37 protein-coding genes and 1 pseudogene are annotated in these 44,081 nt (G+C 55.1%); 33 read left to right on the top strand and 5 right to left on the bottom strand.

What is annotated here, in order from left to right; all coding sequences use genetic code 11:
• The 3 genes from carB to ACTIKR_RS05040 form a co-directional block, all read left to right on the top strand.
• The coding region (gene carB / locus ACTIKR_RS05050) for a carbamoyl-phosphate synthase large subunit (protein WP_442327269.1) at positions 1 to 3,207 on the top strand (3,207 nt) is incomplete at its 5' end.
• Positions 3,208 to 3,362: 155 nt separating this feature from the next.
• Positions 3,363 to 3,827 carry a bacterioferritin gene (bfr, locus tag ACTIKR_RS05045; RefSeq protein WP_193088760.1) on the top strand — a complete coding sequence of 155 codons (465 nt, stop codon included), beginning with the start codon at positions 3,363 to 3,365 and terminating at the stop codon, positions 3,825 to 3,827.
• Positions 3,828 to 3,884: 57 nt separating this feature from the next.
• A complete protein-coding gene (locus ACTIKR_RS05040; RefSeq protein WP_442327268.1) occupies positions 3,885 to 4,637 on the top strand; it encodes an SDR family oxidoreductase in 753 nt (250 codons plus the stop codon).
• Positions 4,638 to 4,721: 84 nt separating this feature from the next.
• On the opposite strand, the gene ACTIKR_RS05035 is transcribed toward ACTIKR_RS05040, so the two are convergent.
• The gene (locus ACTIKR_RS05035) at positions 4,722 to 5,363 is read right to left on the bottom strand and encodes a histidine phosphatase family protein (protein ID WP_442327267.1); all 642 of its coding nucleotides are present in this window, start codon (positions 5,361 to 5,363) and stop codon (positions 4,722 to 4,724) included.
• 151 nt (positions 5,364 to 5,514) lie between these two features.
• Between ACTIKR_RS05035 and ACTIKR_RS05030 the strand changes: the two genes are divergently transcribed.
• Positions 5,515 to 6,876 carry a solute carrier family 23 protein gene (locus ACTIKR_RS05030; protein ID WP_442327266.1) on the top strand — a complete coding sequence of 454 codons (1,362 nt, stop codon included), beginning with the start codon at positions 5,515 to 5,517 and terminating at the stop codon, positions 6,874 to 6,876.
• 255 nt (positions 6,877 to 7,131) lie between these two features.
• Complete coding sequence (gene greA, locus ACTIKR_RS05025) at positions 7,132 to 7,608, top strand: transcription elongation factor GreA (protein ID WP_193088879.1); 477 nt, start codon at positions 7,132 to 7,134, stop codon at positions 7,606 to 7,608.
• Between the two features lie 144 nt (positions 7,609 to 7,752).
• Here the strand turns inward: greA and ACTIKR_RS05020 are convergent, their stop codons facing one another.
• Positions 7,753 to 8,343: a YhbY family RNA-binding protein gene (locus ACTIKR_RS05020; RefSeq protein ID WP_442327265.1), complete on the bottom strand. Its 591-nt coding sequence runs from the start codon at positions 8,341 to 8,343 to the stop codon at positions 7,753 to 7,755.
• A 15-nt stretch (positions 8,344 to 8,358) separates the two neighbouring features.
• Between ACTIKR_RS05020 and ACTIKR_RS05015 the strand changes: the two genes are divergently transcribed.
• From ACTIKR_RS05015 to ACTIKR_RS04995, 5 genes are all read left to right on the top strand, one after another.
• Positions 8,359 to 9,012 carry an RlmE family RNA methyltransferase gene (locus ACTIKR_RS05015; RefSeq protein ID WP_442327264.1) on the top strand — a complete coding sequence of 218 codons (654 nt, stop codon included), beginning with the start codon at positions 8,359 to 8,361 and terminating at the stop codon, positions 9,010 to 9,012.
• Between the two features lie 450 nt (positions 9,013 to 9,462).
• Complete coding sequence (ftsH, locus tag ACTIKR_RS05010) at positions 9,463 to 11,370, top strand: ATP-dependent zinc metalloprotease FtsH (protein WP_193088766.1); 1,908 nt, start codon at positions 9,463 to 9,465, stop codon at positions 11,368 to 11,370.
• 19 nt (positions 11,371 to 11,389) lie between these two features.
• On the top strand, positions 11,390 to 12,241 hold the full coding sequence (gene folP, locus ACTIKR_RS05005) for a dihydropteroate synthase (RefSeq protein WP_442327263.1): 852 nt from the start codon (positions 11,390 to 11,392) through the stop codon (positions 12,239 to 12,241).
• The gene (gene glmM / locus ACTIKR_RS05000; RefSeq protein WP_442327262.1) at positions 12,231 to 13,571 is read left to right on the top strand and encodes a phosphoglucosamine mutase; all 1,341 of its coding nucleotides are present in this window, start codon (positions 12,231 to 12,233) and stop codon (positions 13,569 to 13,571) included. Before folP ends, glmM begins: the two co-directional genes overlap by 11 nt.
• Before the next feature lie 153 nt (positions 13,572 to 13,724).
• Positions 13,725 to 14,489 (top strand): GNAT family N-acetyltransferase, encoded by a 765-nt coding sequence (locus tag ACTIKR_RS04995; RefSeq protein ID WP_193088769.1) that lies wholly within the window; start codon positions 13,725 to 13,727, stop codon positions 14,487 to 14,489.
• 123 nt (positions 14,490 to 14,612) lie between these two features.
• Here ACTIKR_RS04995 and ACTIKR_RS04990 read toward each other — a convergent pair whose 3' ends face one another.
• On the bottom strand, positions 14,613 to 16,100 hold the full coding sequence (locus tag ACTIKR_RS04990) for a Ppx/GppA phosphatase family protein (protein WP_193088770.1): 1,488 nt from the start codon (positions 16,098 to 16,100) through the stop codon (positions 14,613 to 14,615).
• Positions 16,101 to 16,268: 168 nt separating this feature from the next.
• Between ACTIKR_RS04990 and ppk1 the strand changes: the two genes are divergently transcribed.
• The 6 genes from ppk1 (at position 16,269) to ACTIKR_RS04960 (ending at position 23,671) form a co-directional block, all read left to right on the top strand.
• Positions 16,269 to 18,374: a polyphosphate kinase 1 gene (gene ppk1 / locus ACTIKR_RS04985; protein ID WP_193088771.1), complete on the top strand. Its 2,106-nt coding sequence runs from the start codon at positions 16,269 to 16,271 to the stop codon at positions 18,372 to 18,374.
• 683 nt (positions 18,375 to 19,057) lie between these two features.
• A complete protein-coding gene (pstS, locus tag ACTIKR_RS04980; RefSeq protein WP_193088772.1) occupies positions 19,058 to 20,101 on the top strand; it encodes a phosphate ABC transporter substrate-binding protein PstS in 1,044 nt (347 codons plus the stop codon).
• 148 nt (positions 20,102 to 20,249) lie between these two features.
• Positions 20,250 to 21,209: a phosphate ABC transporter permease subunit PstC gene (gene pstC / locus ACTIKR_RS04975; RefSeq protein WP_193088880.1), complete on the top strand. Its 960-nt coding sequence runs from the start codon at positions 20,250 to 20,252 to the stop codon at positions 21,207 to 21,209.
• Between the two features lie 23 nt (positions 21,210 to 21,232).
• Positions 21,233 to 22,117: a phosphate ABC transporter permease PstA gene (pstA, locus tag ACTIKR_RS04970; RefSeq protein WP_193088773.1), complete on the top strand. Its 885-nt coding sequence runs from the start codon at positions 21,233 to 21,235 to the stop codon at positions 22,115 to 22,117.
• Positions 22,118 to 22,158: 41 nt separating this feature from the next.
• Positions 22,159 to 22,935, top strand: coding sequence for a phosphate ABC transporter ATP-binding protein PstB (pstB, locus tag ACTIKR_RS04965; protein ID WP_193088774.1), 777 nt, complete (start codon positions 22,159 to 22,161; stop codon positions 22,933 to 22,935).
• Between the two features lie 448 nt (positions 22,936 to 23,383).
• Positions 23,384 to 23,671 carry a DUF1330 domain-containing protein gene (locus tag ACTIKR_RS04960; RefSeq protein WP_442327261.1) on the top strand — a complete coding sequence of 96 codons (288 nt, stop codon included), beginning with the start codon at positions 23,384 to 23,386 and terminating at the stop codon, positions 23,669 to 23,671.
• Between the two features lie 239 nt (positions 23,672 to 23,910).
• Here ACTIKR_RS04960 and cadR read toward each other — a convergent pair whose 3' ends face one another.
• Positions 23,911 to 24,342: a Cd(II)/Pb(II)-responsive transcriptional regulator gene (gene cadR / locus ACTIKR_RS04955; protein WP_193088776.1), complete on the bottom strand. Its 432-nt coding sequence runs from the start codon at positions 24,340 to 24,342 to the stop codon at positions 23,911 to 23,913.
• An 88-nt stretch (positions 24,343 to 24,430) separates the two neighbouring features.
• Here cadR and ACTIKR_RS04950 point away from each other — a divergent pair, with 88 nt between their 5' ends.
• The 7 genes and pseudogenes from ACTIKR_RS04950 to ACTIKR_RS04920 all read left to right on the top strand — a co-directional run bounded on the left by ACTIKR_RS04950 (position 24,431) and on the right by ACTIKR_RS04920 (position 35,455).
• Complete coding sequence (locus tag ACTIKR_RS04950; protein ID WP_226816904.1) at positions 24,431 to 26,794, top strand: heavy metal translocating P-type ATPase; 2,364 nt, start codon at positions 24,431 to 24,433, stop codon at positions 26,792 to 26,794.
• Between the two features lie 236 nt (positions 26,795 to 27,030).
• Entirely contained in the window at positions 27,031 to 29,217 is a 2,187-nt protein-coding gene (locus ACTIKR_RS04945; protein WP_442327260.1) for a TonB-dependent siderophore receptor, read from the top strand.
• A 19-nt stretch (positions 29,218 to 29,236) separates the two neighbouring features.
• Positions 29,237 to 30,565 carry a lysine N(6)-hydroxylase/L-ornithine N(5)-oxygenase family protein gene (locus ACTIKR_RS04940; protein WP_442327259.1) on the top strand — a complete coding sequence of 443 codons (1,329 nt, stop codon included), beginning with the start codon at positions 29,237 to 29,239 and terminating at the stop codon, positions 30,563 to 30,565.
• The gene (locus tag ACTIKR_RS04935) at positions 30,562 to 31,857 is read left to right on the top strand and encodes an MFS transporter (protein ID WP_193088780.1); all 1,296 of its coding nucleotides are present in this window, start codon (positions 30,562 to 30,564) and stop codon (positions 31,855 to 31,857) included. Before ACTIKR_RS04940 ends, ACTIKR_RS04935 begins: the two co-directional genes overlap by 4 nt.
• Positions 31,793 to 32,290 (top strand): annotated as a pseudogene (locus ACTIKR_RS04930) (GNAT family N-acetyltransferase); the annotation flags it as partial. The gene ACTIKR_RS04935 and the pseudogene ACTIKR_RS04930, both read left to right, overlap by 65 nt.
• 93 nt (positions 32,291 to 32,383) lie before the next feature.
• The gene (locus ACTIKR_RS04925; protein WP_442327271.1) at positions 32,384 to 34,276 is read left to right on the top strand and encodes an IucA/IucC family protein; all 1,893 of its coding nucleotides are present in this window, start codon (positions 32,384 to 32,386) and stop codon (positions 34,274 to 34,276) included.
• Between the two features lie 18 nt (positions 34,277 to 34,294).
• A complete protein-coding gene (locus ACTIKR_RS04920) occupies positions 34,295 to 35,455 on the top strand; it encodes an aromatic ring-hydroxylating oxygenase subunit alpha (protein WP_442327258.1) in 1,161 nt (386 codons plus the stop codon).
• A gap of 376 nt (positions 35,456 to 35,831) precedes the next feature.
• On the opposite strand, the gene ACTIKR_RS04915 is transcribed toward ACTIKR_RS04920, so the two are convergent.
• Positions 35,832 to 36,122 (bottom strand): hypothetical protein, encoded by a 291-nt coding sequence (locus tag ACTIKR_RS04915; RefSeq protein ID WP_193088783.1) that lies wholly within the window; start codon positions 36,120 to 36,122, stop codon positions 35,832 to 35,834.
• 170 nt (positions 36,123 to 36,292) lie between these two features.
• Between ACTIKR_RS04915 and ACTIKR_RS04910 the strand changes: the two genes are divergently transcribed.
• The 10 genes from ACTIKR_RS04910 to ACTIKR_RS04865 form a co-directional block, all read left to right on the top strand.
• Positions 36,293 to 37,255: a LysR substrate-binding domain-containing protein gene (locus tag ACTIKR_RS04910; RefSeq protein ID WP_442327270.1), complete on the top strand. Its 963-nt coding sequence runs from the start codon at positions 36,293 to 36,295 to the stop codon at positions 37,253 to 37,255.
• A gap of 189 nt (positions 37,256 to 37,444) precedes the next feature.
• Positions 37,445 to 38,674: a S8 family serine peptidase gene (locus tag ACTIKR_RS04905; RefSeq protein ID WP_442327257.1), complete on the top strand. Its 1,230-nt coding sequence runs from the start codon at positions 37,445 to 37,447 to the stop codon at positions 38,672 to 38,674.
• A 32-nt stretch (positions 38,675 to 38,706) separates the two neighbouring features.
• Positions 38,707 to 38,928, top strand: coding sequence for a hypothetical protein (locus tag ACTIKR_RS04900; RefSeq protein WP_193088785.1), 222 nt, complete (start codon positions 38,707 to 38,709; stop codon positions 38,926 to 38,928).
• A 198-nt stretch (positions 38,929 to 39,126) separates the two neighbouring features.
• Positions 39,127 to 39,462 carry a hypothetical protein gene (locus ACTIKR_RS04895; protein WP_226816908.1) on the top strand — a complete coding sequence of 112 codons (336 nt, stop codon included), beginning with the start codon at positions 39,127 to 39,129 and terminating at the stop codon, positions 39,460 to 39,462.
• Positions 39,459 to 40,052 carry a DUF6162 family protein gene (locus ACTIKR_RS04890; RefSeq protein WP_193088786.1) on the top strand — a complete coding sequence of 198 codons (594 nt, stop codon included), beginning with the start codon at positions 39,459 to 39,461 and terminating at the stop codon, positions 40,050 to 40,052. Before ACTIKR_RS04895 ends, ACTIKR_RS04890 begins: the two co-directional genes overlap by 4 nt.
• Before the next feature lie 35 nt (positions 40,053 to 40,087).
• Positions 40,088 to 41,038 carry a metal ABC transporter solute-binding protein, Zn/Mn family gene (locus ACTIKR_RS04885; protein ID WP_442327256.1) on the top strand — a complete coding sequence of 317 codons (951 nt, stop codon included), beginning with the start codon at positions 40,088 to 40,090 and terminating at the stop codon, positions 41,036 to 41,038.
• Positions 41,035 to 41,793 carry a metal ABC transporter ATP-binding protein gene (locus ACTIKR_RS04880; RefSeq protein ID WP_442327255.1) on the top strand — a complete coding sequence of 253 codons (759 nt, stop codon included), beginning with the start codon at positions 41,035 to 41,037 and terminating at the stop codon, positions 41,791 to 41,793. Before ACTIKR_RS04885 ends, ACTIKR_RS04880 begins: the two co-directional genes overlap by 4 nt.
• Entirely contained in the window at positions 41,790 to 42,689 is a 900-nt protein-coding gene (locus ACTIKR_RS04875; protein WP_193088788.1) for a metal ABC transporter permease, read from the top strand. Before ACTIKR_RS04880 ends, ACTIKR_RS04875 begins: the two co-directional genes overlap by 4 nt.
• A complete protein-coding gene (locus tag ACTIKR_RS04870) occupies positions 42,686 to 43,711 on the top strand; it encodes a metal ABC transporter solute-binding protein, Zn/Mn family (RefSeq protein WP_442327254.1) in 1,026 nt (341 codons plus the stop codon). Before ACTIKR_RS04875 ends, ACTIKR_RS04870 begins: the two co-directional genes overlap by 4 nt.
• 64 nt (positions 43,712 to 43,775) lie before the next feature.
• A partial coding sequence (locus tag ACTIKR_RS04865) for a PepSY domain-containing protein (protein WP_442327253.1) occupies positions 43,776 to 44,081 on the top strand: 306 nt, incomplete at its 3' end.

Here is a 44,081-nt window from a genome sequence, read left to right as displayed (position 1 = left end):
GGTCCGATCATGATTGGTCAGGCCGGCGAATTTGATTATTCGGGTGCACAGGCGTGCAAAGCCCTGAAAGCCGAAGGCTATCGCACCATCCTGGTCAACAGCAACCCGGCTACCATCATGACCGATCCGGAAACCGCCGATGTGACCTATATCGAGCCGATTACCTGGAAAGCCGTCGAAAAAATCATTGAAGTGGAGCGTCCCGATGCACTGCTGCCCACCATGGGCGGTCAGACCGCGTTAAATTGCGCGCTTGATCTTGCCCATAACGGCGTACTGGAAAAATATAACGTCCAGATGATTGGCGCCAACGAGCAGGCCATTGAGAAAGCAGAAGACCGTTTGAAGTTCAAGGACGCCATGACCAGTATTGGTCTGGAATCGGCCAAGTCGGGCGTAGCCCATACGTTGGACGAAGCCTGGGACGTGCAAAAGCGCATTGCTGCAGAAGCGGGGACCAGCGGTTTCCCGGCAGTCATTCGCCCCAGCTTTACGCTGGGCGGCACAGGTGGCGGTATTGCCTATAACGCCGAAGAATTTGAAACGATTTGCCGTCGGGGTCTTGAAGCGTCGCCAACCAGCGAACTGCTGATCGAGGAATCGCTGCTGGGCTGGAAAGAATACGAGATGGAAGTGGTGCGCGACAAGGCGGACAACTGCATCATTATCTGCTCAATTGAAAACCTTGATCCCATGGGCGTGCACACCGGCGATTCGATCACCGTGGCGCCTGCACAGACCTTGACCGACAAGGAATACCAGATCATGCGGAACGCGTCTATCGCGGTGCTGCGTGAGATCGGGGTAGAGACCGGCGGCTCCAACGTTCAGTTTGCCGTCAATCCCGAAAATGGCCGCATGATCGTGATTGAAATGAACCCGCGCGTATCGCGTTCCTCGGCGCTGGCTTCCAAGGCAACGGGCTTTCCGATTGCCAAAGTGGCGGCACGCCTGGCCGTGGGCTATACGCTGGACGAATTGCAAAATGAAATTACCGGCGGCGAAACGCCCGCATCGTTTGAGCCGACCATCGATTACGTGGTCACCAAAATTCCTCGCTTTGCCTTCGAAAAATTCCCGCAGGCCGATTCCCGTCTGACGACGCAGATGAAATCGGTGGGCGAAGTCATGGCCATGGGACGCACCTTTCAGGAGTCATTCCAGAAAGCGCTGCGCGGGCTTGAAGTCGGCGTCGATGGCCTGAACCAGAAAACGCTTGATCGTGAAAAACTGCAGGTGGAGCTGGCCGAGCCGGGTCCGGAACGGATCTGGTATGTGGGCGATGCGTTTGCCCAGGGTTTCACCCTGGATGAAGTGCATTCCCTGACCAAGATTGATCCCTGGTTTCTGGAGCAGATCAAGGAAATCGTCGACATTGAACTGGAGCTTGAGCAGAAAACGCTGTCCGACCTGAACGAGACCGTCATGCGCCGCCTGAAGCGTCGCGGCTTTTCTGATCGTCGGCTGGCGTTCTTGCTGGATGTATCCGAGTCCGAGGTACGCAAGGTGCGTCATCAGCTGGGCGTGCGTCCGGTCTACAAGCGGGTAGATACCTGCGCGGCCGAGTTCGCCACGAAAACAGCGTATATGTATTCCACTTACGAAGAAGAGTGCGAATCACACCCTACGGACAAAAAGAAGATCATTGTGCTGGGCGGCGGTCCGAACCGCATCGGTCAGGGGATCGAGTTTGACTATTGCTGCGTGCATGCCGCCCTGGCGCTGCGCGAAGACGGCTATGAAACCATCATGGTCAACTGCAATCCGGAAACAGTCTCGACCGATTACGATACTTCCGATCGCCTGTATTTCGAACCGCTCACGCTTGAAGACGTACTGGAAATCGTGCATCTGGAGCGCCCGGTCGGCATGATCGTGCAGTATGGCGGGCAAACCCCGCTGAAACTGGCGCGTGCACTTGAAGCCAATGGCGTTCCGATCATTGGCACCAGTCCCGAATCCATTGATGTGGCCGAAGATCGCGAGCGCTTCCAGAAGCTGCTGCAAAAACTCGGTCTGCGCCAACCGCCAAACCGGACAGCGCGCACCGAAGCGGAAGCCATTGCCCATGCGACCGAAATTGGTTACCCGTTGGTGGTGCGCCCAAGCTACGTGCTGGGCGGCCGCGCCATGGAGATTGTCCATGAACAGACCGATCTGGAACGCTATATGCGTGAAGCCGTCAAGGTCAGCAATGATTCTCCGGTGCTGCTTGATCGTTTCCTGAACGATGCAACAGAAGTGGACGTCGATTGTCTGGCCGACGACGAAGTGGTGTTCATTGGCGGTGTAATGGAACATATCGAACAGGCGGGCGTACACTCGGGCGATTCGGCCTGCAGCCTTCCTCCGTATTCGCTCTCGGCAGAGGTGATCGAGGAAATCGAGCGGCAGACTAGTCTGATGGCACGCGCGCTGAACGTGCGTGGCCTGATGAATGTACAGTTCGCCATCCAGGACGGGCAGGTCTATGTGCTGGAGGTCAATCCGCGCGCGTCTCGCACCGTGCCGTTTGTCTCGAAAGTAACCGGCTATCAGCTGGCCAAGATCGCGGCGCGTGCCATGGCCGGCAAGTCGCTGGCCGAGCAGGGTGTGACCGAGCAAGTGGTGCCGTCTTATTTCAGCGTCAAGGAAGCCGTCTTCCCGTTCGTCAAGTTCCCTGGCGTAGACACCATACTGGGTCCGGAAATGAAGTCTACCGGTGAAGTCATGGGCGTCGGACGCACTTTCGGTGAAGCCTTCGTCAAGTCCCAACTTGCTGCCGGCGTGCTTCTGCCGGAAACCGGCACTGCCTTTATCAGCGTCAAGGATCAGGATAAATCCAAGGCGGTGGAGCTGGCCCGTGGCCTGGTCAATCTGGGTTTCAAAGTAGTGGCCACACGTGGTACGGCCGCCAAACTCATTGAGGCTGGCGTACAGGCGCAGGTGGTCAATAAAGTGACTGAAGGGCGCCCGCACGTGGTCGATATGCTCAAGAACGGTGAAATTCAGCTTGTCATCAATACCGTGGAAGAGCGCCGCAATGCGATCTCCGACTCGCGCGTGATCCGCACGCAGTCGCTGGCCGATCGTGTTACCTTCTTTACCACGCTGGCCGGCGCCCGTGCGGCAATCGAAGGCATGCAATATCTGCGCGACTCCGATGGCATCCAGGTGTATTCACTACAGGATCTGCACGCCGGACTGGCTTCGGCAAAGAAGACATAAGTCGGTTGGCGGGCCGACTGGCTATTGCGTGTAGCTAATGAGAACGATTGCCATTTTTCTTCGTGAAATTTGGCAATTTTTCTTTATAGGGCATGCGCCGCGCAAACCTCTCTTAAAATAGGGTTTTACGTTTGATTCTTTCAAGGAGCAGCATAATGAAAGGCCATCCTAAAGTCATAGACTATCTGAACTTTCTGCTTTCAGGTGAACTCGCAGCACGGGACCAGTACTTCATTCACTCACGTATGTACCATGAATGGGGCTATACCAAGCTGTTCGAGCGTATCGGTCACGAAATGCAGGATGAGACGGATCACGCCGATGCGCTGATTCGTCGCATTCTTTTGCTGGAAGGCACACCCAAGATGGTATCTGCAGATATCCGGGTGGGCAAGGACGTGCCCGAAATGCTGCAACTTGACCTGGATACCGAGTTTGAAGTTCGGGACAATCTGAAAAAAGGCATCGCGCTTTGCGAAGAGTCCGGTGATTACGTAACACGTGAAATGTTGCGTGTGCAACTGGAAGATACCGAGGAAGACCACGCGCACTGGCTGGAACAGCAACTGGGCCTGATTGAACGACTCGGTCTGCAGAACTATCTTCAATCACAGCTGTAATAATTTCGATTGTAATATCACGAAATTCTAATATCACGATAGCGATTGCATACCGACATGCGTGTTTTTATTAGTGGCGCCAGTAGCGGTTTGGGCGAGGCTTTTGCCCGGTATTACGACGCCCGCGGCGCGCAACTGGGTCTTTTCGCCCGCTCGGGCGAAAAGCTGGAAGCGCTATCGTCATCGTTGTCAAAACCAGCGGCATGCTATGTTGGCGATGTACGGCATGCGGCCGATCTGCATGCTGCGGCTGCCGATTTTTTGCATAATGGTCCGGTGGATATTGTCATTGCCAATGCCGGCATCAGTGTCGGCATTCTCAATGGCATTGTCGAAGATGCCGAGGTGTTCCGGGAGATTATTGAAACCAATGTGCTGGGCATGGGGGCGACCTTCGAGCCCTTTATTCCCGGAATGCACAGCAAGGGGAGCGGCACATTAGTGGGGATCAGCAGCGTTGCCGGTATTCGGGGCCTGCCTGGCTCCAGCGCCTACAGTGCGTCCAAGGCCGCCACCACGGTCTTTCTGGAAAGTTTGCGCCTTGATCTGTACGGTACCGGCGTCAAAGTCGTAACGATCGCACCTGGGTTCATCGATACACCCATGACGCAGCACAATCCATATCCCATGCCGTTTTTGATGAAGCCCGATGCTTTTGCGCAGCGCGCAGGCCAGGCGATCGCTCTTGGCCGCCGCTATACCGTCATTCCATGGCAGATGGGTCTGGTTGCCAGGCTGATGCGCTTCATTCCCGATGCGCTCTATGACCGTATGATGAGCCGAGCCGGCCGCAAGCCTCGCCGACAATAGGCGCCATCCCGTCAGGCTCGGCCAGCCCGGCACCCATCACTGCGTGGGTGCGCCGGTAGCCGGACCAATTTTATGCTTTGAACTTTATGCCTCGGTCACCGCTTGTGGCAAATGACTCGTGTCGGCCCAGGACACAATCTGCCAGCTGTCGTCATTGGCAATGCGCAGGCGGTTGATGCTGGTATTGCGTTGGGTGAATTGACGTGGCGCATCGGGCGTCAGCTTGCCGGCAGCCCGCCACATCATGTCAATCGCGCCACCATGGCTTACGATCATGATTGTTTCGTTTCTGTGCTTTTGTGCCAGTGCGTTCAGTGTCTGCCTGATCCGTGCGTAAAAGGTCGCCAGGTCCTCAGCCTTGTGTTCGTCCTGGTCCAGTTCTATCGTCAGATTGTGATTGCGTGCCGAATCAAAGCCGGTCAGCTCTGACCAGAGCCGGCCTTCGAGAATACCGTAATTGCGTTCGCGCAGCCCTGGCAGGCGATGAATGGGCTTGTTGCATGACTGGGCATAGGGCAGGGCGGTGTGGTATGCCCGCTGCAGATCACTCGTATAAATGTGTTCGGGCGTCGCGTTGCTAAAACAGCCTTGCAGATGCGCATTGAGCGCCTGGGCCTGGGCGATGCCGTTGGGGTTTAGCGGAATGTCGCGCCAACCCTGCAGGCGACGCTCGGCATTCCAGTCGGTTTCGCCATGGCGGATAATCCAGAAATCGGTATGTGACATAGTTGGGCTTTCGAAGGGTAGTCGGGTGAAGGACAGAAAATGAGGGATAAAGGTCTTGCTGCCGGCCGCAGTTTTGCTTGCTCTGTGCACCGGTCAGGTCGTACACTGCATATCCAGCAAAATATGACATCACATCTGAATGGGGAAAGTAATGAGTGGACCTTTTTTTCCAATCTGGCGGCGGGTTGACCGGGCCCGGGATCATCAGATTGTAGCACCCGATGAGCGCCTGTCCTGGCCGCAGACGGCGGTAATGGGTGCGCAACACGTCGTCGCCATGTTTGGCGCGACCGTGCTGGCCCCTCTGCTGATGGGTTTCGATGCCAACCTGGCCGTGCTGATGTCCGGCATCGGCACGTTGATCTTCTTCTTTTTCGTCGCTGGCCGGGTGCCCAGCTACCTGGGTTCCAGTTTTGCTTTCATCGGCGGCGTCATTTCCGTAACGGGGTATGCCGGCAGCGGCCCGAATGCCAACATCGGCGTCGCGCTGGGCGCCATTATCGTGTGCGGTTTGGTATATGCGCTGGTTGGGGTGGTGGTTTGGTACGCCAACAGCCGGGGCAATGGCTCGGCCTGGATCGAACGGCTGATGCCTCCTGTGGTTACCGGCGCCATCGTTGCCGTGATCGGCCTGAATCTGGCGCCTATTGCCGCCAAGGGTGCGATGGGTTCGGGTTCTACCTTCGAGGCGCTCATGGCCCTGATGACCATACTGTGCGTGGCCGGCGTCGCCGTTTTTACGCGCGGCATGATACAGCGCCTGCTGATTCTGCTTGGGTTGATCGCCGCTTGCGTCATTTACTGGCTGCTAACCAATGTGGCCGGTTTGGGCGCGCCGATTGACTTTTCCGGCGTGCAGGCCGCGGCCTGGTTCGGTTTGCCGACGCTGGTTGCTCCCGAGTTTACGGTATCGGCCATTTCAGTGATGGTGCCGGTCGCTGTAATTTTGATTGCTGAAAACCTGGGTCATATCCGTGCGGTCAGCGCCATGACCGGGCAAAACCTGGACCAGTATCTGGGGCGCGCTTTCGTAGGCGACGGGGTTGCCACTATGATTTCAGGCGCTGTCGGCGGCACCGGCGTGACAACCTACGCAGAAAATATCGGTGTCATGGCCGTCACCCGTATTTATTCGACACTGGTGTTTGTGGCGGCCGCATGCATCGCCATCGTCCTGGGGTTTTCACCCAAATTCGGCGCACTGATCCATGCGATTCCCGGTCCGGTGCTGGGTGGTGTTTCCATGGTGGTTTTCGGTCTGATTGCCATTGCCGGCGCCCGTATCTGGGTGGTCAATCAGGTTGATTTTGGCGATAATCGGAACCTGATCGTGGCGGCCGTCACATTGCTGATGGGCGCCGGCAACTTTACGCTGCAATTGGGCGCTTTCAAGCTCGAAGGCATCGGAACCGCCACCTTCGGCGCCATCATTTTGTATGCGTTGCTCAATTTGCGGCAACGTTCCGCAGCCGAACCGGACCAGAGTCCGTTTGACCAGGAACAGAACCTGTAAAACTGCAATTTTTTCAATTGTTTTCAAGACTTTAGCAACATTTTTCCGAATGCTTGCATTTTGTTCAGGAATTGGAGACAATGTCATAACGATGTCCCTGGCACTAATTTAACCAGTGCCGGGGTTTATTTTTGTTTTTTCCATTCTTTTGTGCTTGCGCCAGGCATCGTTGGTCAAGTCTATAACATAACAGCACGCTCATCATCATGGCACATCATCGTGCAATGGGGGCGTTTTTACTTTTTTGAGACAGATATGGCAGGTATTCCATTAACAGCGCAAGGTGCGAAGCGCTTAGAAGAAGAATTGCACCGCTTGATCAGCGTAGAGCGCCCCGGCGTCATCCAGGCAATTGCTGAGGCACGCGCGCAGGGCGATCTGTCGGAAAATGCAGAATATGATGCAGCCCGGGAACGTCAGGGTTTTATCGAAGGCCGCATCAATGAGCTGGAGGGTCTTCTATCCAACGCGCAAATCATCGATCCGTCCAATCTGGATGTCGAAGGACGCATCGTGTTTGGTGCAACGGTCAGCATTGAAGACCTGAACTCCGGCAGTCACGTGACTTACCAGATCGTCGGTGATGCTGAATCCGATATCCGCCTGAACAGAATTTCCATTTCCAGCCCCGTTGGCAAGGCATTGATTGGCAAGGTCGAAGGCGATGTGGTCGTTGTTACTGTGCCGTCCGGCGAGAAAGAGTTTGAAATTGTCTCTGTTGAGTACAAATAAACTGCATATCGTTATGCAGCGTTCCCGGGTGTCATAGGGCACGAACCGGAATCGGTCACTCAGCGAGGCTGATATACCGATAGCAGCAAAAAAAGCCGCAGAAAATAGTCCTGCGGCTTCTTTTTTTGTCTGGCGGTAAAGCGGTTACCTGCCGCCGCGCCTGCCGGTGCGAGGCGCAGCCGTACTGCGGCGGCCGGCACGCAGCGACAGGGCGCTGCCCGCGCGTCTGGGAATGCCATGCGCGTCGCCGCCACCCGGACGCGCCACAGGGGCCCGCGCCGGCTTGCGTGCCGGTGTGCCGATCAGCTCGTCGTTTCCTCGGGCCGCCTTGCGTGGTGTTTTGCGGTCTTTCAGGGTCTTGCCTGCGGCCAGCAGCTTTTTCGGCGTATGGGGTTCATTGGGGAGTCGGCGGCTGCGTTCGACGGGTTCTTCGACTTTTTGTTCCCAACGACGGTTTTGTGAGCCGTGCCGATATAAAATAAGCGTTTTGCCGAGGTGACCAACAGCGGCACACGATAATGAATCACAGATAGTGTCGAGCATGGCAATACGCGCGGCGCGGTCATCTCCGGCAACGCGCACTTTGAGCAGACCATGCGCGGTGAGATTCATGTCAATTTCTTTCAACACCGCGGGCGTCAGGCCCTGATCACCGATCAGGACTACCGGTTTTAGCGGATGGGCGGCAGCGCGTAGTTCGCTGCGCTCTTTTGATGTCAATTCTAGGGTAGGCATAAGGTAATCAGGGCAATGGCCAAAAAGAAATTCTCGAAAGAATGGATACATCAGCATATCAATGACCCATACGTGAAAATGGCCAAGCAGAAGGGCTATCGGGCACGGGCAGCGTTTAAGCTGATTGAGATCCTGGATTCGGAAAAACTGATGCGGAAAGGGGATATTATAGTCGACTTGGGCTCTACCCCCGGCAGTTGGTCGCAGGTTGCACGCGAAAGACTCGATGCTGAGGGCGGAGTGTTGCAGGGCCGCGTCATTGCGCTGGACCTGCTGCCGATGGAGCCCATTGCGGGAGTTGAGTTCATTCAGGGCGATTTTCGTGACGACGCGGTGCTCGAGGCCTTAAGCGACAAGGTGGGCGAACAGCAGGTCAATCTGGTCATGTCGGATATGGCGCCGAACCTGTCTGGCGTCAGTTCTGCCGATTCTGCCCGGATCCAGCACGTATGCGAGCTGGCCATGGCGTTTTCCCTGCAGCATCTGACCCCCGACGGCGTCCTGATTGTCAAGGCATTTCACGGCAGCGGATTTTCCCAAATCGTGCAGATGTTCAAGCAGCACTTCAAACGGGTCGTCGAGCGCAAGCCCAAGGCTTCACGCGACAAGTCTTCGGAAACCTTTTTGCTGGGGCGCGGTCTAAAGCATCCGGATAATCGCCAGTTATAGCTATTTGTCGGTCTTGCCGGCAAAGCTAACCTGGCTGGGGACTTGCGGGCATTTCCCCTCGGTTGTAAGTTACCATGCTGCTGTGCAGCCGGTGTGGCAATAAGCCCCTTTGATGGTGTAAGACGGGGTGCCAATTGGCTTTGCCCCGCAATATCAGGAAAAAAATGACAGAAAAGCGCTTGGAAACCGGGGTTTTGCCCCAACTTAGCTGTTGTGAGCCCCCGGTTGTTATGCCGGGACAACGACTTGCTGCAGTTGCCGTAACACGCCCAGATGCAGGCAAAACCGGCGCCTTTACCCGTGCAAAATCCGGAAACGGCGGGTAATGGTTTAATTTGTTTTTAAGCCGGTTGTAAAGCCTCTTTTTTTTATCAATAGGTTAGAATCATATGAACGGGGTAAAGACGCTGCTTCCAGGGTCATTTGCCATTCATCGCAGGAGTCAGATTGTTGAATAATTCTTTTTCAAAATTCGCTATCTGGGTGGTTGTAGCGCTGGTACTTTTTACAGTATTTAAGCAATACGACGGCGCAGGTCAGGTCACAGAGGGCGTGAGCTACAGTCAGTTCATGTCTGATGCCAAGCAGGGCAAGGTGTCCAGTGTTGAAATTCAGGGCAATACCTTGACGGTCACACCCAGCTCAGGCACACGGCCTTATACGCTGACTGCTCCCAACGATCTGTGGATGGTTGGCGATCTCGTGCGCGAAGGTGTGAAAGTCACCGCCAAACAGCCCGAGCAGCCTTCATTCCTGCTTAGCGCGCTCATTTCATGGTTCCCCATGCTGCTGCTTATCGGCGTGTGGTTCTTCTTCATGCGCCAGATGCAGGGCGGCGGCAAAGGCGGCGCATTCAGCTTCGGTAAATCCCGTGCCCGCATGCTCGACGAAAGCACCAACCAGATTACCTTTTCAGATGTGGCCGGTTGCGATGAGGCCAAGGAAGATGTCAGAGAACTGGTCGATTTCCTGCGCGAGCCTGTCCGCTTCCAGCGCCTGGGGGGACGTATTCCCCGTGGTGTTCTGATGGTCGGCCCTCCGGGTACCGGTAAAACGCTGCTGGCCAAGGCCATTGCAGGCGAAGCCAAAGTGCCGTTCTTCAGTATTTCCGGTTCCGATTTTGTGGAAATGTTCGTGGGCGTGGGCGCGTCGCGTGTGCGCGATATGTTCGAAAATGCCAAGAAACAGGCGCCTTGCATCATCTTCATCGACGAGATCGACGCCGTCGGGCGTCAGCGTGGCGCCGGTGTCGGCGGTGGCAATGATGAACGCGAGCAGACACTGAACCAGATGCTGGTTGAGATGGATGGATTCGAATCCGGCCAGAGCGTGATCGTGATCGCTGCGACCAACCGTCCCGACGTACTGGATCCGGCATTGCTGCGTCCTGGTCGTTTTGACCGCCAGGTCGTGGTCAGCCTGCCCGACGTACGTGGCCGCGAGCAGATCCTGAACGTGCATATGCGCAAGGTTCCCTTGGCTCCCAACGTCGAAGCTTCGGTCATCGCGCGTGGTACGCCCGGGTTTTCCGGTGCAGATCTGGCCAATATTGTGAACGAAGCGGCCTTGTTTGCCGCGCGTCGCAGTGGTCGTACCGTCAATATGATGGATTTCGAAAACGCCAAGGACAAGATCATCATGGGGGCAGAGCGCCGTTCCATTGTCATGCCCGAGGAAGAGCGCAAAAATACGGCTTACCACGAATCGGGTCATGCGATTGTGGCCCGGATGCTGCCTAAAACCGATCCTGTGCACAAAGTGACTATCATTCCGCGTGGTCGTGCGCTGGGCGTCACCATGCAATTGCCTGAAGGTGACCGTTACAGCATGGATAAAGAGCGTTTGCTCAATACCATTGCCGTATTGTTCGGCGGGCGTATTGCAGAAGAAATCTTCATGAACCAGATGACCACCGGTGCGTCCAATGACTTTGAACGCGCGACGGCCATCGCCCGCGATATCGTGACGCGCTACGGCATGACCGAATCACTGGGTCCCATGGTCTATGCCGAAAACGAAAATGAAGTGTTTTTGGGGCGCAGTGTCACCAAGACCACCCATGTGTCAGAGGCGACCATGCAAAAGGTTGATGCAGAAATCCGCAGCATTATCGATGAGCAGTATTTGGTGGCGCGCAAAATCATCGAGGCCAACAGCGACAAGATGCACGTCATGGCCAAGACGTTACTGGAGTGGGAAACCATCAATGCCGAGCAAATTGGCGATATCATGGCCGGGCGCCCACCGCGTCCGCCGGAAGAGTCTGAGCCAACAAGTGATTCCTCGGATACGCCACCGCCTTCATCAGGCCCTGCTCGGAAAGATCCTGGTAGCGATAAAGCAACTGTGACTGCCTGATTTTACTGCTGTATTTTTCATGAATCATTCCACATTCATTTGCGGGCGCTTTGAGCTTACACTCAAGCGCCCGCTTGTCATGGGCATCGTCAATGTGACGCCCGACTCCTTTTCCGATGGCGCTGCCCATTTCTCGGCCGATGCGGCTACTGCGCACGCGCTGGACCTGATCGGGCAGGGCGCCGATATCCTGGACATAGGTGGTGAATCCACACGCCCTGGCGCCGATGCCGTTTCCGAAGAAGAGGAGCTCAGGCGCATCATTCCAGTGATACACAATCTGCGTGATTGCGGCAAACCCATATCCGTTGACACATTCAAGCCGGCAGTGATGCGCGCGGCCCTGGAGGCCGGCGCCGATCTGATCAATGATATTTATGCCTTGCGTATGCCCGGCGCCCTTGAGGTCGTGGCAGCCCATCCCAATTGCGGGGTATGCCTGATGCATATGCAGGGTGAACCCAAAACCATGCAGGCTGCGCCACAGTACGAAAACGTGACTGACGAGGTGTACCGGTTTCTGGATGAACGCAAGGCGGTGGCGGTGGCAGCTGGTATCGCGCCCTCGCGCATCTGTCTGGATCCGGGATATGGTTTCGGTAAGACAGTGCAGCAGAATTATCAGCTTTTACGTGAACAGGACCGGCTGTCCGGTTTACACTCACCGTTATTGATCGGTCTGTCCCGTAAAACCATGATTGCATCGGTTACGGGCCGGGCCCCGCAGGATCGCGTTGCAGGCAGCATTGCCGGCGCGCTGGCTGCTGCAAATCGGGGCGCGGCTATCATACGGGTGCACGATGTTGCACAAACTGCTGATGCCCTCAAAGTGTGGGCAGCCATAGAACAAGGAGACATGCATGGAGCGTAAATATTTCGGAACAGACGGGGTCCGTGGTGAAGTAGGCGGTCCGGTCATCAATGCGGAGTTCGCACTGCGGCTGGGATATGCTGCAGGCCGGGTGTTATCCAAGAATTATAAGGACAGCGCCCGTCCTAAAGTACTGATCGGCAAGGACACACGCATTTCAGGCTATATGCTGGAGTCGGCGCTGGAAGCCGGGTTGTCAGCTGCCGGAATTGATGTTTATCTGGCAGGACCCATTCCGACTCCTGCAGTGGCCTATCTGACCCGCGCACTGCGGCTGACTGCCGGTGTGGTCATCAGTGCTTCTCACAATCCCTATCCGGATAACGGGATCAAGTTTTTTTCTGGTAACGGGATGAAGCTGCCCGACGATGTTGAAATGGAAATCGAAGCAGCGCTTGGCGAGCCGGTAGGTTGCGTGGACTCGGAGCATATCGGTCGTGCCCGACGCATGCCCGACGCAGCCGGACGTTATATTGAGTTTTGCAAAAGTACGTTTCCCAATGACCTGGACCTCAAAGGTATGAAAATCGTGGTAGATGGCGCGCATGGCGCGGCCTATCACATTGCACCACATGTATTTCGCGAGTTGGGCGCTGACGTAGTGGCAATCGGTTGCAGCCCGGATGGCTTCAATATCAACCGGGACGTAGGTGCATTGCACCCCGAATCGCTTGCCGCAAAGGTAAAGGAAGTGGGCGCCCATTATGGCATCGCGCTGGATGGCGATGCTGACCGGATTCAGATGGTGGACGCCAAGGGGCGTATCTACAATGGCGACGAATTGCTTTATGCCATGGTCCGCGAGCGCATGATGCACGGCCGCGTGGCCGGCGTCGTGGGCACGCTCATGACCAACTACGGCTTTGAAAAAGTCATGCAGATCATGGGTGTGCCCTTTGAGCGGGCTAACGTGGGTGATCGATACGTGCTGGAAGCCATGCAGAGAAATGGCTGGCTCTATGGCGGCGAGAGCTCCGGCCATCTGCTGTGCCTGGACCACCATAGCACTGGTGACGGTATTATTGCTGGTTTGCAGGTGCTGACGGCACTGGTGCGTAGTGGCAAAACGCTCGCACAATTCATTTCAGATCTGAAGATGTATCCGCAGATCATGGTCAATGTTCCCTGGAAAAAAGGTGCTGACTGGAAGGCCCATGCCGGCTTGCAGGCGGCCAAAGAAGAGGTGGAACGTGAACTGGACGGCCGTGGCCGCGTGCTGATCCGCGCTTCGGGCACTGAACCCAAGCTGCGGCTGATGGTCGAAGCCGAATCCGAAGCGCTGGCCCGTCAGGGCGTGGAACGTCTGCAGGCGGTAGATCTGGCTGCGTGATTTCTCGTTGCCAGTTGTATGCAGTTTGTGCAACTGGCAATGCATTCTGTTGTAAGATTTCAAAAAATCGAAATATTACCTGTATGTGAAAAGTTTTTGTCAAATGAACCGGGTATCATGCAGCTTTACAGTAAATCTTAGGAATTGACCCGAATGCAAGAAATCATGCGGATCCAGGCAGACGAGAACGATACGTCAAGCCACAGCCTGGTCTTGGGGATTGCCACAACCGCCGAGGAAGTCGAACAGTTGCAGCGATTGCGTTACGAGGTCTATACCAACGAGATGAACGTGGTATTCCCCGGCGCAATCAACGGCGTAGACATTGAACCGTTTGACAAATGGTGTGTCCATTTGATGGTTCGGGACCTGAAAACAGATGCTGTCGTAGGCACCTACCGGATCCTGAGTCCGGAAAAGGCAGCAGAGGCCGGCGGCTATTATTCCGAGCTGGAATTCAATATTGATCAGCTGGCGGGCATCCGCCATGTGTTATGTGAGTGCGGCCGCTCATGTACGCATCCAGACTACCGCAATGGACAAGCGATCATGCTGCTCTGGAACGGTCTGGCGCGCTATCTGCTCAGCAACAATTATCGCTATATGCTCGGTTGCGCCAGCGTCAGTCTGGCCGATGGCGGCGTGCAGGCCTCCAAGGTCTGGCGTGCGGCCAAACGCGACATCGACGCGCATCCCGAGCGTCCGATTATGGTGCCCATCAACCCGTATCCGCTGGACAAGCTCACGCTCACAGATGATGCGAAAACACCGGCGCTGATCAAAGGATATCTGAAGATCGGCGCGCATATCTGCGGTGAGCCGGCCTTTGACCGGGACTTCAATTCCGCCGATTTTCCGGTCATTATCGATGTGGCCAATATCGATCCTCGATACAAAAAACACTTCGGCCTGGCCTGATACGTATACGGCACCCGTTGCCAGAGAGAGGCCTGGCAGGGTGGTGGCCCTTTGCGCCGGGCAGCCGGGGGGCAATCTGGTTTTAGTGTTTGGGTGTGGTAATGCTACGCCAGGCGCGAGGCATCAGGAAGGAATAATGTCCAGGGTAAAGCCTGCTTTTTTCCATTCGGCGGCTTCCAGCGTCAGCGTATACCGGGTCAGCGGGTGATCTTCCAGCCATTTCTTGCCTACGCGCAACATCAGTTTCTGCTTGTCGGTTTCCAGTGAAACCGGTAGTGACGTAACCGGCTGGCGGCGGCGCATGAAGACGACGGCCAGCCTCAGGCACAGGGTCAGCAGCCATTTGACGCGGCTTGGCTTCTCGGGCAGCAGTTTGTCCAGCTTGCCCTGATGGCCCAGCGTAAGGAAAGAGAGCAGCTCCTGCTCAGCTTCGGAAAAACCGGGCATGTCGGCGTTGGCCATGACGTATGCGGTGTGCTTGTGATAATTATTCTGTGAGATGCTCAGGCCGGTTTCATGCAAGTCGCAGGCCCAGCTCAGGTAGCGCCGCAGATCATCCGCCGCTGTTTCATCGGCCAGTATTGAATCAAAAAAGGCCAGCGCCTGCTTTTTCACGCGCGCGGCCTGCCGGCTGTCAATATGGTAGCGCTTCATGAATACGTCCGCGGTTTCATCACGCTTGTCATGAGAGCTGTCGCGACCCAACATATCGTACAAGACGCCGACGCGTAGCGCGCCGTCCCCCTGGAACATCTGCTTGACCTGCAGTTCACTGAAAATGGCCATCATGATGGACAGGCCTGCTGGCAGCACTTCCATGCGATCCAGTTTGAGGCCGCGCAATTCCGGCGCGTGGGCACTACCGTGGCGGATCAGCACTTTTTTCAGCTTTTGCATGCCATCCAGCGTAATGCCTTTTTCGGAAAAGCCGGATTCTTCCAGGGTCGCAACCAGCGCCTTGGCTGTGCCCGAAGAGCCAAAGGCCTCATCCCATCCCAGATGTCGATACTGTCTGGAAATGATTTCAATTTCCTTTCTTGCCGCGATTTCAGCCAGGACAAACCCTTCTTCGGTGACTTTGCCTGCGGGGAAAAAGGATTTGGTGTAGCTGACGCAGCCCATTGCCAGTGATTTCATGATCAGCGGTTCAAGCTCCCGACCAATGATAAATTCAGTGGAGCCGCCCCCGATATCGACGACAAAGCGCTGCTTGCCCGAAGGCGGCAATTCGTGAACAACGCCGGAATAAACCAGGCGGGCTTCTTCCTGCCCGGAAATGACCTCTATCGGGTAGCCCAGCGCGGCTTCCGCACGGGGCAGAAAATCAGCCACGTTGCGCGCGACGCGAAAGGTATTGGTCGCCACGGCACGTACACGGCCGGCAGGAAAGTTTTCCAACCGCTCGCCAAAGCGGGACAGTACGGCGATGGCGCGCTGGATTGCTTCTTCGTCCAGCACACGCTCGGCGTTCAGGCCTGCGGCAAGCCTGACGGTTTCCTTGAGGCGATCTGTTGCATAAATCTGTACAGAATCATCATTCTGGACAATTCTTGCAATGGACAGGCGAAAACTGTTGGAGCCCAAGTCTACGGCGGCAAGTAATTGGTCCATGGTGCATCTGATAGGTAAGGGAAACGCCATTTTAGTGAAAAAAGGCGCAACAGTGAGCGAAATAAGGGAGATCGGCAACATGATTTTTATTTGTCATTAATTTGTTATATTGTGAGAGTATAAGAACAGTTCTTTTCCAAAAGCCTAAAACACATAACAACTGCATTCATGTCCGATACCAATTCCGTCCCCGTTTCTGCTCCTCTTGCTGACTCCGTCACGCTGCTCAATCGCGAACTGTCTTTGCTAAAATTCAATGAACGGGTACTGGGCATGGCGATGAACCAGGCCAATCCTCTGCTGGAGCGCCTGCGCTACCTGTGTATTGTCAGCTCCAATCTGGACGAGTTTTTCGAAATTCGCATCTCCAGTCTGAAAGAACAGGAGCGGCAGTTTCCCAATGTGCCGGGCGACGATGGCCTGACGCCTTCGGCGGCCTTCGAACTGGTGCAGCAACGCGTGCATGAACTGGTTGAGCGCCAGTATGCGCTCCTGAACAAGGATATTTTTCCCGCATTGCGCAAGCAGGGCGTATCTGTACTGGCTCCCAGGGAATACACAGAGGCCGTTTCCGCCTGGGCTCGCGATGTATTTCTCAATGAGGTGCTGCCGCTGCTTACGCCTATCGGCCTTGATCCGGCGCACCCGTTTCCGCGTGTTTATAACAAAAGCCTGAACTTTATCGTATCGCTCAGCGGCGAAGATGCCTTTGGCCGCCGTGCGTCCATTGCCATTGTGCAGGCGCCGCGCGCCTTGCCTCGTTTGCTTGAAATTCCCGAGTCGGTATGCGGGCACCGCCATTGCTATACGCTGTTGTCCTCGCTGATGCAGCAGTTTTCCGAAGAACTGTTCCCGGGCATGCAAGTCAAGGGGCTGTATCAATGGCGTGTTACGCGCAACAGCGACCTGTTTGTCGATGAAGACGAGGTGACCAATCTGCGGCAGGCATTGCAGGGGGAGCTGTCGCAGCGCAACTTCGGGGCGGCAGTTCGTTTGGAGATTTCCGAAGACACACCGGTAGAACTCGAACATTTTCTGCAGCGTGAATTTGCGCTGGGTCCCAAGGATACCTACCGCACTCACGGCAGTGTGAATATGACGCGGCTGATGCCGCTATGCGATATTGATGCCGACCCGCAGTTGGTGTTCCCCAGCTATCGTGCCCGTCTGCCGGCCCCGTTCGATTCCATGAACGACAATCCCGCCGAAATGTTCGAGGCGATTGCGCGGGAAGATTTGTTATTGCATCATCCGTACCAGTCATTTAAACCAGTGATCGACTTTCTGACTTCGGCTGCGCTGGATCCACAGGTGGTGGCGATCAAGCAGACTATATATCGTACGGGTGAGGATTCCGAACTGATGGGACTGCTGCTGGCGGCAGCCAAGGCCGGTAAGGAAGTTACCGTCGTAGTGGAGCTGATGGCCCGCTTTGATGAACAGACCAATATCAACTGGGCGGCCAAGCTGGAAGAGGTCGGCGCACACGTCGTATATGGTGTCGTCGGCCATAAAACGCATGGCAAAATGCTGCTGGTACTGCGCAAGGAAGGCAAGAAAATTGTTCGCTACGGACATCTGGGCACCGGAAATTATCATCCGCGCACGGCAAGGCTCTATACCGATTTTGGTCTTTTGACTGCCAATCCTGATCTGACCAACGATATGGATCGGGTGTTCTCGCTGCTTACAGGCCTGGGCGCCCGTCGTCCGCTCAAACTGCTGCTGCAATCGCCGTTTACGCTGCACGATCGGGTACTCAAGATGATTCAGGCTGAGACCGAACAGGCGAAGGCTGGAAAAAAAGCAGTGATCATGGCAAAGATGAACTCTTTGCTGGAAGTCGAAGTGATCAACGCCCTGTACAAAGCCAGCCAGGCCGGCGTTCGCATTGAGCTGATTGTGCGAGGTGTGTGTGCGCTGCGCTCTGGCGTGCCCGGCCTGTCGGAAAATATTCGTGTGCGTTCTATTATCGGCCGCTTTCTGGAGCACTCGCGGGTGTTTTATTTTCACGCCGGCGGCCAGGAGCAGGTTTACCTGTCTTCCGCTGACTGGATGGCGCGCAATTTTTTCCGGCGCGTGGAAGTGGCCTTTCCTATCCTGAATCCGGTTCTGAAAAAACGGGTGATCAATGAGTCTTTTATTTTTCCGTTGAAGGACAACGTGCTGTCGTGGGAACAGAAGCCCAGTAGCGAGTACGAACGTATCAAGAATCGCCGCGAGCCCTTCAATATTCATCAGTACTTGATGAATCTGCTTGGCAAGGCCAGTTGATTACAGGTAACGCATGCGCAGGCCCCGGGCGTCGTCTCACACTCAGACCAGGCGTTCGCTACCGAATGATAGTACGGTAACGCGGGAATACGTCTGGGTTGTTGCGATCTTTGAGAATGCCACAGCTGCGTTGTGCAGGGTCGCGGCAGGGCCTAAATTGCACAGTCCCATAAGTATAGATTGGTGGGGAGATAGCGTCGGCCCTGTCCGGAAGCGGGCAAGTGACCGGTCGGAAGCGATAAGGGGGCCGGCTGTCGGCCAGCTCAATCGCGTCAACGGCGAACCCGACCCGGCGATGGCTGGATCAGGTGTCGTCAGGCAGGCCTTCCGGTATTTTTTGCGCGGCGGCCCACACAAAAAAACCACATACGAAAAGCAGACAGGTGAGGGTGAGTCAACGGCAGTTTGTAACATGACATAATATGACAGGCCCTTGCGACGTGTTGTTTGCAGTCTGCTTTTTTTAGATGATTTTGCGGTCTTTTGACACAATTTTGTCACATGAATTATTCTTTAAGCTATTGATAATAAATAATAAATATTATAAATATAGTGTTTTCCCTGATGACGGAAAAAAACTGCCTTATATTTGTCACTATCTTGTCATATAACCGTTTTACTATACTCGGCATGGACACCAAGGTTCGTATTTTGTTACCTCTTTAACGTATTAAGGAATATACATGTTCAAACATGCACTTAAAAGCGTCTCTGTCGCCATCGCGCTGTCGACTGCGACTTTCGCCGCACATGCCGCCAACGTGACCGGTGCAGGCGCTTCTTTTCCATACCCTGTTTATGCCAAATGGGCATCCATGTACGCAGCTGAGACCGGTAATAAAATCAATTACCAATCTATCGGTTCTGGTGGCGGCCAACAACAAATTATCGCCAAGACGGTAGATTTTGGCGCGTCTGACGACCCATTGGACGAAAAGAAACTGGCTGAAAATGGTCTGTTGCAGTTTCCCGCGGTCATTGGCGGTACCGTTGCTGTCGTTAATATCGATGGCATCAAACCAGGCCAACTGAAACTGACAGGTCCTGTTCTGGCCGATATCTACCTGGGTAAAATCACCAAGTGGAACGATCAGGCGATTGCTTCCCTGAACCCTGGCGTCACTTTGCCTGACGCGGCCATTATCGTTGTCCATCGTTCAGATGGTTCAGGTACAACCTTTGGCTGGACCAACTACCTGTCCAAAGTTTCTCCCGAGTGGAAAGAAAAAGTGGGTGAAGGCAAGGCCGTCAAATGGCCGGCAGGACAGGGCGGCAAGGGTAACGAAGGCGTAGCTGCTTATGTAGGTCAGCTGAAAAACGCTATCGGTTACGTTGAGTACGCATATGCCAAGCAGAACAATCTGTCCTGGACTCAGCTGAAAAACAAAGATGGCCAATTCGTTCAGCCTGAACAGACAGCGTTTGCTGCCGCTGCAGCCAACGCCGACTGGAAAAGCGCGCCAGGCATGGGTGTCGTACTGACCGAAGAGCCAGGTGCTGATTCCTGGCCCGTAACAGCAGCAACCTTTATTTTGGTGCACAAGAAAGCAGACAAGCCAGAACAGACTAAAGCTGTCCTGTCTTTCTTTGACTGGGCATTCAAAAACGGTGCCAAAGCCGCTGCTGAAATTGACTATGTACCACTGCCAGATGCTGTAACCAAAGAAGTTCGCGCAGCATGGGCTGCCGAGATCAAAACGGCAGACGGTCAGGCGGTTTGGAAATAATCAGGTCACACGACTTGACCCTCTGAACAAAACATGGCGACTTAATCATTTAAGCCGCCATGTTTTTTACGAACACCAAGACGGGTTTACAATGAGCGTTTCGATAACGACAACAGGGGCCGAGCCTACCCGGTCCGCCATCCAGACTATGCAAAAACAACTTCCTCCGACACCGGCCAAGAGCAACGCGTTTGCCGACATGTTGTTCAAGAATGTGGCACGTTTTTTTGCCTTTTTTGTATTCATGCTACTTGCGGCCATCATGGTTTCACTGTTGTATGGAAGTCAGGAAACGCTGCTCAAGTATGGTGCGGCCTTCTTGTGGACAAATGACTGGGATCCTGTGAATGACGTTTACGGCGCGGTTGTTCCCATTATTGGTACGCTGATTACCGCGTTTGTGGCTCTTATTATCGCTGTGCCGGTATCTTTTGGCATCGCAATGTTCCTCACCGAACTGGCCCCAACCTGGCTGCGTCGCCCCCTGGGTACTGCCATCGAGCTGCTGGCGGCCATTCCGTCCATTATTTATGGCATGTGGGGTTTGTTCGTCTTTGTCCCCATCTTTCAACAATACGTCCAGCCCACGTTGATCAATGTGCTGGGCGGCGTGCCCTTTATTGGGCAGTTTTTCCAGGGCGCGCCCTTTGGTATCGGCCTGTTTACGGCCGGCCTGGTGCTGTCCATTATGGTCATTCCATATATTGCTTCGGTCATGCGTGACGTATTTGAAGTGGTTCCGCCTATGCTCAAGGAATCGGCCTATGGCCTGGGATCCACGACCTGGGAAGTCATGTGGCGCGTCGTGCTGCCTTACACAAAAACCGGCGTGATCGGCGGTATCATGCTCGGTCTTGGCAGGGCATTGGGTGAAACCATGGCCGTCACGTTTGTGATCGGTAATTCGTTTCGCCTGCCGGGCAGTGTTTTCGATCCGTCCAACTCGATCGCATCGGCCATTGCCAACGAATTCAATGAAGCCGGCGGTTTGCAGAAATCTTCCCTGATTGAATTGGGCCTGATCCTGTTCCTGATCACAACCTTGGTATTGATGGCCTCGCGCCTCATGCTGGCAAGATTGTCAGCGGCCGAAGGTAAGAAATCCTGATTGTGGGGCTCAAGAGATAAATCATGAATACAACGACTGCAACAACACCACAGGCCAATTCGGCCATCAACCCTGGCAACTGGATCTACCGTCGCCGCCATATGCGCAACAAGCTCATGCTTGCCTTATCGTCGGCAGCCCTGCTGTTCGGCCTGTTCTGGCTGGTCTGGATCCTGTTTACCTTGGCTGTGAAGGGCGGCGGTTCACTCTCATTTTCGCTATTTACCGAAAAGACACCGGGGCCCGGCGAATCCGGCGGGCTGGCCAATGCGCTGATCGGTTCCGTACTGATGTCCGGGGTTGGTACGGCTATCGGTACGCCAATTGGCATTCTGGCCGGGACCTATCTGGCTGAATATGGGCAGCGGGGCTGGCTGGCGCCGGCGACCCGCTTTTTGAATGACGTGCTGCTATCTGCGCCATCCATCGTTATCGGCCTGTTCATTTATGCCATCGTGGTTGCCACCTCGGGGCACTATTCGGGTTGGGCCGGTTCCTTTGCCCTGGCCATTCTGGTTATTCCTGTGGTGGTGCGCACCACAGACAATATGCTGGCGCTGGTGCCCAACAGCCTGCGCGAGGCCGCGTCTGCACTGGGCTGCCCGAAATGGCGCGTTATTACGCTGGTATGCTACAAAGCGGCCATGTCTGGAATCCTGACGGGCGTCTTGCTGGCCGTGGCCCGTATTGCCGGCGAGACCGCGCCGCTGTTGTTTACCGCGCTATCCAATCAGTTCACCAGCTGGAACATGAATGCGCCAATGGCCAATCTGCCGGTCGTGATCTATCAATATGCTGCCAGTCCATTCAAGGACTGGAATGAGTTGGCGTGGGCTGGCGCCACCCTCATCACATTGCTGGTGCTGGCGCTCAATATTCTCGCCCGTAACTTGTTTCGCAAACAATAGTCAGCGATCCCTAAATTAAAGTATTCGTCAGGAAGACACACATGGAAAACTTGGTTACGATTGACCAGACAAAGATTGAAGTCAAGAATCTGAACTTCTATTATGGAAAATTTCACGCCATCAAAGACGTGAACATACGGATCGCGAAAAACAAGGTAACGGCATTCATCGGCCCGTCCGGATGCGGCAAATCCACGCTGCTGCGCACCTTCAATCGCATGTATGAGCTTTATCCCGGCCAGCGTGCCGAAGGTGAGATCAACATGGATGGCGAGAACCTGCTCACTTCTTCGCAGGATATTTCCCTGTTGCGTGCCAAGGTCGGCATGGTGTTTCAGAAACCCACGCCTTTTCCAATGAGCATTTATGATAACGTGGCCTTTGGCGTCAAGCTGTTCGAGCGCCTGTCCAAGGCGGCCATGGATGAACGGGTCGAATGGGCCTTGACCAAAGCTGCCCTGTGGAACGAGGTAAAGGATAAACTTGGCCAAAGCGGCAACGGCCTGTCCGGTGGCCAGCAGCAGCGTCTGTGTATCGCCCGTGGTGTTGCCATCAAACCAGAAGTGTTGTTGCTTGACGAGCCATGTTCTGCGCTGGACCCGATTTCTACGGTGAAGATTGAAGAGCTGATTACCGAATTGAAAAAAGACTATACGGTCGCCATCGTGACGCACAATATGCAGCAGGCGGCACGTTGCTCCGATTACACTGCGTACATGTATTTGGGTGAAATGATGGAGTTCGGTGAAACGGAACAAATGTTCGTCAAGCCCAAGCGCAAGGAAACCGAAGACTATATTACCGGCCGCTTCGGCTAACACCGACATTGCGAGGCAGGCTGCAGCCTGCCGAGTTTATCTAAGCGTGGAAAGCTGCGCCTTGCGGTATTCGATTTGTCGGATACGGCAGGGCGCAGTTTGTTTTGAACGTGACCGTTTTAGCTATTTTTGCCACAACTAAGGGTTATCCCTGACAACGCATTTTCCCATGTATTGGTAATATTTGCGGGCGCAATGTTTAAAACAATGTTTGATAATATGGATAGGTGAATCCATTGCGCCGCCCCGCCTCGTGTGGGGCGCTTTGTTTTGGCATGTGGTTCTGGTGGCACAGGCCCAAGAACCAGCAACCTTCGCCTGCTATTTATTGTTGGCGACACCTGCGCGGCCACGTTCCTTTGCGCCTGCGCGTGCCGCTAAGCAGATATAGTATTATCGGAACAGGCAGCCAGTCTTGCTCCCGATTATTCTGAGGAACATTCACACAATGGCGTACTATCTTATCGTCCGGGTAAAAGTCAACGACCCCGCAGGCTATGCAGCCTATACCGCTTTGACACCTGATATCGTCGCTGCCCATGGCGGGCGGTTTCTGGTGCGTTGTCCAGCGCCGGTCACCCTTGAGGGACCGCAAGAGCAGCAGCGCATCGTAGTGGTGGAGTTTCCTGACGAACAGCATGCCCGAGCGTTTTATGACCCTGCGCAGTACCAGGCTGCCAAAGCGATCCGCGAGCCCGTTTCAGAAGCACAGTTTCTGATGGTTCCCGGCGTCTGACATCCCGCTTTGGGTTATATCGTTCCGCTGTTTATCGGGACCAGTAACACCTGGCGAAAACAGCGGCCCGCTATGAAATACCCATGCTTGTGCGGTGTTGACAAAAGCCCTGGCATGTCATTTCTAAGTAAAAGCACCAGGGCAGGTATGCGATGCGCCTGCTCATACCCTCGTGGGCCGATTGCTGGGGCAAGCCGACAATGCCAGCCTATGCCAATCCGGGTTGGCGGCCGGCAGGCTCACAGGTGCGTGTGCCCATGCACGTGCGGATCCACCATGTCTGCGGTCTGCAGCTCCAGAAATATGCCGCAGTTTTTGACATCATGAGGGACGGTGCAGCGTTGTCGCAGCGAGGCCAGTTGTGCTTTTAACTGGCTCAGTTCCCGGATGCGCGTTTCTACGTGTTCAATATGGGCGTCAATTGACTGGTTGACTGGCTGGCAATCGTCCGGTGTCTCGTCGTGCGCCTGCAACAGGGTGCGGATTTCGTCGTGGGACATATCCAGAATCCGACAGTTTCGGATAAAACGCAGGCGCTGCACATGTTCATTATCATAATGCCGGTAATTGCCCTCTGTTCTGACGGGCGCGGGCAGCAGGCCGGCTTTTTCATAAAAGCGGATGGTCTCTGGGGTACACCCCTGCAAGCGGGCCAATTCTCCGATTTTCATCTTTTTTCCTGTCCTGTTCAATAATGCCTTGACTCTAAAGTTACTTCAAGGTTTTAAATGCCATTATACGATGAATTGGAGTAGAAGCATGTCAGAGCAGCAAACCCGTGTTACCGCCATCCGAATCGAGCAAATGGACTGCCCGACAGAAGAGCGGCTATTGCGCAAGGCGCTGGAGAAAAAGCCAGGGGTAACCGGCCTTCGTTTTAATCTCATGTCCCGTGTCCTGTCTGTGACGCATGATCCGGCCATACTGGATGAGGTTATGCAGGCGATCCGCAAGATCGGCTTTACGCCGGAGCTGCACGACGGCAAGCCCGCGTCTGCCAGGGTGGCGGGCAAAACTGGCTGCTGCGGGCATTCACATGATACGGCAGGCGGCCAGATAGCCCAGGGTACACCGCACAGTCATGGAGAAGGCGGCGCACACGATGTGCATGGTCATCATCAGCACAAACATGATCACGGCGCCGACGGGCACGATCAGGCGCAGCACGCTCATGGACGGGCGCGCAGCGCCCAGCTGGCGCAACCGGAAGGCGAAGAGGTCTCTCCCAATATTGCCGGCGGCATCCTGCCTGCCTGGTGGCATCTTGCGTTGGGCGGGGTGCTGGCGCTAGCGTCTGAGCTGGTCCACTGGTTCGATGGGCCAATCTGGCTGACCATTGTCTGTGCTATTGCTGCAGTTGCCCTGTCTGGCACGGCAACCTACCGCAAGGGCCTGGTTGCGCTGCGTTATGGCGATTTGAACATCAATGCGCTCATGAGTATTGCCGTTACCTGCGCCTTGCTGATCGGGCAGTGGCCTGAAGCGGCAATGGTCATGGTGTTGTTTACGCTGTCTGAATGGATCGAGGCAAAATCCCTGGATAGAACGCGTGCGGCTGTAGCCGGACTGATGAACCTGGCGCCTGAAACGGTGATGGTACAAATCAACGGACAATGGCTGAAGCGGGAAGTCGCGCAAGTGGCGGTCGGTAGCCTTGTGCGTATCGCGCCGGGCGAGCGTATCGGACTGGATGGTCGTATCGTTCGCGGCATGACAACGGTGAATCAGGCGCCTATTACCGGAGAAAGCGTGCCGGTAGACAAACAGCTGGGCGACACAGTATTTGCGGGTACAGTCAACGAAGCTGGCGAAATTGAAATCGATGTGACTGCGGCAGCCGATAGCACAACGCTGGCCCGCATCATCAACCAGATTGAAGAAGCCCAGGCGGTAAAAGCGCCGACGCAGCGTTTTGTTGATACGTTCTCGCGCTATTACACGCCCGCCGTAGTGGTATTGGCCGTTCTGCTTGCGGTTATTCCGCCGCTCTTTTTTGGCGGGGCCTGGCTGGCCTGGATTTATCAGGCATTAGTCGTGCTGATTATTGCCTGCCCGTGCGCCCTGGTCATCTCGACACCGGTAACCGTGGTCAGTGGATTGACCGCAGCAGCCCGCATGGGGATCCTGATCAAAGGTGGCGTGTATCTGGAGCAGGGACATCGCATGCGTTGGCTGGCGCTGGACAAAACCGGTACGATCACGCAAGGTCAGCCGGTGCAGACAGGCATGACGCCGCTTGACCCGGACCAATCCATAGGCGAGCTGCAGCGCATTGCGGTGAGTCTTGCCGCGCGCTCCGATCATCCTGTTTCCAGGGCCATCGCGCAGGCGCCCGAGGCCGCTGCCGTGTCGGCCATGACAGTAGGTGATTTCGTCGCCGTGGCCGGGCGGGGCGTGCAAGGCGTTATTGATGATGAACGCTGGTACTTGGGCAGTGCCGTGTGGGCGCAGGAACTGGGCCTCATGACCGCTGCGGTACAGGACAGCGTGACGGCAGCACAAAACAGTGGTCAAAGCGTTGTGCTGCTGATGAACACGCGTGCTGCTTGCGTGTTGTTTACCGCCGCCGACAAAATCAAGGACAGCAGTGTCAACGCGATCGAGCAATTGCACCAGTTGGGAGTCAAGACCGTGATGCTGTCGGGCGATCATCAATCTGTTGTCGAGGCCATCGCCAAAACCAGCGGGGTGACGCAAGCGCAGGCGCAGTTGCTGCCGCAGGAAAAACAGCAAGTGGTACAGAAACTGCAAAAAGGAGGCCACGCTGTTGTCGGCATGGTCGGAGACGGCATGAATGACGCTCCGGCGCTAGCGCAAGCTGATATCGGATTCGCGATGGGCGCAATGGGTTCCGATACGGCAATCGAGACGGCGGACGTGGCGCTGATGGACGACAATCTGCTCAAAATCCCCGCATTCCTCAGGCTATCGCGCACCACGCGGCGTGTGCTGGTGCAGAACATCAGCCTGGCCCTTGGCATCAAGGCGGTATTTTTGGTGCTTGTACTGCTGGGACTGGGCTCTATGTGGCTTGCCGTCTTTGCCGATGTCGGAGCCAGCCTGCTGGTGGTGGCCAATGGACTGCGTCTATTGCGGGTGGGACCAAAGCTTGCAGGGCAGTAGTTAGCGCCGGACCGCTCACATCGAATAATCGAAAAAAAATGTGTCAATAGCAACAAAACATGCCCGGGACAGGAGAGCGCGTTCGCTACGGTCGCCAGCCCCGGCGCATGGTCATTCACAATATTTCAATTGTCATAAATTATGGGATCCAGCAAGCGACCATTAACATTTAATTGCAAATATAAATAGAAATCGTTATCATTTGGCTTTAACATCAAAAGATAACGAGGACTTTTATGGCGGTTTCATCGATGTATTTTGGTCAGAGTGGCGGCAAGTTTACCCCCAATATTCTGTTGGTTTCTATCCTGGGAGCGCTTGCCGTGCCGGCAGGGGCAGTTGCACAGACGGCAGCCACATCGGCCAGTGGGGCCTCCTCCGTGGCAACTTTACAGGCGATCAAAGCAGTAACTGCAGACGATGCAACCAGCGAGGGCACAGGGCTGTATAGCGTTCCGGTGGCAACAAGTGCCACACGCCTGCCGTTGTCGCCGCGCGAGACGCCGCAAACAATCAATGTGGTAACACGCACGCAAATGGACGATTTCCGGCTGAATAACGCGACGTCTTTGCTCTCTGCTGTCCCTGGCGTGTTTGTGCAGCAGGTGGAAACGGATCGCAACTACTACATCATCCGAGGTTATGACGTTACCAATTTTCAGATAGACGGCGTGGGAATGCCGTTTTCCACTGAAGAGCAGATCGGCGACCTGGACATGGCCTTTTATGATCGGGTCGAAGTGCTCAAGGGGGCCAATGGCCTGTTGTCCAACACCGGTAACCCGTCAGGGACCGTCAATTTCATACGCAAACGTCCCAAGCGCGAATTTTCCGCCAACGCGGGTTTATCGTACAGTTCCTTTGCCACGCGTCGGCTCGATGTTGACATATCCTCGCCACTGAACAGTAGCGGATCGGTACGCGGCCGGCTCGTTGGTGCCTATCAGAAAGGCAATTCTCATCTTGATCGCTACGGCCTGGAAAAACGCATGTTGGGTGTGATTGTGGACGCAGACCTGAGTGACCGCACGACGTTGACGCTGGGGCACACCTATCAGAGGAACAAATCGAAATCACCCATGTGGGGCGCTTTGTCGCTCTACTATACCGACGGTAGTGCGATTGATTACGATGTATCGGATAGCTACGCACCGGACTGGGCATACTGGAATACCACGGACCAAACCAGCTTTGCTGAATTGAATCATGATTGGGGCGGCGGCTGGAAAACCAAAGGCTCATTGACCTATCGGAAGATCACGCAGGATGCCGAGCAGTTTCTGGCCTATGGTGTGCCGGACCGTACGACCGGCTTGGGACTCTCTACCTATCCAACAAAATATGACCGCTACGAGAAGCAATGGATCGGAGACATCAGCACGACCGGAAAATATACATTAGGTGGTCGCCAACACGATGTCATGTTTGGGATTAATGCCAATCGCAGTAAAAACTATATGACATCGTTGGAAGCGGATGTGGGCGTTCCGTTACCTTCATTGTCCGTCTGGGACAGGCAATTTCCACGTCCTGATTTTGCTAATGGTACGGAAACCTTTTCCGATTTTACGGTTCGTAAAACCACGGCGTTTGCGGCAACACGCTTGAATCTGCATGATGATTTCAAGGTGATTGCCGGTCTTAACTACACCCGGGCAACCAGCACAGGTGAACACTACGGTGAGCCTCGTGAATACAAACGCAATAAACTGTCTCCCTACCTTGGCCTGATCTATGATCTGAATGACAATTACTCTGTTTATGCCAGTTATACCGGTATCTTCAATCCGCAGTCTCAGGTGGATATAAACGGTCAGATTCTGCCGGCCATTGAGGGCAAAAACTATGAGATCGGCCTCAAGGGTGAATCTACGGACGGAAAAATCAATGGTAGCATCGCCCTGTTCCGCGCAGAGCAGGACAATACTGCAGAATACGATACCTTTCTGGACGGCCTGAGCCGTTACAAAGCAGTGAACTCGCGCTCTGCCGGCTTTGAGCTGGCGTTGCAGGGTGAAGTGATGCCTGGCCTGCAGGTCAGCGCCGGTTATACCCATTTTTTCTCGATCAAGGATGAAGATGGTAAGGCCGTGCGCGAATTCGTCCCCAAGAATTCCTTTACCGTAGCCGCTTCATATGCCGTGCCTGCAGTACAGGGGCTGAAAGTAGGGGGCGCTGTGCGCTGGCAATCGGAGACGCGTCGTTTGCAGGGTCAGACAGCGGCCGGAGACGACATCTATCTGAAACAAAAATCGTATGCCGTGACTGACCTGATGGCCAGTTACGAAGTCAACAAGAATGTCACGGTAGGGGTTAACGTCAAGAACGTGTTTGACAAGAAATACCTGACCTCCACGCAATGGGAGCAGGGCTTTTATGCCCCTTCGCGCTCGGTCGGCATGAATGTTCAATTAAAGTACTAAAGAATCAAGGTAGCAGATAATGAAGGGCAGCCAAGCGGCAGACACAATTTACGATGTACTTGGGGTAGGCCTGGGGCCCTTCAATCTGGGGCTGGCATGTCTGATGGCGCCAGTGGAAAATCTTACCGCGGTGTTTCTGGAGCGCAAAAGCGCGTTCAGCTGGCACGATGGCATGATGATTCCGGGCACGACGTTGCAGAATAACTTCATGGCGGACCTGGTTACGCTGGCAGATCCGACAAGCGCCTTCACTTATCTGAATTACTGCAAGCAACAGGGAAAAATCTACCGCTATTATTTTCGGGAGAATTTTTATCTGACCCGGCAGGAGTACAACCGCTATTGCCAGTGGGCCGCGTCACAACTGGATAGTGTCCATTACGAACGGCACGTTACCGCGCTGGCGTATGACGATGCCGATCAATGTTATGTGGCCACGGTAACCGATTTGTGCAATCAATGCCAGTTGCAATATCGTGCACGCCGGCTGGTGGTCGGTATCGGTAGCATGCCCAGTCTGCCCGCCTGCGTTGGCGAAGATTATTTGTCGGCGCACTCCGGCCAGTATCTGCGGCAAAAAGCCAGATTGCAGAAAGCGCGCAGAATTACCGTGATCGGCAGCGGCCAGAGCGGCGCCGAAATTTATTATGATTTGCTCCACGATATGGAACAGCACGATTACGAGCTGTACTGGATCACGCGATCTTCCCGTTTCTTTCAGATGGAAACCGGCAAGCTCACGCTTGAACTGATTACGCCGGACTATGCCGAGCATTTTTACAAGCTGGACGAGCAACAAAAGCATAGGACACTGCAGGATCAGGTCAGCATTTTCAATGGCATCAATACCAGCCTGATCGAGCAGATTTATGACGAGCTGGATGAAAAGTCGCCAGACAGTGCCCGTCGGACACACTTGTACACCAATATGGCACTCACCCAATGCCGCCGCCGGGGCAGCGACACGGAACTGGTATTCGATCATTGCCAGACCGGCGAGCGGTACCGCTTCATGACAGACGAAATCGTGTTTGCTACCGGCTATTGTTACCGTATTCCCGATTTTATGCAGGGGATTGCTGATCGACTTAGTCTGACCAGACAGGGGCGCTATCGCCTGGCCCAAGACTATGCCGCAGACGTCAATGGTGATGAAGTCTATATCCAGAATGCGGGCTTTGATAGTCACGGCCTGACCAATCCGGATCTGGGATTAAATTGCTTTCGCAATGCCTGCATTATCAATGCGATTATGAAGCGGGAAGTGTATGCGATCGATACCGGCACGACATTCCAGGCGTTCACGCCGCAAGAGAACAGCCAGTTTGCACAGTTGAGCGATCAATGACCATACGCCTTGCCATCATCATTATGTCCGCACTGGGCATGATGAGCGACACCGTGCTTATCGGATTTTATCCGCAGTTTTTTGACATGCGCTATGGCAATACCGATCAGGTGCACACCGGGATGTATGTGGCAGCTATTTCGATTGCTGTCATGTGTACGCTGCCGATCTGGGTGCGGGTAGCCAAACGGTTCGAGCCCATGTCGCTTATTGGTTTTACCCAGTGCGTAGCGGGCCTGCTGTGCCTGTCGGCCATCTGGGCTGAAACGCTGACGCAATACTGGGTTTTGACCATGCTCATGTTCATGTTCAAAAGCAGTTATCTGCTGATGTTTCCGTACCTGATGCGCATCGTCAATAGCGACGAACACAGCCGGACCATCGCGCTGCTCTCTGTTGTTGTGCACATATCGGGCATCCTGGCCGCTGCCTCGGGCGGCTACATATTGCAGCACCTGGGAGCGAGCGCGGCGCTGGTCCTGATGGCTGCCGGCGATTTCGGACAAATGGCCATCACGCTGTGGCTGAACCGCTCGGGGAAAATCATCAAGGTTAACAGCCGGCAGCAAATCAGTGCACAGGACATCAAGGATACGGCAGCCATCGTCGCTGATGATGCGACGGCACCCGCGCCGGTAGCAACACGTCGCGGATTCTCGCATTTGACCAAAGGGATCCTGACACTGAGCCTGATTATGTTTGTGTTTGATTTTAGTGCCTATCTGATACGGCCGTTCTTCTCTGAATACTGGATCTATGCAACGGCACACAAGGACCAGACGCTGGCAGGATTGATTTTTGCCATTCCAGGACTGGCGGCGGTGGTTGCCCTGATTGTCAAACATCGGCTGAGCGCGACGGCGACGCAGCGCAATGAAAATCTGTCCTGGAATTTGCTGTTGTCACTGGTCGGCCTGTACCTGCAGTCGATCCCGTCCGACATTGCAATTGTGATCGGGCGTTGTATGTATGGCTGGGGGCTGTTTCAGATTGCGGTCAAACTGGAAGTCAGCCTGTTTAGCATCAGCCGCAAGGAAGACTATGCGCATCACTTCAGTATCACCAATTTTTTCCAGAACCTGGGCGTGCTTATTTCCTCCTGGTGCGCAGGTTATATCGTCAGTCTGATCAGCCATCAGGCCGTGTTCCTGATTGCCGCTGCCGGCATTGCGCTGACATGGCTGGCCAATAAGCTGACGCTGAATCTGGACCATATCAAGACAGCTGGTGTCCCGCAGGGCGCCGATACAGACAGGAGCAGCGAAATTGAACTGGAATCCCGGCGCGTTTGAGATTCGGGAACTTGTTCCCGAGCAGGATGTACCCGTATTTCATCCGTGGTTTGACCTGGAATACGCCAGCTACTGGGACATGGCAGACATGACCCGGCAGCAAGTATTGGCGTTCTACAAGGCGCAGCAGGCCAGCCCGCATGAGTGGGCCTGGGTTGGTACGCAGCGCGGACAGATTTGTTTTCTGCTCGAATGCTATGACCCGCAGCATCACGATATTGCCCGGCATTACCAGGTGGAGCCTGGCGACATCGGCATGCATTTTTTTGTGGCGCCGGCAACCGAGAAGCGTCATGGCTATACGCTCGATGTCATGCGGCATGTCATGCATTACCTGTTTCATCAGGTTGGTGCGCGACGGGTCGTGGTTGAACCCGACAGCCGCAATGACAAGGTAAGGGCGCTTAATCGCAAGGCCGGATTCGCAGAGGTCGGTCTCATTGCCCTTAAAACCAAGCAGGCCATGCTGTCTATTGCCACCAGGCCAGCCTTCGACGCAACCCTATCACTTTCAGGAACTACTAAGATGAGCCATTATCCCGTACCGCCAGCGCAACAGCATTTGCGCCATCTCGAGCCCGAGATCTGGAAACATGTCAATCGTCATCTGGTTGCCAAAGCCATTGCCGAATTTTCTCATGAACAGATTTTGACGCCTGCGCGCAGTGACGCGCCTCATGACGCTCGTCATGCGGCCCATGACGATAGCCTGCAGGACTATGTACTGGTGTCCGACGATGGGCAAACGCAATACAAGTACCTGGCTCGTCCCATGATGTTACGGCACTGGCATGTTTCAGAGCCGTCGGTCACCCGTATCTGCAATGGCCAGACACTCGAACCTGACGCCTTGTCGTTTATTATCGACTTTAAGGAAACGCTGGCCATACCTGCTGACAAACTGCCGGTGTATCTCGATGAAATAAGCAGTACGTTGTATGGCGCAGCGTACAAGCGATGCCACCAGTCACTGGACAGCAAGGATCTGTTGCATGCAGACTACCAGCAGATAGAAGCGGCCATGACCGAGGGGCATCCGGGTTTTGTTGCCAATAACGGTCGCATTGGTTTTAATGTGTTCGATTATGAAAGCTATACGCCGGAAACCGGCAATCGCTTCACGCTGGTATGGCTGGCGGTACATCGCAACCATGCTCATTTCGCCTCACTCTCCACGCTGGAATATGACAGTTTTGTTCGCCAGGAACTGGGGTCGCAACGGGTGGCTGACTATCGCGGGCAGGTGCAGGCACTGGGGCTGGACCCCGATCATTATCTGTTCATGCCTACGCATCCATGGCAGTGGTTCAATCGTTTGAGTATTGCGTTTGTCGCAGACATTGCACAACGCAACATTGTGTACCTGGGTATTGGCCAGGATACGTATCAGGCGCAGCAATCGATCCGCACCTATTTCAATCACACGGATCAAGCCAAATGCTATGTAAAAACCTCCCTGTCCATCCTTAACATGGGCTTTATGCGTGGTCTGTCTCCTTATTACATGGCAGGTACGCCGGCAATCAACGAATGGCTCAAGCAACTGATTGGCAATGATGCTTTTTTACGCCAGAACGGTTTTGATATCCTCCAGGAAGTGGCCTCTATCGGCTACACCAATCGCTATTACGAGGCCGCACTGAAGAAGGACAGCCCTTACAAAAAAATGCTGTCTGTGTTATGGCGTGAAAGCCCGGCCGCCAAAGTGCAGAAAACAGAACGGCTGATGACCATGGCATCGTTGCTGCATCGTGACCGCGACGGACAGGCGCTGTTGCCACTGATGATTGAGCAGTCCGGCTTGTCTGGCAGTCAATGGCTAAGCCGCTATTTCGACGCTTTCCTGGTGCCTGTGGTGCATTGTTTCTATGCCTATGAGCTGGTGTTCATGCCGCATGGCGAGAATCTGATCATGGTCATGGACCACAGTAATGTGCCGCAGCGCTGCATCATGAAGGACATTGCCGAAGAGAGCGCGATTCTGGATCAGGACTTCGACATTCCGGAGCATATCGCCCGGCTCAAGGTAAGCGTGCCGGAAGACTACAAAATATTGGGAATATTCATCGATATTTTTGATGGCGTGTTCAGGCATATGAGCGACATCCTGCACAGCAGCGGCTGCTGCAACGAAGAACAGTTCTGGATGCTGGCTGCGCTGTCCGTCAAACGGTATCAGCAGGCGCATCCGGCTTTGGCCGACAAATTCGGTCGCTACGACTTCTTTGCAGATGATTTCAGACACTCATGCCTGAACCGCCTGCAATTGAAAAACAATCTGCAGATGGTGGATCTGTCGGACACGGCCGGCAGCCTGACCATGGCCGAGAACCTGCCCAATCCCGTCGCACGCTTTCGCGCGCTGTCGGTGGCCGAGCTGGAGGCCTCAAACCTGATGCCGCAGCCCGAACCCGCCTGATCTTTCCGGAGAATTCGCATGGACCTTGCAGACATTCTGAAGCTGGCTTCTCCACTGCCTGTCAGTGCCTATTTTGATCAGGCGGTATATGAGCAGGAGCAGAAGCACATTTTCCGTTGCTGCCCGCTTTATGCGGGGCATGAAAACAGCGTGCCAGAAGTGCAGGACTGGTACGCGCTGCCACAGGAAAACGGCGGGCGGGTATTGGTACACAACGCCGATGGCATCAAACTGATGTCCAATGTGTGCCGCCACCGCCAGGCATTGATGCTGGGCAGCTACAGCACCAACTGCGAGCTGACCGAACATCGCGGTTCGCTGGGACAGACCGGCGGCAATATTGTCTGCCCGATCCATGCCTGGACCTATCGTGCGGATGGCGAGCTTCTGTCGGCGCCGCAGTTTGAAATTCGCCAATGCAAAAAGCTGGAGTCCTCTCCCTTGCTGAACATGAGCGGTTTTTTGTTTGAACATCCGTCCGGTCTGCCGCACGATATTCAAACGCTGTTTGATGAACTGGGGCATGATCTTTCCCATTACCGGCTTGATCATGTAGAAACGCATAGCTGCCCATGCAACTGGAAAACTTTTATCGAAATCTACAATGACGATTATCATATCGGGCCGTTTCACCCGGGGCTAGGCAAATATGTGGAATGCGATGCCCTGCGCTGGGCTTATGGCAACTGGTATTGCAAGCAGACGGTTGGCGCCGAACAGACTCTGCAAAAGGGCGGTACACCGGTATATCGGGAATGGGAACGCCTGCTCAAAGAGTACATGGGCGATGAAACGCCTCAGTTCGGCGCAATCTGGATCGCTATTTATCCCACGCTAATGATTGAACTGTTCCCGCATGCGCTGGTGGTGTCGTCGCTGTTTCCCAAAGGTCCCGGGGAAACGCTTAATCTGATTGAATTTTATTATCCCGACGATGTATTGGCGTTCAGCCCGAAACTGGCCGAGTACCATCGCAAGGCCTATATGGAGACGGCCGAAGAGGATGACGAAATCGCGGTCAGAATAGATGAAGGACGTCGTGCGCTGTATTTGCGGGATCGCAATGACCACGGCCCCTATCAGATTCCGCTGGAAGAGGGGATGGCGCAATTTCATGCCTGGTATCGCACCATGATGAATATGGATAGCACACAACACCCAGTGCCGGGCACCTTCTGATACGGATTTGCAATAACGACATTTGCAATTGTTTCACCTGCTGCGTGATTATCGATAAACGCCCCGGCAATAGGTACATGTTTATTTTGCGATACAAGACATGTTGGGCCTTCAATGTGGTGTCCGACCCACGGTGTTGTGTTGGCAGCACGGCCGGCCTGCTGACCTCATTGCGCCAAGCGCCGCCGTGCACCGCTGCGAGCAATGTGCTTGTCGCAAGGTGAAGAGGTGCCCGATCACCTCAGGCTGCAGGGTAGCGGTTGTTATGCCGGCGTTGCAGGCGTTCAATGCGACCATCGGCGGCTCGATGTAACGGCCGCCGCAACAGCATTGATGTGTTGCGGCGACGTCTGCGCGAAGCCATCCTGTCCAGCCTTTACCATTTTTTAGTGATGTCCAATATGCCATCGTTGCGCTGGCGGCGGCTGACTTCGTCTATGACCCATCTGGGGGCGCCGATATCTGCCAGCACATGCGAGTCCAGATGCTGGATCTGGCTGACCGCCGTTGACCAGGGGTCATCTTGATTGACTGCGTCGGGCAGGGCGGTCAATGCTCGGCGCCCTGCTTTGGAACGTAATGTCGCGAACAGTCTGCGAAGCCGGCTATCGCCTTTGGCGGTGCAGGCAAGGCTGGGGCAGGAAGGGGTCTGGATAGCAGTATTCATGATCTTTCCTTAAGCTCGATGTGTAGATAAGCATTGCTGGAAGCAGCACACTTATGGTAAGTTTAACCATCCATTTGACCGAATAAAATCAATGATTTTTAACTAGATTGGTCATTTTTTCTTACCAATCGTCTCTGGTGCAAGCAGAGACCTTACCCATTGTGAACGTGATGGCCAGAATCCCCTTAAATACGCTTCCCGCCTTTCGTACCGTAGCTGAGCTACAAAATCTGCGTGCCGCTGCAGAAGTGCTGCACCTGACACATAGCGCGGTCAGCCAGCAGATCCGCCAGTTGGAAAGCACGCTGGGGTTTGCACTGTTTGAACGCCAGGGCCGCAGGATCGTACTCAATGCAGCAGGCGCTACATTTTTGTGTTCCGTGCAGTCGGCGATGATTCAGCTTGAGGACGGGCTGCAATTGGCCAGGCTGGCTTCGGACAGCGTAGAGAAAAAACTGCGCATTTCGGTGGTGCCGTCGTTTGCGCAGCGCTGGTTGTTGCCGCGACTGGAGCGCTGGCGGGAACGCCATCCGGATATAGCACTTGAAATAACGGCATCTCAGCAAATTGTTGATCTGCAACGCGACGGATTCCATGCTGCGGTACGCGAGGGTATGGGGCCGTGGCAAGGCGTCGTGGCTGACCGTCTTTTTGAAGATCCCATGCCGCTGATTGTGGTCGGTTGCGCCGTGGATGCGCGCCGGCTTGTCGGCGCACCGCCCGCTGCCTTTCTCAAGGAACCGTTGCTGGGCGATCGAGGCGCCTGGCAGGCCTGGTTTGCTGCGGCCGGCTTGCAAGTGCCGTTCAATACCGTAGCCGAGTTCAACGATATGGGACTGATGCTGCAGGCTGCAGAACAGGGGCTGGGGCTGACGCTGGCGCGAGAGCTGCTTGCTGCAGATGCAATTCGCAATGGCAAGCTGATTCGCTTGTCACCGATCTCGGTCGCTTACGACACGGCGCATGCCATTCACCTTGTCTACCGCCCGGCATTGCGCGACTGGCCTGCGTTAGCTGCCTTGCGCACCTGGATTACCGAGGAACTGGCTGCCTCGCGTGCGACCTTGTTGCAGGACGCGCGTAGCGAACAGGGCGGTGGCAATAGCCGGACAACGAATCAAAATGGCAAGTGAGAAAATGTCAAGTGAAATTTTCGCGCTGCTGTAGTAAGCTGTATTGAACACGGAATATCGCACGGATCTGCTGAGTGCCGCGGGTGCCTGTACTGTTGGTGGTGCCGCGCCAATTGACGGCTGATCGAACTGGCGGCTTGCCAGGGTCTTGTTGATTATCCGACTGCTTTGTTAAAGAAGGAGAACAGTATGGCTGAATCTGCGATCACGACCGGCCGCTATATTGTGCTGTTACGGCACGGGCGAACTGAAGACGGAATACGGGATTTACAGCGCATTACCGGCGCTTCCATTGTCAAATCCGAAAACACGACCGACCGGCAATACACTACGCTGGAACTGAACTGTGCAATTGTTTTTGATCATATTGGTGCCGCCCTGATCCGTTGCGAAGTAGCCGCTGGCAATGCGATACAAACGGCCTCGCAACAGGCGCAGAGCAATATTCTGATGATTGAACCCGAGCGTAGCGTGCGTGCAATCGCGATACCGTCGAACTTGCCTGCGGGCACTGCACAAGGCGATTCCGATGCACAGGCAACTTGGGGCGTACGCGCCTGCGGTGTCGATCATTCAGACTACACCGGCACGGGTATCCGTCTGGCTGTTCTGGACACCGGCCTGGACGTGCAGCATCAGGATTTTGCGCAGCGGCAGATCGAGTCGCGTTCCTTCGTGAGCGGTGCCCAGGTTCAGGATGAAAACGGCCATGGCACGCATTGCGCCGGTATTGCTGCGGGGATCCTGAAGCCGGTTGCCGGCCCTCGTTATGGCGTGGCCGGGCAAGCACAACTGTACATCGGCAAAGTGCTGGGCAATGACGGCAGCGGCGGCGACGGGAGTGTGCTCGATGGCATTGATTGGGCAGTGGGTGAGGGCTGCGAGATTATTTCCCTGTCACTGGGCAGTCCCGCCAAGGAAGGAGACAGTTATTCACAAATTTTCGAAGAAGTAGCAAAGCGCGCTTTGGCCGCCGGCACATTGATTATTGCTGCCGCAGGCAATGAAAGCCAACGACCCGACTACATCGCGCCGGTCTCGCATCCGGCCAATTGTCCATCCATTGTCGCGGTGGCTGCCATTGACGAGCATATGGCGGTAGCCCCCTTTTCCAGCGGGGGCGTGCAAAATGACGGCGGGCAAGTGGACATTGCGGCGCCGGGCGTCGATGTGCTTTCGTCATGGCCGAGTCCGGAAAATTACAATACCATCAGCGGAACCAGCATGGCCACGCCGTTCGTTGCCGGGGTGGCTGCGCTGTTTGCCCAGTCCGATCCTGCTGCCAGGGGCAGCATATTGCGGGATCGCATAGTGCAAAATGCACGCCCATTGCCATTACCACAGCGCGATGTAGGACGCGGACTGGTTCAGGCGCCCGGACATCCGGCCGCAGTCAATGGCCAGGGCATGGGCTCGTAAATGCGCCGATGAAAAACATTCAGGAGAGGGCGATGGTACGCATTACTTTGACGGTGTTGGTCAAGGAGACCTATCGGAATCGCTTTTCTGTGGTTGTGGAAGACTGTCGCCGGCAAGGCATGGTCGTAGAACGGGAAATGACCGCCCTGGGCCTGTTCTCGGGCAATATCGAGGCTGAAAAAGTGACTGAACTGCGTGCTGTAGAGGGCGTGGCTGCCGTGGAGGCAGACAGACCTATGCGGCCGTACTGCTAAACAGGCGGACTGCACCAGCACCGACGATAGCGCGTTGAGCTTCATTTGTTGTAAAAAGGTACGCTATTTAATAGAAATGACAATGAGAATAGTTTACATTAACTACTAATTCAGTTACAGTACCGCGACATAACATTGTTTTATATCGTCCGTCGCACGATCCTCAGATCCGCGTCGTCTCACCGGCATTTTTCCCCTATGAAATCTTCACACAGCACACGGTCTGCCTTCCTGACCGGCGTTTTTTTTCTTTCTGCTCTGGCAGCTACATCGGCCTGGGCTCATAACCCGGTCGCTTCCTGCAAGGCGGTAGGTGCAGACAAAGTACTGTGCAAAGGCGGGTTCTCCGACGGTTCGGCGGCGCCGGGTGTCACGCTGGATGTCATCTCCTATGATGAAAAAATGCTGCTTCCGGGGAAATTGTCCCCGGAGTCCACCCTGGAATTCAAGAAGCCGGAGCAGGAGTTTTACATTCTGTTCGACGCGGGCCCGGGCCACGTGGTAGAGATCGACCAGAGCGAGATCACGCAATGACGGTACAGGCCATTCGGCCTGCCGGTGCGGGACATGAAACGGGCGCGGTTCTGGCGGTGTGCGCAGGTATTGTGCTGCTTGCTACGCTGACAATCGTGTTGCGAACCACAAGTGCACCGGTGTCGCAGATACAGACAGACCAGATAGATGCACGCCACGGCTTGACTGCGGCGGAGCAGGGCGTGTACGCCGATCTGCTGGTTGCTGCCGAGGAGGTCGGTTTCGCGCAGACGCCGCCTCAGGTCAGCGATCTGGCCGAGCAGATGATTCCACCCTTTGTGGTGGACGCCTCCACGGGACGGCGTGGTGGTCACGACTGGCACATGAAGCAGGAAGGCCAGGTGGTTGCCTATATCGGCGTCACGCAAGCCCCAACGACTGCGGGCTCAATGTTGTTGCGGGTGACGCACTCACCAGGCGCCGCTAGTTATGCCAAGGAGCAAGACAGCCCGGCTCAGGTCTGGCTGTACAAAACGACAGATGCGGCGGCGCAGGTTCCCGCTGCCCTGAACCCGGACAGCCTGACACAGGAAGGCTGGCAGCAGATTGTCTCGCAATTTGACGCCGGCGCTACTCGCCACCAACACTAGTGCAGCAGCACTCAACCTCTTTTTTCTCAACACTCATGATGTCTTTTTTGCTGTCTGTTTTTGCCGGTCGGGTTCGCGCCTTGTCTTTTTTTTGCGGCTCAGTGATATTGCTGAGCGTCTGCAGCGTTGCCGGCGCCAAGGTGTTGCGCATCGGCGTGACCTTGCATCCCTATTATAGCTACGTCGCCAATATTGTCGGTGACAGGGCGCAAGTGGTTCCGCTTATTCCCGCAGGCTTCAATCCGCATGCGTATGAACCCCGGGCTGAAGATATCAAGCGCATCAATGACTTGGACGTGATCGTGGTCAACGGGATCGGCCACGATGATTTTGCCGATCGCATGATCCAGGCTAGTGACAACGCCAAGGTGCCACTGATCGAAGCCAACGCCAATGTGCCCTTGCTGGCAGCGACGGGGTCAGCTGCCCGTGCCGGTAGCGGCGCCTCATCAGGAAAGATTGTGAACCCTCACACCTTTCTGTCGGTAACCGGTTCCATCGCCCAGGTCAACACCATTGCGCGTGAATTGGCGAAGATCGATCCGGACAATGCTCAGGCGTACCGGGAAAATGCCCGCAAGTACACGAAAAAGCTACGGACCTTGCGTGCGCAGGCATTGCAGCGTTTGGCCAGTGTGCCTGCTGGCGTCATGCGCGTAGCCACAATTCACGGGGCCTATGATTATCTGTTGCGCGAATTCGGGCTGGAAGTGACGGCAGTGGTTGAACCTGCACATGGGATTGAACCCAGTCCGGCCCAGCTTAAGGGCACGATTGACCAGTTGAAGAAGCTGGATGTGAATGTGATTTTTTCAGAAATGGATTTTCCGTCAACGTATGTGGATACGATTCGCAACGAGACCGGTGTTCGTCTTTATCCCTTGACGCATATTTCCTATGGCCAATACTCGGCCGACAAGCTGGAGACCGAGACGGCCAAGAACCTGGATACCGTAGTGCGGGCAATGCAGGAGTCCGGCAAATGACAGGCCCGTGCGTCGACATGCGCCAGGTCCGGCTCTCGCTTGGGCAGACCCGGATTCTGCATAATATTGATCTTCATGTGCAGGCGGGCAGTATTCATGCGCTGATCGGCCCGAACGGCGCGGGTAAAAGCTCGCTTATCAAAACCCTGATGGGGCAAATGCCGCATCAGGGCGCATTGACGCTGACCTGGCCTGCACAGCCGGGCGTGATCGGATATGTGCCACAGGCACTGGAATTTGATCGGACCCTGCCCATGACGGTCAACGATTTCATGGGTGTCATGACACAGCGCCGACCAGCATTTTTCGGATTGTCCTCGCGCAATACCCATGCCATTGACGACGCCCTGTTGCGCGTTGGCATGCACAACAAGCGCAAGCGGCGCATGGGCGAACTCTCAGGCGGCGAGCGCCAGCGTATCATGCTGGCGCAGGCGCTCATTCCAGCCCCGTCGCTGCTGGTGCTGGATGAACCCATGGCGGCACTGGATGAAGCCGGCGTTGCCGTATTTGAAGATCTGCTTGGCTACTGGCGTAACAGCGGCGTTACCGTGCTGTGGGTAGAGCATGATCTTGATGCCGTCAGGCGCCTGGCCGACCAGGTCACCGGTCTGAACCACCGGGTTGTGTTTGAGGGTGAGCCTGCCAAGGTATTGTCGACCGAACAGTTGCTGGTCCTGTTTTCCGCTCATCCGCGCATGGATGCTCACCTGGCGGCGCCCGTGTCGCCTGCCCAAGCCAGGGTGGCGGCATGATCTTTGATACGATTCGCACGCTGCTGCAGCAATGGGCTCAGGACGGGGTGCTTCCGCAAATGTTTACGTATGGTTTCGTGGTCAATGCCTTTATGGCCGGCTTGATCATCGGGCCATTGCTGGGCGGACTGGGCACACTGGTTGTGGTCAAGCGATTTGCCTTTTTCTCCGAAGCGGTAGGGCATGCCGCCATGACTGGCGTGGCCATCGGGATTCTTGTCGGTGAACCCTACACCGGTCCATATGGGAGTCTATTCGGGTTCTGTCTGTTATTCGGTATTTTGCTCAATTATCTGCGCAACCGTACCGGTCTGGCCTCGGATACCTTGATCGGTGTTTTTCTATCAATTTCACTGGCATTGGGTGGCAGCTTGCTGCTGTTGCTGGCAGGCAAGATCAATATTCATATTCTGGAAAACGTCTTGTTCGGTTCGGTACTGACGGTCACCTCGCAAGACCTGCTGGTGCTCAGTGTCATCGGGTTGCTGACCGCATGCCTGGCGCTGTTCAATTACAACCATCTGATTCTGTCCAGCTTCAATGTACAGCTGGCAGCGGTACGCAAAGTGCGCACGACACTGATGGACTATCTGTTTGTTGTGCTGGTCACGCTGGTGACCGTTGCGGCGGTCAAGGTCATTGGTGCAATCCTGGTTGGTGCATTGCTGGTTATTCCTGCGGCCACAGCAAGAATTCTGGCGCAATCGATGCGCGGCTTTTTCTGGCTGTCAATTGCGATCGCGATTGTCAGTACCCTGGCAGGTATTCTTCTGCCGATCCAGTTCGCTTTACCGGTACCCTCGGGCGCAGCCATCATCCTGGTTGCCGGTAGCGTGTTTATTCTCTCGGCGCTGGCCAGGGGATTTATCCCTGCATTGAAAGGAACAACGGCATGAAGCCGATTGCTGTCTCTCCCCCCTATTTTTTCCAGATACGACTGGCGCTGCTGACGCTATGCATGGCAACGGCGCTGGCCAATCCATCGCTGGCCCAGGATGAAGTTAAGACGCGCAGCCGTAGTGCTGCAGACGCTGCGACTCAAGGCAATTTGGCTTCTGGCATGGCCCCTGGTGCTGCGGCCTCGGCTGCGCCGAACCGGCAGGCAACAACCGTTGTGGCAGCGCATCCGGTTGTCTACGGGCTACTTCAGGCCCTGACGCAAGGTAGCGGTATCGTGCCGGGTCGGGCAACGCCCGCCAATTTGCCGGCATCCCGCCATTACTCCTATTTGTCGGGCCGTGGCGCGAAATCTTTTGATCGCGTCGTGCGAAATGCAGATGCGGTTGTTCATCTGCGTTCTATCTGGCCGGATGACCCGCTTTATCCGCAGGCACGAAAACACAATATTCGGGTCATTGAAATTGATGCCGCCAATCCCGTGGACCATGGTCTGCCTGGTATTGCCTCCACTGCAGACACTAACTCCGCAGCAGATTATCCCTGGCTCAATCCGGTAAATATGGGGCGGATGGCCGACATTATTGCATCTGACATTCAGCGGCTTGAACCGGGTGCCAAGGACAAAGTAGAGGCGAATTTGGCGACATTGCGCCAGCGCCTGATTGCCCTGAACGCCCAGGTGGAGTCTGCACTACTTGATGCGCCGAATCTGTCTGTCGTTGTGTTGTCACCGCGGCTGCACTCGTTGGCCGGTGCCTTCAATCTTGATGTCGTGCCGGTGACCGCACAGGTCGACTGGGACGCGCAGGCGCTGGCCGCGCTGGGTAAAGTCATCAGGGACAGTGGCGTGCATGCAGTTCTGCTGCACGAAGCCGCAAGCCCTGATGTGGCCGCCGCGATTACCGGCGCGGGCGCCAAACCGGTGATTGTGGAAACCGATGGCGACGACCCGGCGGCGGTGCTGGAAGCGGCAGGCAAGCGCCTGGTACAGGCACTGGTTGCCGGCAACCCGGGCTGACGTGGAACAGGCAAATTATGTTGATGACATCTGAATTGTTGATCATAGGCGAGGTTAGGTAAGCATGGTCAAGAAAAAATCCAAAGCCAAGCTCTGGTTCCTTATTCACAGCTGGCTGGCATTGCCGATCTGGGGCTTTATCTTTTTCATTTGCCTGACCGGCAGTATTGCGACGGTCAGCCAGGAAATCGAGTGGTTGGCCAGCCCGATGGTGCGGGCCAACCCGCCAGCCGGCAACCCCAGAATGCTGACCTATGATGAGGTTTTGGCGCGCGTTGAGCAGGCCCATCCGGGATCGGTGGTCAACTCCATACGCCGGCCGGTCAAATCGCAGTTTGCCCTGACGGTCAATACCAGTTATCAGGATGGC

It is taken from the genome of Advenella sp., assembly GCF_052108595.1.
Lineage (GTDB): Bacteria > Pseudomonadota > Gammaproteobacteria > Burkholderiales > Burkholderiaceae_B > Advenella.
This window is presented reverse-complemented; position numbering and strand designations above follow the sequence as displayed.

What these genes read in the sequence shown, in the direction of transcription:
- ACTIKR_RS04875 (WP_193088788.1), top strand. Translation starts at nt 41,790, where the DNA reads ATGATCTTTGATACGATTCGCACGCTGCTGCAGCAATGGGCTCAGGAC.
- ACTIKR_RS04995 (WP_193088769.1), top strand. Translation starts at nt 13,725, where the DNA reads ATGCAAGAAATCATGCGGATCCAGGCAGACGAGAACGATACGTCAAGC.
- ACTIKR_RS04925 (WP_442327271.1), top strand. Translation starts at nt 32,384, where the DNA reads ATGAGCCATTATCCCGTACCGCCAGCGCAACAGCATTTGCGCCATCTC.
- pstA (WP_193088773.1), top strand. Translation starts at nt 21,233, where the DNA reads ATGAATACAACGACTGCAACAACACCACAGGCCAATTCGGCCATCAAC.
- cadR (WP_193088776.1), bottom strand. Translation starts at nt 24,342, where the DNA reads ATGAAAATCGGAGAATTGGCCCGCTTGCAGGGGTGTACCCCAGAGACC.
- pstS (WP_193088772.1), top strand. Translation starts at nt 19,058, where the DNA reads ATGTTCAAACATGCACTTAAAAGCGTCTCTGTCGCCATCGCGCTGTCG.
- ACTIKR_RS05030 (WP_442327266.1), top strand. Translation starts at nt 5,515, where the DNA reads ATGAGTGGACCTTTTTTTCCAATCTGGCGGCGGGTTGACCGGGCCCGG.
- ACTIKR_RS04960 (WP_442327261.1), top strand. Translation starts at nt 23,384, where the DNA reads ATGGCGTACTATCTTATCGTCCGGGTAAAAGTCAACGACCCCGCAGGC.
- ACTIKR_RS04920 (WP_442327258.1), top strand. Translation starts at nt 34,295, where the DNA reads ATGGACCTTGCAGACATTCTGAAGCTGGCTTCTCCACTGCCTGTCAGT.
- ACTIKR_RS04950 (WP_226816904.1), top strand. Translation starts at nt 24,431, where the DNA reads ATGTCAGAGCAGCAAACCCGTGTTACCGCCATCCGAATCGAGCAAATG.
- ACTIKR_RS04895 (WP_226816908.1), top strand. Translation starts at nt 39,127, where the DNA reads ATGAAATCTTCACACAGCACACGGTCTGCCTTCCTGACCGGCGTTTTT.
- folP (WP_442327263.1), top strand. Translation starts at nt 11,390, where the DNA reads ATGAATCATTCCACATTCATTTGCGGGCGCTTTGAGCTTACACTCAAG.
- ACTIKR_RS04890 (WP_193088786.1), top strand. Translation starts at nt 39,459, where the DNA reads ATGACGGTACAGGCCATTCGGCCTGCCGGTGCGGGACATGAAACGGGC.
- ACTIKR_RS04940 (WP_442327259.1), top strand. Translation starts at nt 29,237, where the DNA reads ATGAAGGGCAGCCAAGCGGCAGACACAATTTACGATGTACTTGGGGTA.
- ACTIKR_RS04910 (WP_442327270.1), top strand. Translation starts at nt 36,293, where the DNA reads ATGGCCAGAATCCCCTTAAATACGCTTCCCGCCTTTCGTACCGTAGCT.
- ACTIKR_RS04935 (WP_193088780.1), top strand. Translation starts at nt 30,562, where the DNA reads ATGACCATACGCCTTGCCATCATCATTATGTCCGCACTGGGCATGATG.
- bfr (WP_193088760.1), top strand. Translation starts at nt 3,363, where the DNA reads ATGAAAGGCCATCCTAAAGTCATAGACTATCTGAACTTTCTGCTTTCA.
- ACTIKR_RS04870 (WP_442327254.1), top strand. Translation starts at nt 42,686, where the DNA reads ATGAAGCCGATTGCTGTCTCTCCCCCCTATTTTTTCCAGATACGACTG.
- ppk1 (WP_193088771.1), top strand. Translation starts at nt 16,269, where the DNA reads ATGTCCGATACCAATTCCGTCCCCGTTTCTGCTCCTCTTGCTGACTCC.
- ACTIKR_RS04915 (WP_193088783.1), bottom strand. Translation starts at nt 36,122, where the DNA reads ATGAATACTGCTATCCAGACCCCTTCCTGCCCCAGCCTTGCCTGCACC.
- pstC (WP_193088880.1), top strand. Translation starts at nt 20,250, where the DNA reads ATGCAAAAACAACTTCCTCCGACACCGGCCAAGAGCAACGCGTTTGCC.
- ACTIKR_RS05035 (WP_442327267.1), bottom strand. Translation starts at nt 5,363, where the DNA reads ATGTCACATACCGATTTCTGGATTATCCGCCATGGCGAAACCGACTGG.
- ACTIKR_RS05020 (WP_442327265.1), bottom strand. Translation starts at nt 8,343, where the DNA reads ATGCCTACCCTAGAATTGACATCAAAAGAGCGCAGCGAACTACGCGCT.
- ACTIKR_RS04900 (WP_193088785.1), top strand. Translation starts at nt 38,707, where the DNA reads ATGGTACGCATTACTTTGACGGTGTTGGTCAAGGAGACCTATCGGAAT.
- ACTIKR_RS04885 (WP_442327256.1), top strand. Translation starts at nt 40,088, where the DNA reads ATGATGTCTTTTTTGCTGTCTGTTTTTGCCGGTCGGGTTCGCGCCTTG.
- pstB (WP_193088774.1), top strand. Translation starts at nt 22,159, where the DNA reads ATGGAAAACTTGGTTACGATTGACCAGACAAAGATTGAAGTCAAGAAT.
- ACTIKR_RS04905 (WP_442327257.1), top strand. Translation starts at nt 37,445, where the DNA reads ATGGCTGAATCTGCGATCACGACCGGCCGCTATATTGTGCTGTTACGG.
- ACTIKR_RS05040 (WP_442327268.1), top strand. Translation starts at nt 3,885, where the DNA reads ATGCGTGTTTTTATTAGTGGCGCCAGTAGCGGTTTGGGCGAGGCTTTT.
- ACTIKR_RS04880 (WP_442327255.1), top strand. Translation starts at nt 41,035, where the DNA reads ATGACAGGCCCGTGCGTCGACATGCGCCAGGTCCGGCTCTCGCTTGGG.
- greA (WP_193088879.1), top strand. Translation starts at nt 7,132, where the DNA reads ATGGCAGGTATTCCATTAACAGCGCAAGGTGCGAAGCGCTTAGAAGAA.
- ACTIKR_RS04945 (WP_442327260.1), top strand. Translation starts at nt 27,031, where the DNA reads ATGGCGGTTTCATCGATGTATTTTGGTCAGAGTGGCGGCAAGTTTACC.
- glmM (WP_442327262.1), top strand. Translation starts at nt 12,231, where the DNA reads ATGGAGCGTAAATATTTCGGAACAGACGGGGTCCGTGGTGAAGTAGGC.
- ACTIKR_RS05015 (WP_442327264.1), top strand. Translation starts at nt 8,359, where the DNA reads ATGGCCAAAAAGAAATTCTCGAAAGAATGGATACATCAGCATATCAAT.
- ACTIKR_RS04990 (WP_193088770.1), bottom strand. Translation starts at nt 16,100, where the DNA reads ATGGACCAATTACTTGCCGCCGTAGACTTGGGCTCCAACAGTTTTCGC.